Below are 57492 nucleotides of genomic sequence, written 5' to 3' on the forward strand. Positions count from 1 at the left end.
CGTTGCAGAAAGGAAATAGGTGGCCGGATTTTACTCCGCCCGCAGCAGCATTATGCCGCCGCTACCGTGGCCGACTTTTGCACCGCCGCTCTCACAGAATTCCTCCGCTCGCTCGAAGGTCAATACGCGGGGAAAGGTCAAGTGCGCCTTCGGACGGACAAAGACCCCATCAATGTAACATGCTCCTTCCAGTCGAAGGCTACGCCGGCTTCATTTTCCCTCAACGGTAAATGCAGAGCACTCGTTCTGGTCTCGCGCGCGGTTGGCGCCGAATTGGTTCGTAGCGGCAACTCTTATCGAGGATCCTACATCGGTGGAGGCTCGGGGCCTGCAAGGCTGACGGGAAAGCGCAACGGGAACACATTAAATCTGACGATCAACTGGGCAAAGAAGATCAACGGCGACCGCCGCGCCCAGCTCTCCGTAGCCAAGACCGATCCTCATGGTCTCATCCTGACGACCACAGACAGGGATCCGAAATCGGGCAAGCCTGTCATCACCAGCAAAATTGTTTTGCAGCGCAAATAGGTTCGTAGCCAGCAACCTCTTAAGACGGCAAATCACCTGATCGAGACTGTCGCAGCGACAGACGGCCCGGTAGTGCGCAGGTCCACCACCATAGCACCGTCAAAAACGCAATATGGATTCGGGGCCGTTCATTCAAACCGCTCCCTGCCAAGGCGCTTCCTGATAGGCGAGGATCGAGCGCCTTCAAAACACTAAATGGGGGACAGAGCGGCCACGACCGGGGCGCTGGCTGTGCAATGACCTTGTGAGATAAGATAGACCCCGCCGCCTATCAGGAACCCAACTGTCCCGTACACAACGAAAAGAAAGCGCGAGCGATAACTATCCCATCCTCGCATTCTCGAATTGACCTCGCAAGCGATCGAGAAAAGAACGAACCCGACCAAAGCATACCCGACCGCGCCATCACACCTGAAGATGCGTATGAAGTCATCCAAGCTCACGCCTTGCCCTCCAACAAAGTTGTTAACCCGGTGATCTAGCGTGCCGTGAGGCAAAGCCTCGTTTGATGAGGCGAGGTGAAGGATGCAACATCCGGACGATTGAGTCGATAGAATAGCTGGATGATGCCAGCCGGGCGTGGTCGAACCGGACGCGGCCTCGCACTCTCGTGACAAACGGCAAGATTTCGGAGGTCGGCAAGCGCCACGCAGGTTACCGTCGGAACGCCTTCCCCAATTTTGCAAGCAAGGAAGGCCCCGCGCAGGCGCGAGCGGGCGCCGTCTCTGAAATGGTAATAGGAGGCGGCGCCTGCGGACATGCCCCGGCCTGCTTTCTCCCTGCATTGGCAGGGTATGCCGGCCGTGCGCTCAGCGAGCGGAGCATACGGGTTTCTGCCGCATGCCCCACTCTAACCCGCCAGACCTACAGGGGGATCAGACGGGCTGGCGGCCTTCTACTGTTCGCGCCCGACGCCCAGCCGAACATGGCAAGCTCTACAGCAGCGAGCATAAGGCGATCAGCACGGCCTCCAGCGCGTGGCCGAAGTTGCTCTTATCAATCTTGAAGCTGCCAAGCATCAGCGTGCCCTTTCGAGTTCGAGGATAGTTTGAAGGTCGCGCCACTGGCGATCCTCGCGGGAGGCGCAGGCGGCAAGAAGGAGGCAGCATAGGGCTGCCGTAAGTTTTGTCCGGTTCGACATGCGCCCATCTCGACTTTTGCGTGAATTGATGGTTCCCTCCCCTCAACTCAAGGAGGGGCATATGGCCAAGATCACGATTCACAAGAATTTCGGGCTCGACATGCGGGACTACGATTTCAGTACTCTATTCTTTGGCGATGACTACCGAGCCACATCGTCGATGTACCGCGTCAACTATTCGGATGGTACGGCAGACGAATTTCGCGGTTCCGGTTTCAAATATGATTCATCCGGCGAGCCTACCGCCGGCACGGTGACCAGCTACGCGACGTTCTATCAGGGCACGCGAGTTGCCTTCATTGAAGGAGCCAAGGTCAGCGCGACCGACATCGTGAAGGCTGCGAAGACCAGCAGCACCGCTGACGACGCGAAGATCATCGCCAAGGTTCTTTCTGGCAACGACGTCCTGCTCGGAGGAAACAAGGCGGACGCGCTGTTCGGGTTTGGCGGTAACGACAAGATCACCGGCGGCATTGGCGCTGACAAGCTCTACGGCGGCGCTGGCGCTGACACCTTCATCTTCAAATCAGTCAAGGACTCGACCGTTGCCGCTTCAGGCCGCGACAAGATTTTCGATTTCAGCCAGAAGGAAAAAGACAAGGTCGACGTTTCAGCAATCGACGCCAACTCCAAGGTCGGCGGCGATCAGAAGTTCAAGTTCATCGGCGATGACGCGTTCCACAAGAAGGTCGGTGAGCTGCGCTACGAAAAGAAGGGCGGAGACACTCTGATTCAAGGCGACGTAAACGGCGATGGAAAGGCCGACTTCTCAATTGCGCTGGATCCTCTTATCAATCTGAAGGCCACAGACTTTATCCTGTGAGCTGCTGACTGGGGCGGCGGCCGGGTTCTGCATTTTAGCAGCCGCCTCTCACTTCGCTCTTGCCACACATGGTTCCGTGAATTCGCCCCGCCAAATCCCGGGGCGATCGGCCTTGGCGCGGTTCTGCGCGGCAGCTTCCTTGCCGCAACGATATTCCTCGCCCGTCTCGTCCTGGTATCGCTGCCAGCTTTCCGGCACGGCACCGGGGCGGCTTGTATCGCAGGGACCGCGCTCATGTGCGCCTCCGGGTCTTCGGGTCGCACTGGTCGATGATCCATACCCCGCATCGGCCACCAGTTCACGCGCCCAGGCAATGCCCTTGGCGGCTTTCAGGAGGCTATTGCGATGAGGAGGGCAATGAGCTTCATTTGCCGACGCCTCCCCGGAAATCGTGGAGCAGCGGCGGCCGTGGTGTGTCGGCGTATTCGTCGGCCCGCTTCGATGCTGCTGGCGAGGCTTCAATCATGCGAAACGCCTCCGCCACGCCGTCGCTCGACCATTGGCGCGTTGGCAACTCGTCCTCATAGCCGGACCAGTCGGCATCGCCACCGTCCTCAAGGTCAGGGTCGCCGTCAAGCATATCGAGAAACTCAATCATCTCCTCGGGAGGAGGGTAAACTTGATCTTACCATCCCGAAGCGCGGAGGCGAGTTCGGCGGACACCTTAGCCCAGCGAGAAAGCGCCGCGCCGCGGATAGGATTCACGCGCTCGATAGTCATCAGCGCCATCATATATTGCTCATCCGTCAGCACCGGCCGGCGCGTCGGACCCGGCGTGAAGCGGATACCAATCTCCGGGTGGTTCTCTCGAATAACCCGAGCAAGAATATCGAGAAGGTGGACCTCGATCCAAAAAAGCGGTTTAGGCATCGTTCGTTCCTCGCCGTCGATGTAAAACACGTCCCTTGGATATGGCAGCTCCGTCACCATCTCCGCGCCGGTCCAGTCTGACGGGAAAAGTGTCTTTCCTAACTGTCTGGCCGCTCGACAAGAAACACTTGACCGTAGGCGTCACCCGGCCAGCCAAGTCCACCGATCCAGAATAGTTTGTCGTCAATGTCCACCATCGCAGCACCTTGCGAAGCACCATGTTACCGCAGGGAAACCAGGCGGTGCATCCTGGCTTGCCGGCCTATCCCTACGGGTTCCTGTTATTCGTTCTGCACCAGGCGAAGCAGCTTGCCGCTCTTGCCGGTGGCATGATTTGCCACCGCTCCAGAAGCTTCCGACGCTGCTCCAGATAATCAGTACGGCATACGCACGCTCTACCTGGCCGCCGCCGACATGGCCTAGCGCCGTCTCTGCGACTTCGTAGGCGACATCGGTTGTCTCAGCTATCCAGTCACGTAGGCTGTGCAGTTTCTTCGCCGCCTCGCGCCGCTGCTTCTTCCGCTCCTTGATCGGATCTACATTTGCGCGGACGGAAGCGCGCCATTTGTCCGCGGCCTCGCGCGCCTCTTTCAATGAAACGTCCAGAAGGGAGCCAAGGCCCATCTCGCGGCGTCGGCCATCTTCTGGACGTTTTATTGGATGGTGACGCGAAGCACCCATTGCGCTCCGCCGTCCTCGCGCTTCACCAGCCACAGCCCGCCGCCACCAGCATGCTTACCGGGAGGGAGCCCAGCAATGCCTCTTGCCGTTAGCCGATTGGTCGCTCGCATGCCTCAGCCGGTCTATTTTCATCCCCCCGCCAATCCACCTTTTGCTGTGCGATTGGGTGATTGAGGGTAAAAATACATGATCCCGAACGAAACACGAACAGGGCGGCGGGTCAATGGCGTTGATAAGTGGTGGGCGAGCTTGGATTACTCTGATATTACAATGGGATGCCCTCTAGCAGCACCATTATTTCCCCCCGAAAAGAACTTATTTTTTTTGAGCTTTTTGAGCTTTATGTCAGCTGTCGAGCGCATTGGCGATTTGCTCCTGCGCGAAACCGGACGCCACCTGCGTAGGCCCGGCAAGGTGGAGACCGATCGGATTGTCTGGCGGTACTGCCCATGGTGATCCGATCGGCAAGGGCGGCCCGCTCGCAGCGTTGGTGTGCGGTTTCCCTCGCGTCGGCTATTGTGATCTCGTAGAATATCCGTGGCCCTGATCCAGGGCCGCTTCTCAAGAGACATGCAAGCCCTGTTCCGTCCCTGCATTGGCAGGGACCTGTTGCTCTGACGGCGACCGTATTTCCACCCCCTCCTCCACTGATCGCTCTCCCATTTTGCTGAAAGCTTGATACTATTCTTCGAACTGACGGGAGGGGGCTCGATGGGTATCATAACATCCAACTACAGCGGAGAACTCGATGGCAAGACTTCTGTTGTTGTCGGAGAGGACACGTATCGATGGGGCGAGGATCGGCTATTGTATGACATGGTCGACTTCAACGTCCCGACCGAGGGTCCCAGTTTTACCGTCAATTTGAAGTTGAGCGGCTCGTCATGGGCCGTGAGTGTTATTCGCGCGAACATCAATGCGAACTTCAACATCACTGACGCGACGACCGGTACCAGCGATGCAGGTCGTGCCTACATTGACGTCCTGCTCGCCGGCGGCACCGGAACAAGTACCATTACCTTGAAGAATGCCCAGGTGGAGTCGCTCCTAGCCGGCAATGGCGTCCAGAAGGTAACCGTTGGGTACTGGGTCAATCACATGGACCTCGGCGGTGGAAACGATCATGTCGTCATGACCGGCGGAGGCGAAGCGGAGAATGTCATTCTGGGGACAGGGAATGACACGCTCACGACTGATACGGGGCTCATGGGAACCATCAACGGAGGCGGGGGAGCCGATGTCGTCAACCTCGGCAAGGGCGGCGCTGAATATGTCAACCTCGGCCGTGATGCCGATGAAATCATCCTCAGCGCACTGGCGGACAAGGAGCTTGTGGTGTCGCTGAATGGTGGCGAGAGAGTTCTGGGATCTGGAAAAGATTCTGACACCGTCAACTTCACTGCGTTTTCAGCCAGGCTGACCATCGACCTCAACGGCGCATCGAGCGTGAAAACCGGAAGCGGCGAATTCCACATTCGGAACTTCGAGAACGCGATTGGCGGTCGCGGTAAAGATACGCTGGTCTCGAATGGTGAGGCCAATATCCTCAAGGGCAACGGAGGTGCCGATCTCTTCGTCTTCAAGACGGTGAAGGCCGCGACCGGCGACACGATCCTCGATTTCTCCCAGTCGCAGAAGGACAAGATCGACCTCGGCGGCATCGACGCCAGCACGAAGAGCGGCGGCGACCAGGATTTCAAGTTCATCGGCACCGCCGGCTTCCACAACAAGGCGGGTGAACTGCGCTACGACAAGAAGGGCGGCGACACATTCATCCACGGTGATGTAAACGGAGACGGCAAAGCGGATTTTTCTATCGCCATCGACGCCAACATCAATCTCAAGGCGAGCGATTTCATTCTTTGACGGTCGTTAAGGCCGGGAGGCGCGTCGAAGCGGTGGCCTATCCAGCCTTAAGACGCCGCCCGGCCCATCATATCCATGCCGGTAAATCCGCGGTCATAATGCGCCCGGGGAGGATTTACCCATCACCGATGAAGTGGGTGGGCTTCCGCTCGTTTTGACCCCGAGGGGGTAGCAAGGCATTTCGGCTGCTCACCACGCACCTTGACGCTCAGGTGCCGGATGGTGTCGCCGCCTTCCTGCGTGTCTGGCCGGGCGGTTCGCCGACGACGCGTTTGAAGGCGCGGGCGAAGGCGGCCTGGGAGCCGAAGCCGAGGCGGCGGGCGGCGGTGTCGATCGAGAGCTTGTCGCGACGGAACCATTGTTCGGCAAGGCGCATGCGCAGGGCAAGCACGTAGCGCTGCGGCGTCACGCCCGTCACCTCGACGAAGCGTTTTGCGAAAACCGATCGGGAGCTGCCCATTTCCTCTGCCATGTCGGCGAGCGTCCAGTTGCGGCCGGGCTCGCGGTGGAGGGCGGCGATGACGCGGCCAAGGCGCGGATCGCGCAGCGCCTCGATCCAGCCCGTCGCATCGCCGCAGCCGCATTCCACCCAGCCGCGCACGATGGAGGCGGCGACCACGTCTGCAAGGCGCGCCAGGATGCCGGCCGAGCCGACGCGCTCCTCCCCCATCTCCCGCTCCATCGCGTCGAGCAGCGGCATCAGCTCCGGCTGGCGGCCGATCAGCGCGCCGACCGACATGATCTGCGGCATGAGGCCGACCAGCGGATGCAGCGTATCGAGCTCGAATTCCATGCGCCCGGTGAAGATCAGCGTGTCGTTTTCCCGGTCGGCGGTCTTGATGCAGGCTTCCACCGCCGCCACATCGGCGCAGAGCGGCTTTCGCGTATAGCTGTCGTAGTCGCGGATCTGGACATGCGGCCCGGTGACGATCTCGTGCATCTCGCCGCGCGGCAGAAGCACGGCGTCGCCGCAGGCAAGTTCGCGCCCGGCCTCGCCCTGTGCGCGCAGCAGCACCTTGCCGCGGGAGACGAAATGAAAGCGGGCTTCCGGTCCCGCCGGGAAGCGGATGCCGAAGGGTGGGCTGAGCTGGAGCCGGCCGTAGCTCGCGCCGCGAAGGCGCATGCCCATCAGGAGCTCGCTGACGGGGTCATGCAGGTTTTTTACAGGGTCGGACGATTGATCAAACATTGCGGATAAAATGACATTGTGCGTCTTGCATTTCAACCCACCTCTTGGAGCACGCACTGCAACAGGAAAGGGATGGCAGATGACGGATGCAACAATCGCGGCGCCGCAGAGCGAAGCGGATGCGCGGCCGGCCTGGGGAGCCGTGATATCGATGACGTTCGGCGTGTTCGGGCTGGTGGGCGCGGAATTCCTCCCCGCAAGCCTGCTGACGCCGATGGCGGCGGACCTTCGGATCTCCGAGGGCATGGCCGGCCAGGCGGTGACGGCGACGGCGGCGGTCGCGCTGGCGACGAGCCTGTTGGTCACGGTGGTGACCCGCAGGATCGACCGGCGGCTCGTGCTGCTCGGCCTTTCGGTCCTCCTGATCTTCTCGAACCTCCTGGTGGCGATGGCGTCGAACCTCGCCATGCTTCTGGCCGGGCGTGTGTTGCTCGGCATGGCGCTCGGCGGCTTCTGGACGCTTTCGGCGGCGACCATGATGCGGCTGGTGCCGGAGGCCTATGTGCCGAAGGCCTTGTCGGTCATGTTCCTCGGCGTATCGGCGGCCACGGTCTTCGCCGCGCCCGTCGGCAGCTATGTCGGCGATATCGTCGGCTGGCGGAACGTCTTTCTAGGCGCCGCCGTGCTCGGCGCGCTGGCGCTCGTCGTGCAGTTTGCGACGCTGCCCTCGCTTCCGCCGCGCGGCCATTCGCGCTTCGGCACGCTCTTCGAGGTGCTGATGCGGCCCGGCGTCGGTTTCGCGATGTTCGCGATCCTGCTCGTTTTCACCGGCCATTTCGCCTTCTTCACCTATATACGGCCGTTCCTCGAAACGGTGACGGGTCTCGGCGTCGAGGGCTTCTCGGCCGTCTTGCTCGGCTTCGGCATCGCCACCTTCTTCGGCAACTATCTTGGCGCCGTGCTGCTGGAACGCTCCATGCGCTTCACGCTGACGATCATGCCGGTGGTGATGGGCGCGCTTGCCTTCTCGCTCTCCGTCTTCGGCGGCAGCCTTGCCGGCGATGCGGCCATGGTCGCACTCTGGGGTCTCGCCTTCGGCGCGGTGCCGGTCGCCTGGTCGACCTGGATCACCCGCGCCGTGCCGGACGAGGCCGAAAGCGCCGGCGGCCTCTTCGTCGCCGCCATCAATTTCGCCATCGCGACCGGTGCCGCCGCAGGCGGGGCCCTGTTCGATACAACCGGCGTGACGAGCGTCTTCGTCGCCAGCGGCGCCGTGCTGCTGCTGGCCGCACTCACCATCGTCTCGGCGGTGCGCACCCGGCCGGCCTGATCATGCGGGATGGCGGCGCTCCCGTCCGCCATCCCCCTATTTTCGTTTGCGTGCGCCTGTCTTCTCCCTGTTCCCCGTCATGCTTTTCGGTCTAGAACTCCAGTCGAGGATTCTTGGAGGAGCGGCGTGTGACGATGACGGCAGGCGATTTTTCGCGGGGAACTTTTGTCGGGCGCGTCTGGCGGCCGGATGTGCAGGGGCCGGCAGTGGTGGTGCTGCGGGACGGCAAGCTGTGTGACATCACGTCCAAGGCCATCCCGACGATGCGGGACCTTCTGGAAACGGACGATCCGGCGGCTGTCGCGCGTGCGGCGCCCTGCGATCCGTTCGGCACGCTCGATGCCGTGCTGGAGGCATCCGTCGAGGGCGCCGGCAATTTTTCCCGGCTGCACCTGCTCGCGCCGTGCGATCTCCAGGCCGTCAAGGCCTGCGGCGTCACCTTCGCCCGCTCGATGATCGAGCGCGTGATCGAGGAGAAGGCGGCGGGCAATCCGGCGCTGGCGGAAAAGGTGCGCGGCCGCGTCACCGCCATCATCGGCGACAGCCTGCGCGACCTGAAGGCAGGCTCGGACGCGGCGGCCAAGGTCAAGGCGGCGCTGATCGAGGAAGGCGTCTGGTCGCAATACCTGGAAGTCGGCATCGGGCCGGATGCCGAGGTCTTTACCAAGGCGCCGGTGCTGGCCGCCGTCGGCTGGGGCGCCTCGGTGGGGCTGCACCCGATCTCCAGGTGGAACAATCCGGAGCCGGAAATCGTGCTGGCGGTCGACAGCCAAGGCCGCGTCAAGGGCGCGACGCTCGGCAACGACGTGAACCTGCGCGATGTCGAGGGCCGCTCGGCGCTGCTGCTCGGCAAGGCCAAGGACAACAATGCCTCGGCCGCGATCGGCCCCTTCATCCGCCTCTTCGACGAGACCTATGCGATCGACGACGTGCGCAAGGCCGATCTCGATCTCCTGATCGAGGGCGAGGACGGTTTCGTCCTGAAGGGGCGCAGCACGATGCGCGAGATCAGCCGCGATCCGCTCGACCTCGTTGCCCAGACGATCGGCAAGCACCACCAATATCCTGACGGCTTCCTGCTGTTCATGGGGACGCTCTTCGCGCCCGTCGAGGATCGCGATACCCCCGGCCAGGGCTTTACCCACAAGACCGGCGACCGGGTGACGATCTCCAATGCCGAGCTGGGCGCCCTTGCCAACACCGTGCGCCTTTCCACCGAATGCCCGCCCTGGACCTTCGGCATCGCCGCGCTGATGCGCAACCTCTCCTCCCGCGGGCTCCTCTAGATGGGCGAAAGCGGCATGGACGAGACGAGCCGCAAGATCCTGCGGCTGCTGCAGAGCGAACCGGAGCTGACGGTCGCCGAGATCGGCGAGCGCGTCGGGCTCAGCCACACGCCCTGCTGGCGGCGCATCAAGGAGATGGAGCGGCAGGGCATCATCCGCGGCCGCATCGTCGCCGTCGATCCGAAGCGCGTCGGCTTCGAGGTGTCGGTCTTCTGCTTCGTGCGGCTGAAGCAGCACGACGAGGCGACGCTGCTGGAATTCGAGAAGGCGGTGCGGCACATGCCGGAGGTTGTGCAGTGCTATTCCATGACCGGGGATCATGACTATGTGCTGCGGGTGCTGACGAGCAGCGTGCGCCAGTACGAGGAGATCCTGAAGAAGGCGCTGCTGCGCCTGCCGGGCGTCGGCTTCGTCAATTCCAGCTTCGCGCTCGACGAGCTGAAGAACACGCACCGCGTTCCGATCTGACGGGAAATGAGGATGGCTTTGCGCCCAGCGGCCGCTTTTGCGGATGCCATCCCGAAACTGTGATGCTCCGCCGCGAAAATAGGGACCCGCTCCTCCCATTCCATGGGTAAGCTCCTACATATGGAGGATGGCTTTCACGGAGGAGGGCCATCGAGGAGGAAGTCATGCTCAAGCAGAGCTTTTCTCTCGAGGACAAGTATATGGCGGAGGAGGGGAGGATCTTCCTTTCCGGCACCCAGGCACTCGTGCGCCTGCCCATCGTCCAGATGCGGCGCGACCGGGCCGCGGGGCTGAACACCGCCGCATTCATCTCGGGTTATCGCGGATCGCCGCTCGGCGGCTACGACCAGCAGCTTGCAAAGGCGAAGAAGCATTTGGCGGCGCACGACATCGTGTTCCGGCCGGGCGTCAACGAGGACCTGGCGGCCACCGCCGTCTGGGGCACGCAGCAGCTCCACCTCTCGCCGGGCGCGCGCTATGACGGCGTTGCCGGCTACTGGTACGGCAAGGGGCCGGGTGTCGACCGTTGCGGCGACGTGCTGAAGCACGCCAATGCCGCCGGCACCGCGAAACATGGCGGCGTGCTCTGTTTCGCCGGCGACGACCATTCGGCAAAGTCGTCCTCCATTCCGCACCAGTCCGACCATGCCTTCATGTCGGCGCTGATCCCGGTGCTCTATCCCTCCTCGATCCACGAATTCGTCGAATACGGTCTGCTCGGCACCGCCATGTCGCGCTATTCCGGCTGCTGGGTCGGCATGAAGTTCATCGCCGACACGGTGGAAACGACGGCTTCCGTCGATCTTGCGGGCGAGCGCCGGCAGTTCGTCATCCCGCAGGATTTCGAGCTGCCGCGGGATGGCCTCGGCCTGCGCTGGCCCGACCCGCCGCTGCCGCAGGACGAACGCCTCCAGACCTACAAGGGCTACGCCGCCATCGCCTTCGCCCGTGCCAACCGGGTGGACGAGGTGACGCACGACGTACCGCGCGCCCGCTTCGGCATCATCGCCTCGGGCAAGGCCTATGAGGATGTGCTGCAGGCGCTGAAGGAGCTTTCCCTCGGCCCGGCCGAGATGGCCGAGATCGGCATGCGCATCTACAAGGTCCGCATGCCCTGGCCGCTGGAGCCGGAAGGGGTTCGCGACTTCTCGCAGGGGCTGGAGGAAGTGCTGGTCGTCGAGGAGCGCCGCGAGATCATCGAGAACCAGATCAAGCAGCAGCTCTTCAACTGGCATCACGGCGAGCGGCCGCGCATCGTCGGCAAGTTCGACCATCAGGACAAGCCGTTCCTGCCGCTGTCGGAGGCGCTGTCCGTCGGCATGGTGGCACGGGCGATCGCCGCCCGTCTCTTGCAGTTCGATTTCGACGCCGGCCTGAAGACAGTCATTTCCGACGAGCTCGCCTATCTCCTGGAACGCGAGAAAATCCGCAAGGCGCACACGGCGCCGGTCGAGCGCGTGCCCTATTTCTGCTCCGGCTGCCCGCACAACACCTCCACGAAGGTGCCCGAGGGCAGCCGCGCGACCGCTGGCATCGGCTGCCACTACATGGTGCAGTGGATGGACCGTGATACCACGACCTTCACCCATATGGGTGCCGAAGGCGTGCCGTGGTCGGGCATCGCGCCCTTCAGCGACGAGAAGCACATCTTCGTCAATCTCGGCGACGGCACCTATTATCATTCCGGCATCCTGGCGATCCGCCAGTCCGTCGCCGCCGGCGTCAACATCACCTACAAGCTGCTTTACAACGACGCGGTTGCCATGACCGGCGGCCAGCCCGTCGATGGTCCGCTCAGCCCCGAGGTGATGACGCGGCAGCTTCATGACGAGGGCGTGGCGCCGATCTACCTCGTCTCCGACCACCCGGACGCCTATTCGCCGGCGGTGCTCGCGCCCGGCGTCATCGTGCGCCACCGCGACGAGATGGACCGGGTGATGCGCGATATCCGCGAGGCGCCCGGCTGTTCGGCCATCGTCTATGTGCAGACCTGCGCGGCGGAAAAGCGCCGCCGTCGCTCGCGCGGCCTGATGGAGGACCCGCCGGTCCGCCTGATGATCAACCCCGCCGTCTGCGAAGGCTGCGGCGACTGTTCCACCCAGTCGAACTGCGTCTCCGTCGAGCCGCTCGACACGGAATTCGGCCGCAAGCGCAAGATCAACCAGTCGACCTGCAACAAGGATTATTCCTGCCTCAAGGGTTTCTGCCCGTCCTTCGTGACGGTCGAGGGTGGCCGGCTGCGCAAGGCCGCGCGCTCCAACCCGGACATATCAGGCATTGCCGAGCCCGACATCGTTGATATCGGCGAGCGCGCCTACAACATCGCCATTGCCGGCATCGGCGGCACCGGCATCCTGACGATCAGCGCCATCCTCGGCATGGCCGCCCATCTCGACGGCAAGGCGCCGATGATCCTCGACATGGCGGGTCTTGCCCAGAAGGGCGGCGCCGTCATGAGCCACCTGCGCATCGGCCTTTGCGATGAGGATGTCTCCTCGCCGCGCATCGTCACGGGCGGTGCGGATCTCCTCCTGGCCGCCGACGACGTGGTGGCTGCCTCGAAGGATGCCGTCACGCTCTGCGACCACCACCGCACGACGGGCGTCGTCAACACGAAGCTGACGCCGGTCGCCGATTTCGTGCGCAAGCGCGACTTCGATTTCCGCCGCCGCGATGTCGAGGGCACGGTGCGCGCGGCGCTGCGCGACCCCTCCCATCTTCTCGATTTCACGACGATCGCCGAGAAGGTGGCCGGCAATGCCATGGCGACGAACATCCTGATGACGGGTTTTGCCTGGCAGAAGGGGCTGATCCCGCTGACGCGCCAGTCGATCGAGCAGGCGATCGTGCTGAACGGTGTCGCTGTCGACGCCACGCTCTCCGCCTTCGGCTGGGGCCGCCTGATCGCCGCCGACCCGGCCCGCGCCGAACGCCTATTGACCCCCGGAAAGCCGGTCGCGACGCTGGAGACCATGGCGCCGGATGCGCTGGTCGCCCATCGCATGAAACATCTGACGGCTTACCAGAACGCCGCCCTGGCCGAACGCTACAAGGCGCTGGTCGAGCGCGTGCGCCAGGCGGAACGGGCGCTCGGGCCGGACGACCGGCTGGTCCGCGCCGTCGCGCATGTCTATGCCCAGCTCCTTGCCTACAAGGACGAATACGAGGTGGCGCGGCTCTTCACCGATCCGGCCTTCAAGCAGGGGCTGGCCGAGCAGTTCGAGGGCAAGTACAGCATCGCCTTCAACCTCGCGCCGCCCTTCCTCAAGGGCGAGGATGCGAACGGCCGTCCGCGAAAACGCCGCTTCGGCCGCTGGATGCTGCCAGCCTTCGGCCTGCTCGCCGGCCTGAAGGGCCTGCGCGGCACCGCCTTCGACCCGTTCGGCCGCACGGCGGAGCGCCGCATGGAGCGCCAGCTCATCGCCGACTACGTGGCGCTGGTCGAGCATGTGCTTGAAAACCTCTGTCGCGAGAACCTCGACGCCGCCGTTGCGCTGCTGTCGCTTTACGGCGAAATTCGTGGCTACGGCCCGGTGAAGGAGGCGGCGGTGAAGCGGGTGCGGGCGCGCGAGGCGGAAATGCGCCTGGCCTTCGACACGGCAGGACAACACAGGGCGGCCGCTTGAGGCCGCGGTGGAGCCGGGTCTTCCGGCTCCGGAATTGAAGAAGCAGGCGGATGCCGGGGCATCCGACCGGGGAGGACGGACATGTACGATGCTGCGATGAGCTTCGGGCTTGGTGAGGAAATCGACGCGCTCAGGGAGAGCGTCCGGCGTTTTGCGAGCGATCGCGTCGCCCCGCAGGCGGCGGAGATCGACCGGAGCAACACCTTTCCCATGCCGCTCTGGCGCGAGCTGGGCGATCTCGGCCTGCTCGGCATCACCGCGCCGGAAGATCTCGGCGGGTCCGGCATGGGCTATCTCGCCCATTGCGTGGCGATGGAGGAGATCAGCCGCGCCTCCGCCTCGGTGGGTCTCAGCTATGGCGCCCACTCCAACCTCTGCGTCAACCAGATCGTGCGCAATGCCAGCGCCGCGCAGCGGGAAAAGTACCTGCCGAAGCTGATCTCCGGCGAGCATGTCGGCGCGCTCGCCATGTCGGAGCCGGGCGCGGGCTCCGATGTCGTCTCGATGAAGCTGCGCGCCGAAAAGCGCGGCGACCGCTATGTGCTGAACGGCAACAAGATGTGGATCACCAACGGGCCGGATGCGGATGTGCTTGTCGTCTATGCCAAGACGGATCCGGAAGCCGGCCCGCGCGGCATCACCGCCTTCCTCATCGAAAAGGGATTCAAGGGGTTCTCGACGGCGCAGAAGCTGGACAAGCTCGGCATGCGCGGCTCCAATACCTGCGAACTCGTCTTCGCCGATTGCGAGGTGCCGGAGGAAAACGTGATGGGCACCGTCGGGCGCGGCGTCAACGTTCTGATGTCCGGCCTCGATTATGAGCGCGTCGTGCTCTCGGGCGGCCCGCTCGGCATCATGGCCGCCTGCCTCGACGTGGTCATCCCCTATCTGCACGAGCGCAAGCAGTTCGACCGGCCGATCGGCGAGTTCCAGCTGATGCAGGGCAAGGTGGCCGACATGTATGTCGCCTTCAACGCCGCGCGCGCCTATGTCTATGCCGTGGCCACCGCCTGCGACAGGGGCGAGACCACGCGCAAGGACGCCGCCGGCTGCATCCTGCTCTCCGCCGAAAGCGCAACGAAGCTCGCCCTCGAAGCCATCCAGGCCCTCGGCGGCAACGGCTATATCAACGACTATCCGACGGGCCGCCTGCTGCGCGATGCGAAACTCTACGAGATCGGCGCCGGCACCTCGGAGATCCGCCGCATGCTCATCGGCCGCGAAATCTTCCAGGAGACGCTGTGATGCCGGTCATCCCCTCGGCCGTGAACACCCGCAGCGAGACCTTTGCGGCAAACCGCAAGGCCATGCTGGAGGCACTCGCCCTGGTGGAGGCGGCGGCGGACCTTGCCATGGACGGCGGCGGGGCGAAGGCGCGCGAGCGCCACGTTTCCCGGGGCAAGCTCCTGCCGCGCGACCGCGTCGCGCAATTGCTCGATCCCGGCTCTGCCTTCCTCGAAATCGGCCTCACCGCCGGCCACGGCCTCTATGACGGCGCTTCGCCCTCCGGCGGCATGATATCCGGCATCGGCCGCGTCTCCGGCCGCGAATGCATGATCGTCTGCAATGATGCGACGGTGAAGGGCGGCACCTACTATCCCATCACCGTGAAGAAGCATCTTCGCGCGCAGGAGATCGCTGCGGAGAACCGGCTGCCCTGCATCTATCTCGTCGATTCCGGCGGCGCCAACCTGCCGAACCAGGACGAGGTCTTTCCCGACCGCGATCATTTCGGCCGCATCTTCTACAATCAGGCGCAGATGTCCGCCGCCGGCATTCCGCAGGTCGCCGTCGTCATGGGCAGTTGCACGGCCGGCGGTGCCTATGTGCCGGCCATGAGCGACGAGACCGTCATCGTCGAGAACCAGGGCACGATCTTCCTCGCCGGCCCGCCCCTGGTGAAGGCGGCGACGGGCGAGGTGGTGACGGCCGAGGATCTCGGCGGCGGCGACGTGCATACCCGTCTTTCCGGCGTTGCGGACCATCTCGCGCGCGACGACCGCCATGCGCTCGCGATTGCCCGCCAGATCGCCGCCAATCTCAATACGCGTAAGCCGGAGTTTACCAAGGTCGGCAACGGCGATGCGCCGCTCTACGACCCGGAAGAGCTGCTCGGCATCGTGCCGGCCGATACCCGCACGCCCTACGACGTGCGCGAGGTGATCGCCCGCGTGGTGGACGGCTCGCGCTTCGACGAGTTCAAGGCGCGCTTCGGCACCACGCTCGTCTGCGGCTTTGCCGCGCTGCATGGCCTTCCGGTCGGCATCATCGCCAACAATGGCGTGCTCTTCTCCGAGGCCGCCCTCAAGGGCGCGCATTTCATCGAGCTCTGCGCCCAGCGCGGCATCCCGCTCCTGTTCCTGCAGAACATCACCGGCTTCATGGTCGGCCGCAAATACGAGGCCGAGGGCATCGCCAAACATGGCGCGAAGCTCGTCACCGCCGTCGCGACGGCGAAGGTGCCGAAGATCACCGTCCTGATCGGCGGCTCCTACGGTGCCGGCAATTACGGCATGTGCGGCCGGGCCTATTCGCCGCGTTTCCTGTGGACCTGGCCGAACAGCCGCATCGCCGTCATGGGCGGCGAGCAGGCGGCGGGGGTGCTTGCGACCGTCAGGCGCGAGGGCATCGAGCGCGCCGGCGGTAGCTGGAGCGCCGAGGAGGAGGCTGCCTTCAAGCAGCCGACCATCGACATGTTCGCCCGGCAGAGCCACCCGCTCTATGCCTCGGCACGGCTCTGGGACGACGGCATCGTCGATCCGCGCAAGACGCGCGACGTGCTGGCGCTTTCGCTCTCGGCAGCGCTCAATGCGCCGGTCGAGCCCACCCGTTTCGGCGTCTTCAGGATGTAGAGGAGGGAATGCCATGAACCGCGAAACCATCAATGCCAAGAACGCCCCCACCCCGCGCGGCGGTTATTCGCAGGCCGTCAAGATCGAGGATTTCAAGAAGCTGCTGTTCATCAGCGGCCAGATTCCCGTGTCGGACGACGACAAGGTGCCGGAAACGTTCGAGGAACAGGCGCGGCTCGTCTGGCGCAACATCGATGCGCAGCTTAAGGCGGCGGGCATGTCCAAGGCCGACCTCGTCAAGGTGACGACGTTTCTCTCCGACCGGCACCACGCGACCGCCAACCGCGAGATCCGCAGCGAATATCTCGGCGCCATCGCCCCGGCGATGAGCGTCGTCATCTGCGCGATCTTCGATGAGAAATGGCTGCTCGAAGTCGAGGCCATCGCGGCACAATAACGCGCGGGACCCAGGTCCCGCGTCTCCCTATCCATTTTGCCGGAGGCAGGATGTTCAGAAAGATCCTCATCGCCAACCGCGGCGAAATCGCCTGCCGCGTCATCCGCACCGCCCGCCGCATGGGCGTTGCGACGGTCGCCGTCTATTCCGACGCCGACCGGCAGGCCCTGCATGTCGCGATGGCCGACGAGGCGGTCCGCATCGGTCCGGCGGAAGCGGCGAAAAGCTACCTGGACATCCCCGCCATCATCGCGGCTGCCAAGGCGAGCGGCGCGGAGGCGGTGCATCCCGGCTACGGCTTCCTCTCGGAGAACCCCGATTTCGTCGAGGCGGTGGAGGCGGCTGGCCTCGTCTTCATCGGCCCCTCGGCAAACGCCATCCGCGCCATGGGGCTGAAGGACGCCGCCAAGGCGCTGATGGAGAAGGCCGGCGTGCCGGTCGTGCCGGGCTATCACGGCGAACGGCAGGAGGCCGATTTCCTCGCTGGCGAGGCGGCGGTGATCGGCTATCCGGTGCTGATCAAGGCCCGCGCCGGCGGCGGCGGCAAGGGCATGCGGCGGGTGGAGCGGCCCGCCGATTTTACCGCTGCGCTCGAAAGCGCCCGGCGCGAGGCCGAAAGCGCCTTCGGCGACGGCCGCGTGCTCGTCGAAAAATACATGGCAAAACCCCGCCATATCGAGGTCCAGGTCTTCGGCGACGGGCACGGCAATGTCGTGCATCTCTTCGAACGTGACTGCTCGCTCCAGCGCCGGCACCAGAAGGTCATCGAGGAAGCGCCGGCGCCCGGCATGACGGCGGAGATGCGGGCCGTGATGGGCGCGGCCGCGGTACGCGCGGCGGCGGCCACCGGCTACAGCGGCGCCGGCACCGTCGAATTCATCGCCGACGTCTCCGAAGGGCTGCGGCAGGACCGTTTCTACTTCATGGAAATGAACACGCGCCTGCAGGTCGAGCATCCGGTGACGGAGGCCATCACCGGCCTCGACCTCGTGGAATGGCAGTTGCGCGTCGCCGCCGGCGAACCCCTGCCGAAGCGGCAGGAGGACCTTGTCATCGACGGCTGGGCCTTCGAGGCCCGGCTCTATGCGGAAAATCCGGCCCGCGACTTCCTGCCGGCGACCGGTCGCCTCACCGTCTTCGAGCTGCCGGGCGAAGCCCGCATCGATTCGGGTGTACGCGCGGGCGACATCATCACCCCCTATTACGACCCGATGATCGCCAAGGTGATCACCCATGGCCGCGACCGCAAGGAGGCGCTGGCGCGGCTCGAAGCGGCGCTCGCCGCCTGCCGCGTCGGCGGACTGACGACCAATGCCGGTTTTCTCGCCCGCCTCTGCCGCCTGCCGGCCTTTGCCGCGGGCGATGTCGATACCGGCCTCATCGGCCGGGCCGGCGAGGCGTTGCTGGCCGATCCGGATGCCTCCGAAGAGGTCTTTGCGCTCGCCGCCCTCTCGGCGCTCGGCTTTCTCGACGCGCCGGCCGATCCGGATCCGTGGGGTCATGTCCGTGGTTTCCGCCTATGGGGGAATGCGGCCCAGACCGTCTTTCTCGATCATGGCGGCGTGGAACATGCCTTGCGTGTCACCGCGCTTGGCAAGGATCGCTTCCGCATCGACCATGACGGCATGGCAACGGATATCCGCGTGCAATCGGCGGATGGCCGTGCCGTCCAGGCGGATTTCGATGGGCATCTCCTGCCCGCGACGATCCACCGGAAAGGCGCCGATATCGCCGTCTTCTTCGCCGGTCACGGCCATGCCTTCGCGATCACGCAGGAGGCCGGTCATCAGGGCGAGGCGGCGGCGGGCGGCGACCGGCTCTCGGCCCCCATGCCGGGGCTCGTGCGCATCGTCTCTGTCGCGCCGGGCGCGCGCGTCGCGCGCGGCGATGCGCTGGTGACCATGGAGGCGATGAAGATGGAGCTGGTGCTGGCTGCCCCGCGCGATGGCGTGGTGGCCGCGGTGCCCGTCGCCGCAGGCGACCAGGTGGCCGAAGGCGCCCTGCTTTTGGCGCTGGAGCCGGAGGAGGCCGCATGAGCCGGCGCGTCGAGATCGTCGAGATGGCCGCCCGCGACGGCCTGCAGAACGAGAAGGCGATCATCCCCGCCGCCGACAAGATCGCGCTGATCGATCGCCTGTCGGACTGCGGCTTCCGGCGCATCGAGGCGACGAGCTTCGTCAGCCCGAAATGGGTGCCGCAGCTTGCCGACGGGGCCGAGGTGATGGCCGGCATCGCGCGAAGGCCCGGTGTTTCCTATGCGGCGCTGGTGCCCAACATGAAGGGTTACGAGGCGGCGAAGACCGCCGGTGTCGATGAGGTCGCCGTCTTCCTCTCCGCTTCCGAAGGCTTTTCGCGGGCCAACCTCAACTGCTCGATCGCCGAGAGCATCGAGCGTGCCCGGCCGGTCGCGGAAGCGGCGAAGGCGGACGGCATTCCGCTGCGCGGCTATGTCAGTTGCGTCGTGCAGTGCCCCTATGACGGGCCGGTGGAACCCTCCGCCGTGGCGCGGGTGACCCGGCAATTGCTGGACCTCGGCTGCCATGAGGTGAGCCTCGGCGACACGATCGGCCGCGCCCGCCCGGAAGAGGTGGCGGCCATGCTGGCCGTCGTAACTGCCGTCGCCGCGCCGCAGAGGCTCGCCGGCCATTTCCACGATACGGGCGGGATGGCGCTCGACAATATCCGCGTCGCGCTCGATCATGGGCTCGCCGTCTTCGATGCCTCGGTCGGCGGGCTCGGCGGCTGCCCCTATGCGCCGGGCGCGCGCGGCAATGTGGATACGCTGGCCGTGGCCGACATGCTGGCGGCGGAGGGTTTTAAGACGGGGCTCGACCGGGAGAAGCTGGCGTCAGCCGCCGCTTTCGCGCGTCGGATCACCGGCAAGATCGCCTGACATTTTGCGCTCTCAAGGAGCGAGGAGGTGAAGCCATGAACTTCGAGACGATTTCCGTATCCGTCGACCGGCGCGGCGTGGCCGCGCTGACGCTGCGCCGCCATGCGCAGCACAATGCGCTGTCCGGCCTGATGATCCGTGAACTGACGGCCGTTGCGGGCCTCCTCGGCGAGGACAGGGCGGTGCGCCTCGTCGTGCTGACGGGCGAGGGCGAGAGTTTCTGCGCCGGCGGCGATCTCAACTGGATGAAGGAGCAGATCGCCGCCACGCGCGAAGAGCGGATCGTCGAGGCGCGCCGGCTCGCCCTGATGCTGAAGGCGCTGCGCGACCTGCCGAAGCCGCTCGTCGCCCGGGTCAACGGCCAGGCCTATGGCGGCGGCGTCGGCCTCGTCAGTGTCTGTGATGCGGCGATCGCCGCGGAGGGCGCGCGCTTCGGCCTGACGGAAACCCGCCTCGGCCTCATCCCGGCGACGATCAGCCCCTATGTCGCCGCCCGTATCGGCCCTGCCGCCTTCCTGCGCCTTGCGACGTCCGCCCGCCTGTTCGACGCGGCGACGGCGCGGGGCATCGGGCTCTTGAGCCGCGTCGTGGCGCCCGACTCGCTGGACGAGGCGGTCGAGGCGGAGATCGCCCCCTATTTCGTGACGTCTCCCGAGGCGGTTGCCGCGACGAAGGCCCTTGCGCATGCGCTCGCTTCGCCGATCGACGAGAAGGTCATCGAGATGACGCTGACGCGGCTGGCCGATACCTGGGAAACGCCGGAAGCGGTGGAAGGGATCGCGGCATTTCTGGAGAAGCGCAAGGCGGGGTGGGTGCCGGCGGATACGGCGAGGTAATGTTCCGGTGACGTTGCAGCTCTGGCTTTGCCCCTCACCCTAACCCTTTCCCCGCAAGCGGGGAGATGGGACGTGCCACACGAACGGCTGTTGTTTGAGGAAACGGCGCGGCATAACCCCTTCGCTCCGCAGCCAAGGAGAAGGTGCCGGCAGGCGGATGAGGGGCAGCCGGCTCCGCTACTCGATGAACACCCTGACACTCGCCGCCCGCCCGGCGGCGTCGATGACGGTCAGCGTCGAGAAACCGGCGCCCTCCGGCATCCACTGCGTCGTGCGCCGGCGCGAGGCATCGGGCAGGACCTTGCCGTTGGCGAGCCAGCGGAAGGGCGCGCGGCCGCCCTGGAGCTTGAGCACGAGCGGCGAGATGGCCGCGCCCGTCGTCGCGCCGAGTTCCACATGGGCGCCTTCCGGCGGATAGACGATCTCCGGCGCCGGCTCGCGCGCCGTCGTGGCGACGAGGCCGCTTGCAGTGGTCGAGAAACGGCGGAGGCTCGCCGGAAGCTCGGATTGCGCAATGCGCACCGCGCCGGCCGGTGCCCGCGGCAGCGCGGTGATGGCGAGGCCGGACCGGGCGAAGGCTTCGAACAGGATGGGCGCGGCGGCGCCGTAGCCGGTGAGGCCCGGCACGGCGCCGTTGTCGGCCCGGCCGACCCAGACGCCCAGCACATGGCGGCCGTCATAGCCGACGGACCAGGCATCGCGATAGCCGTAGCTCGTGCCGGTCTTGTAGGCGATGCCGAGGCGGCGGCTGCCGGTCGGCGGCGTGACGCCGGAGAGCGCATCCGAGACATGCCAGACGGCGACAGGATCGAGCAGCGGATCGCCCGTCATCACCGCCGCATCGCGCACGATGCCGTCGCCGAGACGCACCGGCATGCCGCGATTGGCAAGCGCCGCATAGAGCTGGGTGAGATCGCGCAGCGTGATGCCGACGCCGCCAAGGCCGATGGCAAGGCCGGGCGTTTCGCCCGGCGGCAGTTCGGGATGCACCTCGGCGCGGCGGAAGCGCACCATCAGCCGCGTCGGGCCGACCGCCTCCAGGAGGCGCACGGCAGGCACGTTCAGCGACAGTTGCAGCGCCTTGCGCACGCTGACGTCCCCCTGGTAGGTCATGTCGAAATTGCGCGGCCGGTAGCCGGAAAAATCGGCCGGCCGGTCCTCGACGATGGTTTCCTGCGCGACGAGGCCTTCCTCGAAGGCGAGGCCATAGATGAAGGGTTTCAGCGCCGAGCCGGGCGAGCGGCGGATGCGCGTCATGTCGATCCAGCCGGCGCGGCTGCCGTCGAAATAGTCCGCCGAGCCGACCTCGCCGAGGATTTCGCCGGTGCGGGCATCGGCCATAACCATGGCGATCGAGACCTTCGGGCCGAGCCGCTCGGCCGCCTCGCGCGCCACCGTCTCCAGCCCGGCCTGCACGGTGCGGTCGAGCGTCGTCCTGTGTTCGCTCGCCCTGGCATCCTTGCGCAGCGCAAGCTCCGAAAGGTGGGCGGCATGGGCGGGAAGCTGGCGGCGGCGGTCGGGCACCGCTTCCGCGCTGGCGCGCTCCGCCTCGCCTTCGCCGATGACCTCGGAAACGGCCAGGCGGGTAAGCACGCGCTCGCGCGCCTTTTCCGCGGCGGCGCGGTGGCGGTCCGGCCGGCGCTTTTCGGGAAGCTGCGGCAGGGCGACGAGAAGGGCGGCCTCGGCGACGGAAAGACGCTTCGGCTCCTTGCCGAACCAGGCGAGGCTCGCCGCACGCACGCCCTCCAGGTTGCCGCCATAGGGCGCGAGCGTCAGGTAGAGATCGAGGATCTCGGCCTTGGAGAGGCGCCGTTCGAGCTGGACGGCGCGGGCCATCTGGCGCAGCTTGGCCAGCATCGAGCGGTTCTCGCGCGGCTCGATCAGCCGGGCGACCTGCATGGAGAGCGTGGAGGCGCCGGAGACGATGCGGCCATTCGTGACGAACTGCCCGGCGGCGCGCAGCAGCGCCAGCGGGTCGATGCCCGCATGCTCGTGGAAACGTCGGTCCTCATAGGCGACCAGCATGCGCAGGAACTGCGGATCGACATCGGCGGCCGTGGTCTTCAGCCGCCAGAGCCCGTCCGGCGTCGCGAAGGCGCGCAGCAGGCGGCCGTCCCGGTCGAGCACTTCCTTCGAAACGGTGTCCGCCACCGAGATCGGCGGCGGATAGGCGCGATCGGCATGGTCGAGCCCGGCGGCAAGGGCGGCGATGAACGCCGCCCCGCCGAGGGAGCCGATCAGGAGCTTGCGCCAGAGCGCCATCGGAGGTCTCCTTACCCGGCCCCTTATTCAGCCTTGACGACCTGCATGCGGCTGGTCGCGGTGCGGGCGGAATATTGCGGACGGTACATGTCCTCCACCTGCGCGGCCGGGTGGTCGTAGGTGCCCGGGGTCACGGCGCGCACGACATAGGCGAGCGTCACCTCGCGGTTGTCGCCCGCGCTGCGGTTGAAGGCCGCGACGAAGCGGTCGTAGCGGAACTCCGTATGGGCCGGCTCGATCTCGCCGATCCAGTCGAAATTCGCCAGCTTCGCGCTGTCGACGAGGCTCGGATTGTCGATCTCGAAACCGGCGGGCAGGAGATCGGTGATGATGATGCGCGACGGCCAGTCATTGTGCTCCGTCACCTTCAGCACCACGACGTAGCGCTCGTTCTGCGTCGCCTCGGAGACGTTCGCCTCCTCGCCGTCGAGCGTGTAGTAGCTGCGCTCGATGGCAAAGCCGTCGCCGCCGGCCGGCAGCGGATCGGCCGGGGCCGCGACCGTCGTCAGCATGGCCGAAACCGGCTCGCCGGAGCGGTTGGCAACCGTCAGAGGGTTGTCCATCAGCGCCTTGCCCGTCATCTGCGCGGCATAGCCGCCCGAATGCGCGGTGCCGTTGATCTCGAGCGCCAGGCCCTTGTCGGCATCCTTCACGGAACGGGCGGCGAGCAGCATCCAGGTCTGTTCCTGCGTGCTGGTCCAGCGCTTGTCCTCCCACTGCCTGGCGACCAGCTTCGTCAGGTCCGGGATGATGGTCGGAACCGGACGGGCCTCGGCGGCCAGCGCCAGGATCGCGGCGCCATCGCGCAGCGACGAACCGTAGTCAGTGCGCGAGAGGCTGGCGTTCATCACGCTGTCGCGCGACAGGCCGAGCGCATTGGAGAAGATCGTCATCGAGCGCTGGGCATCGCCGTAGAGCCCGAGCGCAGCGGCAAGATGCGCGCGGGAGAGCGGCGAGGAGAATTCCGAGAGCTTCGTGTCGGCATAGTAGCGCAGGTCGCTGATCGCGGCCTTGCGGTTGCGGGCGAGCACGTAGAGCGCATAGGCGATCTCGTTGCCCTGGCTGGTGACGTTGACGTCGTAGGAAAGCGCGTTCTGCAGGTTGGAAAGCGCCTGCAGCATGGCCTGTTCCGGCACGTCGAACGTCTGCTCGCGGGCCCGCGTCAGGAAGTCCGTGACGAAGGCATCGAGCCATAGGTCGCCGTAGCCCGGCCCCCAGAGGCCGAAGCTGCCGGAGGAGGACTGGTTGGCCAGCACCCGGTAGATCGCATCCTGCACGCGCTTTTGCGTTTCCGTGTCCTCGGCAAGGCCGGACTGCCTGGAAAGCTCGCTGAGATAGAGCAGCGGCAGCGCGCGGCTGGTCGTCTGCTCCGTGCAGCCGTAGGGATAGCGGTCGAGCGCCATCAGGAGCGCCGGGATGTCGAAGGCCGCGGCGCGAGAAACGTTGAGGCTGACGGAGGCGCCGGCAAGCTGGCTGTCGGCCAGAAGCTGGTCGTCGATCGTCAGGCTGCCATTGGCGGCGATCTCGATCGGCCGGCGCGTGGTGATCGGCATGGCGGCCGGGCGCACCGGCACGTTGAGCGCCTGTTCCAGCGACAGGCCGGCGTCGTTCGAGAGCCTGACCGTCACGACGCCGTCGCCGGCCTCGCCGCCGATCAGCGGCAGGGTGAGCGCCGTCTTGCCGCCGGGCTCGAGCCGCAGCGTCCGGCCGGCGCCGGTCTGCTCGACCATGACGGAGTCATTGTGGGTGACCTCGACCGTGTAGTCGCCGGCGGGGGCATCGGTATTGGCGATGTCGAGCCTCAGGTCGGCGCGGTCCCCGGGGGCGAGGAATTTCGGCAGGCTCGCGGTCACGACGACCGGGTCGCGGATGACGACGTCCTTCGACGCGCTGCCGATGCCGGTCTTCGTCCAGGCGACAGCCATGATGCGGGCCGTGCCGTTGAACTGCGGGATGTCGAAGCTGACCCTGGCCTTGCCTTCGGCATCCAGCTTCACGGGACCGGCGAAGAAGGCGACGAGCTTTTCTGTCGGCGGGTTGCCCGACAGCGCCCCTTCGCCGCCGTCGCCGCCGGTGCGCAGCCGCCCCGTGGCGCCGAGCGAACCGTCGATCAGCCGGCCGTAGAGATCGCGGATTTCCATGCCGAGCCGGCGCTGGCCGAAGTACCAGCCGGCCGGATCGGGCGCTTCGTAGCGGGTGAGGTTGAGGATGCCGACATCGACGGCGGCGACCGTGACATAGGCCTCCTCGTTCGCGCCCGCACCGTTGATCGCAAGCGCGATGTCGAGCGGCTGGCGCGGCAGCGTCTTTTCCGGCACGTCGAGCGCGACGTTCAGCTTGCGGTCGGCGGGATCGACCTTCAGCCAGGTGATGCCGATGGCGCGCATCGGCATGCGGCTTTCCTGGTCCGTGCCGGGGCGGAAGAGTGTCGCGGTGACATAGGAGCCGGGGCCCCATTCCCTGGTGATCGGGATTTCCACCTCGCCGCCCTCGGCGCCGATGGCGGCGGTCTTCGTGGCGATCAGGCTTTCGGCGCCGACGGTGATCAGCACCTGGCCGGCATGGCGCGGCGAGATCTTCAGCCTGGCCGTGTCGCCGACCGCGTAGTTTTCCTTGTCGAGCGAGATTTCCAGTGCGTCCGGCGTTTCCGTCGAGGTTGCGGCGACGTACCAGCCGGCATCGAACTCGATGCTGGTCGCCGGGCCGTCCGGCTCGGCGCTTTCCACTTCGAGGCGGTAGCGGCCCCAGGTGACGGGCACCGAGATGCGCCCGCCATCCGCGCCGGCATCAACCATGCCGTTGGCGATCTGCCTGGTCGAGAGCACCGGCTCGTAGCGCCACGAGCTGCCGTCACGATACCATTGGTAGTTCCGCTCGACGGCGAGCAGCTTCCAGGGCATGCCCTGCATCGCCTGCCTGGAGCCATCCGGCGCCACGGCGAGGACATGGAAGTTGGCGACGCTGTTTTCCGAAAGCTCGCCCGAAAATTCCGGCTTCACGCCGATCATCGCGCCGGCCGCCCTGACCGGCAGGGTGAGGTTGCGTTCGACGGCGCGGCCGCCTTCCTCCATCATGCGCAGCGTGACCAGCGCTTCGAGGCGCTGGGTGGTCGAGGGAAGGTCGGCGACGTTCACCTCGAAGGTCGCCTTGCCGTCGTCGTCGAGCACGTCGAGGTCTTCGAGCGAGGTGGTGCTCTCTTCGAGCGCTTCCTCGTCGGCAAGGCCGAAGACGTAGCCGGGGAAGGCGGCGTCCTGGCGCGTCGGCTTCAGCGCGACGTCACCCTCGATTTCAAGGCCGGCGCCCGGTGCGCCGTAGAGATAGCGACCCTCGACCGACACTTCGGCGGGAACGCCGGCCTCGATGACCTTCGCCTCGCTCGTCATGTCGAATTCGATGCGGTCGGGCACGAAATCATCGACGAGGAACTGCTTTTCGCCGATCGCCGTGCCCTTGGGATCGGTGAAGATCTGCATGGTCCAGGTGCCGCGCATGCTGTTTTCCTGCAGCGGCAGGTCGACGGCATGGCCGCCGAGCGCGGCGCCGTCGCTGACGATGCGGCGGTCTTCCACGCCGTCCGGGCGGTTGAAGACGAAGGTGAGCGGCAGTTTTTCCACGGCATTGGCTTCGATGTCGCGGGCGAGCGCCGTCGCGTGCACCGTCTCGCCGGCGCGGTAGATGCCGCGCTCCGTCCAGGCGAGCACGTCGATGGCGCCCGGCGCCGGGCGGCCGGTGACGCCGCGGTCGGAAAGGTCGAAGCCGGCGCGCGTCATGTCGAGGAAGACGAAGTCCGACGTGCCCTTCTTCGCGAGGATCACGGCGGGCGTGTTGGCGGCTGTGCCACGCATCAGGCCAGCGGTGAAGGTCGCGCGGCCGTCCGCATCGGTCGTCGCGGTGCCGAGCACCTCGTTGTTCTTGGCGATCAGCTGGAGCTCGACGCCGTCGAGCGGGTCGGCGCTGTCGAGCGAACGGGCGAAGACGTTGAGCCCGTCCGTGCCGGCATAGGTGGTGAGGCCGACATCCGAGACGACGAACCATTGCGTCGCCTTGGCATCCCATTCGTTCGAGCGGCCGTTCGAGGCGGCGGCGGTCAGGACGTAGACGCCGGGCTTGCGCTCCGGCAGCGCCTCGTCGACCGGGAAGCTGGTGACGACGTCCTTGTTGAGGTCGCGGGCGATCTCGATCTGACCCTGCCAGACCAGTTCACCATTGTCGTTTTCGATGCGGCTGGCGGAATAGCCGTCGAGCTGGGTGAGGAAGCGGCTTTCGGACAGCAGTCCGGCAATGGCGCGGTCGCCGACGCGGTAGAGCTTCAGGTCGGCGCTGTCGGTGTTGACGGAGACGATCGGGATGCCGCGGCGCACGCTTCCCGGCAGCACGAATCCGTCGCCCGTGAAGCGCACCATGGCGGCGCGGTCCTGCACGTAGATGTCGAGGTCGACGGCCGATTCCAGCGGCTCGTCGACCGCCGACGGCAGGCCGGGGCGGAAGGCGATCTTGTAGCGCTGGCCATGGGTGAGGCCCTCGACGCAGATCTGCCGGTCCTTGGCTTCCACGGCCTTCGGCGCCGCGCCGTCGAGCGTGACGAAGGAGGCATAGTCGGCGCCGGACTTGACGAGCGGTTCGGAGAATTCGACGCAGGCGCGTGGGCTCGCGCTGTCGGAATCGATCGTGTGGTTGACGACGCGGAAGCCCTGGCGGGCACGAAGGCCGAGATAGGCCGAGCGCACCGCGACGTCCTCCTTCAGCGCGAGGCTCGCCTTGTAGGCATTGATGCCGGCGCGGTAATTGCTCGACTTGTCGAGCGTCTCGGCGAGAACGGCGAGCGCCCGGGCGCGGGTCTCCGTCGTGCGCGAGAGCTGGTAGGCGTTGATCGCCGCAAGCGCGCCCTGGCCGGCGAGATAGCTGTTGTTGACGGCGCGCGTCATGGATTCGGCGGTCTCGATCCAGAGGTAGTAGTCGTCGGGCGCAAGCGAAAGCGCGCCCTTGAAGGCGATCAGCGCCTGGTCGAAGCGGCTGGAAGCCGTCTCGATGCGGCCGAGCGAGGCGAGGCTTTCGGCGCCCTGGCCGGTGTGCTCGCTGGCAAGCGACAGGTTGTCGCGGAAGGAGCGGGCATCGCTCATCATGTAGTCGCGGATGAAGGCCATGGCCGGCGGCGCGCCGATATCGACGGCGCTGTCGGCGCGCACGATCTTGCCGGCGACGGCGCCCTGGAAATGGTTGAGCTGGTTGAAGTCGCTCTTCAGGAAGCACCATTTCACCTTGGGATTATAGGTGAAGGCACGGCAGGACAGGTCGTCGATGCAGTCGGTCTTGCACTGGTCGAGCGTCACGTCCTGCACGGTGCGCAGGTCGAAGCCGAAATAATCGCTGTTTTCAGAGGTGACCACGGTGCGCGTTTCTTGTGCGCCTGCGGGGAGGGGAGGGGAGGCGACGGCAGCCAGAAGAAGTGCCGAGAAACCGAAGAATGCGCGCATAGACATGAAGTCCTCCTAACGCTGCCCGTCTCGTTGCCGCCGCCACTGTCCAGACCCGGATGCGGCTTGTCAATCGAAAGACGAAGCGCGTCGGGAGGGGCGAAAAGGGGGCGGCGCATGGAACCAGGGGGAAGACGTTTCAGGTTCGCCGTTCAATCGCCGGGAATGCGAAAATTTTTGCCGCGGCGTGGCGTTAACCTTTTGTTAACCATATCGGCGCAGACTTCAAATCACGGGCGAACGGTCTCTGTCATATCGCTGTTACAGCGGGCCGGTAGAACCCTCGTCAGACACGAAAGTCGTGTTTCGCAAGCGCGGTGACCACGGATGTACTGGCACCCGCGCGAAGCACTTCCCCGGCCAGGCCGGGATGAGGAAGCGGGGGGATAACCCTCGCTTTTTTCATTTGTGCGCCGCCCTTTGGCGCTGGACCCTCCTTTTGCTTTGCCCTACCCATGGTGCCCGCAGGGCGGCCGTCCTGTTGCCTTTTCTTCCGCTTTCCGGACGGTTGCATGTCTGACGTCGCCCTCAATGTCCTGCCCATCTTCGCGCTGATCTTCATCGGCTGGTTGCTCGTGCGCACCGGTTACCTGAGCGAGGCGCTGGGCGAGGGGTTGGGGGAGTTCGTCTTCCGGGTGGCCGTTCCCGTCCTGCTCTTCCGCACCATCGCGGAGGCCGATTTCGCCGGGGAATCGCCGCTGCGCATCTGGATCGGCTACTTCGCCGGGGTCGCCTTCACCTGGACGGTGGCACACCTTGTCGCCACGCTCGGCTTCGGGCGCGACCGGCGGATCGGCGTGCTCGCCGGCGTCTCCTCCGCCTTCGCCAACACCGTCTTCATCGGCCTGCCGCTGGTCTCGCGCATCGTCGGCGAGGAGGGGTTGGTGGCGATCTCCGTGCTGCTCTCCGTGCACCTGCCGGTCATGATGATCGCCGGCACGATCCTGATGGAGCGGGCGGAGCGCAAGGACGGCACGCGCGAGCCGCAGCGTATCGGCACCCTTCTCCTCGGCATCGGCAGGAGCCTGGTGCGCAATCCGCTGGTGATCGGCCTTGTCGCCGGGGCGCTGTTCCACACGGGCGGCGTGCCGCTCGCCGGGCCCGTGAAGGTTGTGGTCGACCAGCTTGCGGGGGCGGCAGCGCCGGCGGCGCTCATCTCGATCGGCATGGCGCTCAACAAGTACAAGGTCGGCGGCAATGCCGGCATCGCGCTTGCGATGACCAGCCTCAAGCTCGTGCTGCTGCCGGGCTCCGTCTATGTCGCCTGCCGGCTGCTCGGCCTCAGCCCGGAATGGACGGCCGCCATGGTACTGTGCTCCTCGGTGCCGACGGGCATCAATGCCTGGCTGCTCGCCAACCATTTCGGCGTCGGCCATGCGCTCGCCTCCTCGACGATCACCATGACGACGGCGCTCGGCGTCTTCACCGTCTCCTTCTGGGCCTGGCTGCTGGGGTGAAGCTGTTTCTTCGCGGCGGCAATAAAAAAAACCCGGCGCGATGGCCGGGTTTTTCGTCTCCATGCGCCGGCGTCTTACTGAGCCGGCTGTTCCGTCGTGGTGCCCTCGGTGGCGGCGCCGCCTTCGGCCGGGGCCGCGCCCTCGGTCGTCGTCGCGCCGCCTTCTGCGGGTGCAGCGCCTTCCGTCGTGGTGGCTGCGCCGTCAGCGGGAGCCGCACCCTCGGTGCTGGTCGCGCCGTCGGCCGGTGCGGCTGCGCCTGCATCCGCGCCTTCGCTGGAGGCGGTCGGCAGCGGTGCCGGGTTGTCGGAAAGCGTGCGCAGATAGGCGATCAGGTTGGCGCGCTCGTCGTTCTTCTTCAGGCCGGCAAAGCCCATGGCGGTGCCGGGAACATGCTTCTTCGGCGCTTCCAGGAAGTAGCTGAGGTGATCGTAGTCCCACACGACCTTCTGGCCCTCGGAGAAGGTGGTCATGCCGGCGGAATAGCTGAAGCCCTCATGCGAGGCGACCGGGCGGTTCACGATGTCCCAGAGACCGGGTCCGACCTTGTTCGGTCCACCCTTCTCCGAGGTGTGACAGCTCGCACATTTCTTGAAGGCCGTTTCGCCGGCGGTCGCATCGGCGGTGGCCAGCAACGTGGCGATCGGAACGGTTGCTGCGGCTTCGCCGCCGGCTGCCTCGCCACCGGTTTCCTCGGCCACGATCGCGAAGCCTTCCTTCTCGGGAGCGCCCGAATGGAAAATGCCTTCAGAAGCGATCGACACGGACATCAGTACGAAAACGGTGCCGAGCAGGGCACCTACGCCCATGTTCACATAAGAGTTCATCCAAACGCTCCCCTAGGAACCGGCGGACATGCGCCGGCCAGTCTTGAAATCGCGCGGAACCTATGTCTTTTGCTGCTTCGTTGCAACAGTGATTGTAGCCCCCGCACTGAGACTTTTTGACACTTTTCCCGGGGGTTTTGAAGGGCTGCAGATGAATTCCGCCAATTTTGACAAGACCCTCGTCCTCATTCCCGCGCGCATGGCCTCGACCCGGCTTCCGGGCAAGCCGCTTGCCGACATTGCGGGCCTGCCGATGATCGTGCAGGTTGCGCGTCGCGCGGCCGAGGCCGATGTCGGGCGGATCGTCGTCGCCGTCGATCACCAGGACATCTTCGACGCGGTGGTGGCCGCCGGCTTCGAGGCGGTGATGACCCGCGTCGACCACCAGTCCGGTTCAGACCGCATCCACGAGGCGCTGACCAGGAGCGATCCCGAGGGCCGGGCCGAGATCATCATCAACGTGCAGGGCGACCTGCCGACGATCGACCCGGAAACGATCCGCGCCGCCCTTCGCCCGCTGGAGAACGCCGCGACCGACATCGCCACGCTGACCACCGAGATCCGCGACGAGGAGGAGAAGACCAATCCGAATGTCGTGAAGGTCGTCGGCTCGCCGCTCAGCGAGAGCCGCCTGCGCGCCCTTTATTTCACGCGCGCGACGGCGCCGTACGGCAAGGGTCCGCTCTATCACCATATCGGCCTCTACGCCTACCGCCGCAAGGCGCTGGAAGCCTTCGTCGCGCTGAAGCCCTCGACGCTCGAAAGGCGGGAATCGCTGGAGCAGTTGCGCGCGCTGGAGGCGGGAATGCGCATCGATGCGGAGATCGTTGACACCGTTCCGCTGGGTGTCGATACTCCGGCCGACCTCGAAAAGGCCCGCGCAATGCTCGCGGCCAACCCCATCTGATCGGATCCCGCCATGATCATGAAGACCAACAGGATCGCCTTCCAGGGCGAGTTTGGCGCCAATTCCGACATGGCCAGCCGCGACATGTTCCCGAACATGGAGCCGCTGCCCTGCCAGACCTTCGAGGATGCCTTCCTGGCCGTCGAGAACGGTGATGCCGACCTCGGCATGATCCCGATCGAGAACACGATCGCCGGCCGCGTCGCCGACATCCATCATCTGCTGCCGGAATCGCGGCTGCATATCGTCGGCGAATATTTCATGCCGATCCGCTTCCAGCTCATGGTGCTGCCGGGCGTGGCGAAGGACGAGATCCGCACCGTGCACAGCCATATCCACGCGCTCGGCCAGTGCCGCAAGATCGTCCGTCTCAACGGCTGGAAACCGGTGATCGCCGGCGATACGGCAGGGGCGGCCAAGTTGGTCGCGGAAACCGGCGATCGCAGCATGGCTGCGCTCGCCCCGCGCCTTGCGGCCGATCTCTACGGCCTCTCCATCGTCGCGGAGAATGTCGAGGACACGGAAAGCAACGTCACCCGCTTCGTCGTGCTGTCGCGCGATGCGGCGCCGGTGGAGCGCGACGGGGACGAGATCATCGTCACCACCTTCGTCTTCAACGTGCGCAACATTCCGGCGGCTCTCTACAAGGCGCTCGGCGGCTTTGCGACGAACGGCATCAACATGACGAAGCTGGAAAGCTACCAGATCGGCGGCAAGTTCTACGCCACGCAGTTCTATGCCGATATCGAGGGCCATCCGGACGACCTGCCGGTGCGCCGCGCGCTGGAGGAGCTTCGCTTCTTCTCCGAAAAGGTCCGCATCCTCGGCACCTATCGCGCCCATCCGATGCGCAGCGCCTTCTGAAACTTGACGATCGTCAGGCGGGCCGGAACCGGCCCGCTGCATGGGCATTCCCCAAGGGAGCGGGTCGCAGGCGGCGGCCCTTCCGGATGAAGGAGATGCCCATGCGCACGATCACCCACATAACGATCCTCGTCTCGATGATGGTGAACGCCGTCGTCTTCGGCGTCGGCACCATCGCCATCCTCACGGTGCCGGCGTTCAACGCGCAGGCCAAATACCTGCTGCCGGCCTGGATCGTCGTCACCTTCCTCATAAGCCCCGTCATCGCCCGGCTTCTGGCGCCCCGTCTCCGGCTGCGCGAGCATCCCGGCGACCGGCCGCATTTCGGCTGGCGCTGAGCGGCTCAGACCTGCCAGTCCAGCCAGTCGCGCATCAGGCGGTGTGCGATGGCGCCCTTCGGCGGCGGGGTCGTGGCGCCGGGCGCGACGCCGGACATGGCGCTGCGCGCGATCATCGCCGCGGTCTCCTCGCGGGTGAACCAGCGGCAATCCTCCAGCTCCTGCTCGTCGCGGCGGATGTCGAAGGAGATCGCCTCCCCATAGCAGCCGATCATCAGCGAGTGCGGCAGCGGCCAGGGCTGCGAGGCATGGTAGCGCACGCGCCCGACCTTGATGCCGGATTCCTCCAGCGTCTCGCGGCGCACCGTATGCTCGATCGTCTCGCCCGGCTCCAGGAAGCCGGCGAGGCAGGAATACATGCCCTCGGGGAAATGCGGCGAGCGGCCGAGCAGGCAGAGGTCCCGCTCGATATCGATGATCAGCATGATGGCGACCGGATCGGTGCGCGGGAAGATCGTGTGGCTGCACGCCTCGCAGACGCGGCGGTAGCCGCCGATCTCCGAGCGGGTCGGCGCGCCGCACTTGCCGCAGAAGCGGTTGTTGCCGTTCCAGGTCATCAGGCTGGAGGCCTGGGCGAACTGGCCGAGCAGGTCGTCGTCGAGCATCTGCTGGCGGTAGAGCGTGCGCCCGTCCGCCGCTTTCAGCGGCTCCTGCAGCGTCTCGGGATCGGCCCTGACGGGGATCGCCAGCCGCGGCTCGCCGTTCTTCAGGTAGCCGAGCAGGATGGCCTCCTCCGGCACCGGATCGAGTTCGGCCAGCTCATAGGGCGCAAACAGCGGGTCGATGATCTTCTCGTCATGCTTCACGACGAGCTTTCCTCCGGCGATCGCAAAGGCATGCACGGTCTCGGCCTTGAAGGCCTGTTCCAGGCAGTCCGGCGCGCGGTGCTCCGACTGGCGGTCGAGGCTGTTCTCCGCGAAGGCCACCATGGTGCTGGGCTCGGGATGCGGGCGATAAAGATCGAACAGCGATGGCTTCATGGCGTGAGCGCGTCCAGGATCTTGGCCGCGAAGGCCTTGGTTTCGTCGGCCGAGCGCGGCTCGGCGGTTCCGAAACCCCAGACGGGGCCGGGCCAGTTCGGGTCGCCCTCGCTGCGCGCGATGACATGGACGTGCAACTGGCGGACGATGTTGCCGATCGCGGCGACGTTGATCTTCTCCGCCCCGGTCACCTTCTTCAGCGTTTCGGCGACAAGCGTCGTCTCGAAGGTCAGCATGGTCTGGTCCAGCGGCGTGAGGTCGAAGATCTCGCTGACATCCGGCCGCTGCGGCACCAGCATCAGCCAGGGCCAGCGGCCGTCCTTCATCAGGCGCAGCTCGCAAAGGCCAATCTTCGTCAGAAGGTCGCTGTCGCGCACGATCCGTTCGTCAAGGTGAAAGTCGCTCAAGGGATTCTCCCGGCATGCCTGTTTTCTAGAGTCATGCCACGGCATCCAAATTCGCTCCAACAGTTTTTTATCGGCCGCGCTTGCATTCGGATGGAATATTGCCGATATGGGGGACGGGAGGTTGGTGGTGGACGAGCCACTCGCCAACCGGGTCAGGTCCGGAAGGAAGCAGCCCTAACGAGCCCCGGCACGGGTCATCGTGCCAGCCTCCCACCTTACCGTCCTGATCCTGGCCGTCCTGTCGGGACTGAAAGTTCGATTAGCGGCAGGGTCTATGAGCGACGTAACCCCCAATCCGTCCAGCGAAAAACCCGCCGCCTACCGGGTTCTCGCGCGAAAATACCGCCCCAAGGATTTCTCCGACCTGATGGTCGGCCAGGAGCCGATGGTCCGCACGCTGACCAATGCGTTCGAGACCGGGCGCATCGCGCAGGCCTACATGCTGACCGGCGTTCGCGGCGTCGGCAAGACGACGACCGCCCGCATCCTCGCCCGCGCGCTCAATTACAAGACATCCGAGATCGACCGCCCGACGATCGACCTTCGCGTGCCCGGCGAGCATTGCCAGGCCATCATGGAGGGCCGGCATGTCGATGTCATCGAGATGGACGCCGCCTCCCATACCGGCATCGACGACATCCGCGAGATCATCGAGCAGGTGCGCTATCGTCCGGTCTCGGCGCGCTACAAGGTCTATATCATCGACGAAGTGCACATGCTCTCGACGCAGGCCTTCAACGGCCTCCTGAAGACGCTCGAAGAGCCGCCGGAGCACGTCAAGTTCATCTTCGCGACGACCGAGATCCGCAAGGTCCCGATCACCGTCCTGTCGCGCTGCCAGCGCTTCGACCTGCGCCGCATCGGCGCCTCGGACCTCGTCGGCCTCTTCACCACCATCCTGGGCAAGGAAGGCGTGGCGTTCGAGCCGGATGCGCTCGCCATGATCGCCCGCGCCGCCGAGGGCTCGGCCCGCGACGGCCTGTCGCTGCTCGACCAGGCGATCGCCCATGGCGGCGGCCGCGTCGAGGTGAACGCCGTGCGCGGCATGCTCGGCCTTGCCGACCGCGCGCGCATCGTCGATCTCTTCGAACATGTCGTGAAGGGCGATGCCGCCGCCGCGCTCGCCGAATTTTCCGCGCAATACGAGGCCGGCGCCAGCCCGCCCGTCGTGCTGACGGACCTTGCCGACTTCACCCACCTCGTCACCCGCATGAAATATGTGCCCGATGCCGCCGGCGACCAGTCGCTGAGCGAGATCGAGCGCGTGCGCGGCGTCGAGTTCGCCAATTCCATCGCCGTCACCGCGCTGTCGCGCATGTGGCAGATGCTGCTGAAGGGCATTCCGGAGACGGAAGCCTCCAGCCGCCCGGCGGGCGCCGCCGAGATGGTCATCATCCGCCTCGCGCACGCCGCCAACCTGCCGTCGCCCGAAGAGGCGGCCCGTCGCCTCGCCGAGCTCGCGGGCGGCCAGGGCGGCGGCAATGGCGCGCGCACCCCGCAATCCGGCGGCTATGGCGGCAATGGCGGCCAGCCGACGGCACAGGCCGCGGTCGCCGCCGTTTCCCGTTCGCCGGAGGCACCGGCCCAGCGCGCCCAGTCGGGCGGCGCGGCGGTTACCATGCTGCGCCCCGTGCCGCAGGCCGAGCCCGCATCCCAGCCGGTCGGCCGCATCGAGACCGCACCGGCCGAGCAGCCGGCCGCCGAGCCGAAGGTGCCGGTGAAGTCGGTCGCCGACATTGCCGACCTCTGCACCAAGAACCGCGACATCCGCCTGCGCGCGCTCGTGCGCGCCTTCGTGCGGCCGGTCAGCGTGGAGGCCGGGCGTCTTGAGATCAGCCTTGCCAACGATGCGCCGAAGTCGCTCGTCAACGACCTGTCGAACCGGCTGCAGGAATGGACCGGCATACGCTGGATGGTGATCCTGTCGCGCGAACCGGGCGGGCCGACGCTGGCCGAGGCCGAGACGATGGCGCAGGAAGCGCGCGTTGCCGATGCGCGCCAGGATCCCGACGTGGCCGCCATCCTGCAGCGCTTCCCGGGCGCCAAGATCATGGACGTGCGCATCAAGGTGCAGGAAACGGAAGACGAGCCCGAGACCGTCGAGGTCGCGGCCGTTGCGGAATCCGCAGAGGGCGACATCCTGCCCGGCGACGATATCGAACACTAGCAATTCCAGCCGAGATGCGGAACGGAATTGCGCGAAAACAAATGCTCTAACATCCAGTCAGAAAGAGGAGAGGCCGATGCGCGACATCATGGGCATGATGGGCAAGGTCAAGGAAATGCAGGCCAAGATGGAGAAGATGCAGGAGGAGATTGCCGCCCTTCAGGTGAGCGGCACCTCCGGCGGCGGCCTCGTCTCGGTCACGCTCGACGGCAAGGGCAATCTCAAGGGCCTGAAGATCGACCCCTCGCTCTTCAAGGAAGACGACGTGGAAATCCTCGAGGACCTGATCGTCGCGGCCCACAAGGACGCCAAGGACAAGGCCGAGGCCGAGGCTGCCGAAAAGACCAAGGCGCTGACCGCCGGCCTGCCGATCCCGCCCGGCTTCAAACTGCCGTTCTGATCTTGTAGGGTCTGGCTTTCCGAGGAGGATTTTCGATGAGCCTGATGACCCTCATTGTTTTTGCCGGCGCGCTGATGATGGCGGCCGGCTCGCCCGGCCCGAGCATCGCGGCGCTCGTCGCCCGCGTGCTGTCGCGCGGGGCAAAAGACGTGCTGCCCTTCCTCGCCGCCATGTGGATCGGCGAGGGCATCTGGCTCACCTGCGCCGTGCTCGGCCTTGCGGCCATCGCCGAGACCTTCCATGCCGCCTTCGTCGCCATCAAGTGGCTGGGCGTCGCCTACCTGCTCTATCTCGCCTGGAAGATGTGGTTCGCGCCGGTGGAGACCGGCGACGGCGCCCTGCCGGAGGCGCGCTCGGGCGCAAGGCTGTTCTTCGCCGGCCTGACGGTGACGCTCGGCAATCCGAAGATCATGATGTTCTACGTCGCGCTCCTGCCGGCGATCATCGATCTCGGCGCCGTCACCCTCGTCGGCTGGGCCGAACTGGTCGTGACCATGTTCGTCGTGCTGGTCGCGATCGACCTCGCCTGGGTCTTCCTCGCCGCGCGCGCCCGGCTGTTCCTGAAGAGCCCGCGCGCCGTGCGCATCGCCAACCGCGTCAGCGCCGGCACCATGGCCGGTGCCGCGGCGGCCATCGCCACCCGCTGATCAGCCGGTGAGGGCCGCGCGCAGCTTGTCGTTGATGGGGGCGGCGAGATAGCGCAGCCGGTCTTCCTCCGAAACGTTCCTGCCATAGGTGCGCAGCAGCTCCGGCATGGTCACCGAAGCGCCGTCGAAGGGCGTATAGGTCGCGGCATCGCCGGCCTGGATCACCCCGTCCCGCAGCACGCGGCAATAAAAACCCGGCCGGCCCGCCTGCATGAAGCGTTTCGCAAAGGCCGGGTCGCCCATGCGGGCGGTCAGCGTGTTGCAGGGAATGCGCGTCGAGGTCACTTCGAGCAGCACGCTCTCCGTCTCGATCCGGTCGCCGACCGAGACGCTGCGGCTGTCGAGGCCCTCGATGACGAGGTTCTCGCCGAAGGTTCCCGGCTCCAGCGTGCGGCCGAGTTCCTTCGACCACCAGGCAAGGTCGATCGCGCCGAGGCCGTAGACCGCCTGTTCCGGCCCGCCATGGTGTTTCCGGTTGCAGATCGCATCGCCCAGCAGGCCCTCACGGTCGACGACCACGGCCGCATCGGTCGGCGTCTTGAAAATGCCCGTCTTGTAGCTTTTGCCGGGAAGCGGACGGGCAAGGCCCGTGCATACGGCGAGAATTCTGATCAAGCGCTGCCTCCAGCAAGATGGATTCCGTTTCCCCTGGATATGGGCTAGATACCGGCAATGGCAAAACGAGTCACCGGCCCCGAAATCGAAAAACTCATCCAGCTCCTGGCGAAGGTGCCGGGCCTCGGCCCGCGCTCGGCGCGTCGCGCCGCGCTGCATCTCGTCAAGAAGAAGGACCAGCTGCTCGGCCCGCTCGCCGATGCGATGGGCGAGGCGCATCGCAAGGTGCGCATCTGCTCGTGCTGCGGCAATGTCGATACGAGCGATCCCTGCACCGTCTGCACGGACGTGCGGCGCGACCATGCGGTCATCATCGTCGTCGAGGACGTGTCCGACCTCTGGGCGCTGGAGCGCGCCGGCGCGATGAACGCGGCCTACCATGTGCTCGGCGGCACGCTCTCGCCGCTCGACGGCGTGGGGCCTGACGATCTCAACATCCGCGGCCTCGTCGACCGCGTGGCGAAGGGCGGCGTGCGCGAACTGATCATCGCCGTCAACGCCACCGTCGAGGGGCAGACGACGGCACATTACATCACCGACCAGCTCTCCGGCCTTGAAGTGAAGATCACCCGGCTCGCCCATGGCGTTCCGGTCGGCGGCGAGCTGGATTATCTCGACGAAGGAACCTTGACGGCCGCCTTGCGCGCCCGCACGGCGATTTGAGGGAGATCTGTTCATGCTAGGCTGGCTTTTACGGCTCACCCCCCTCTGCCCTGCCGGGCATCTCCCCCTCAAGGGGGGAGATCGGCAAGGAGTTCGCCCTTTCAGCAATCTGAAGCGTCAACGATTGGCGAGCGGTTGCCGCGGGTCGATCTCCCCCCTTGAGGGGGAGATGCCCGGCAGGGCAGAGGGGGGTATCGCCACCCGCCTCGCATCGCTCCTCGCGCTTGCTGTCATAGCGATGGCCCTTCCCGCCCAGGCCGCCTCCAAGGCCGAGGTGGAAAAAATGTTCCGTGCCTGGATCGACAACGACCTCTGGCCGGCCGCGCAGAAGACCGGCGTCAGCGAAAAGACGTTTCGCGCGGCGATGCAGGGCGTGACGCTCAACTGGGACCTGCCCGACCTCGTGCCGCCCGGCTCAAGGCCGAAGAAGGAAGAGGCGCAGAGCCAGGCGGAGTTCTCCTCGCCTGGCGCCTACTTCTCCGAAAAGCGCCTGCAGGGACTGGCGGGAACGGGAAGCCGGCTCGCCAAGACCCACGCCGCGACCCTGCGCAGGATCGAGCAGCGCTTCGGTGTGCCCGGCGAGATCATCGTCGCCGTCTGGGGCCGGGAATCCGGCTTCGGCAGCGCGAAGATCCCCTATTCTGCGGTGGAGGTGCTCGCCACCAAGGCCTTCATGTCGACGCGCAAGGACATGTTCCGCAAGGAGCTGATCGCCGCGCTGCATATCGTCGATGGCGGCGACCGGACGGTTGCGCAATTGAAGGGTTCGTGGGCCGGCGCGCTCGGCCAGCCGCAGTTCATGCCGACCAGTTTCCTGCAATATGCCGTCGATTTCGACGGTGACGGCGTGCGCGACATCTGGGGTTCGGTGCCGGACAGCCTCGCCTCGATCGCCAATTACCTCGCCAAGAAGGGCTGGCAGGCGGGCCGCGGCTGGGGCTACGAGGTGTCGATCCCGGCGGGGGTCTCCTGCGCGCAGGAAGGGCCGGATCTGGCAAAGCCCATCTCCGCCTGGGCGTCGAGCGGCATCACCCGCATTTCCGGCAAGGGTTTTCCCTCCGGCGAGGCGAAGGCGTCCGGCATGATGCTTGTCCCCGCCGGTACGCACGGCCCGGAATTCATCGTCACGCCGAATTTCTACGTGCTCAAGGAATACAACAATTCCGACCTCTATGCCCTCTTCATCGGCAATCTTGCCGATCGCATCGCCTATGGCAGCGGCCCGTTCCGCGGCGCATGGGGCGATGTCGGCAAGATGCTGCGCTCTGATGTGCTCGCCATGCAGAAGGCGCTCGTCGCCAAGGGCTACGATGTCGGCAAGGTCGATGGCCTGCCGGGCTACAAGACCCGCCGCTCGCTCGGCGACTGGCAGGCCAAGAGCGGCCTGACGCCGACCTGCTATCCGGATGCCTCGCTCAAGGCGAAGCTGCGGTAGGGCTTTTCGCCGTCAGTGGATATCCACCTGCCGCTTGAAGCGCTCGTATTCGTGCGGCACGATCGTCTGCCGCTCGATCATGCGGTGGACCCGCGGCGGCTCGGCGCCGCTGTGCAGCAGGCGCAGCTTCTCGCCGTTGGCGGCATCGGCATGGGTGCGGCGCTGGTTGTGGCGCACATATTCCACCCAGGTCGGCACATGGTAGGTCTCGGTCCAGACTGTCGGGTTCTCCAGGTCGCGCATCAGCGCCCACTGGCCGGCGCCGTCGCGGATGCGGATGCGCCGCCGCTCGGTCATCGCCTCCAGGAAGTCCGGTATGTCGCCTTCGGCGATCTCGTAGTCGATCAGAACGACGATCGGGCCGCTGCGCGGCTTCAGGTCGAGCGGCAGGTCCGGCTCGCTGAAGCGGTTGAGCGGATCGACATTAAGGCTCTGCAGTTCGGGAAGCTTGAAGCGAAGGCCGAGCGCCGCGCCGGCGATCATCACCACCGCCGAGGCGAGGAGCGCGGCTTCGGCGCCGTGCGTGTCGGCCGTTGAGCCCCAGATCCAGCTGCCCGCGGCAATGCCGCCGAAGGTGGTCGTCTGGTAGAGCGAGAGCGCGCGGGCGACGACCCAGCGCGGCGTCGAAAGCTGCACCGTCGTGTTGAACAGCGAGAGCGCCATGACCCAGGAGGCGCCGGCGATCGAAAGCACGGCCCCGGTCAGCAGCGCCGAGGCGCTGACCGCCGAAACGCCGGCGCTGACGGCAAAGCCGGTGAAGGCGAGGCGGGCGATGGTCTCCGTCGTGAGGCGCTCGCGCACCCGCGCATTCATCAGCGCGCCGCCGATCGCCCCGAGCCCGAAACAGCCGAGCAGGATGCCGTAGGTCAGCGGCCCGCCCGAAACGAGGTCGCGGGCGATCAGCGGGAGTAGCGAGAGGATGGAGCTCGTCGCAAGGCCGAAGGCGAAACCGCGCAGGAGCACCTTGCCGAGGTTCGGCGACATGGAGACGTAGCGCAGGCCCGCCGAGATGGCGCGGACGAAATCCTCGCGCGGCAGGCCGCTCGGCGAGACGTTCGGCTTCCAGCGGAAGAGCGCATAGAGGAGGGCGAAATAGCTGAGCGCATTGGCGGCGAAGGCCGCCGCCGCCCCCGCCGCGGCGACGATCGCGCCGCCGATGGCCGGGCCGACACTACGGGTGAGGTTGAAGCCCATGCTGTTGAGCGAGACGGCGGCGGGAAGGTCCTCGCGCGGCACCATGTCGCCGACGGAGGCCTGCCAGGCCGGGTTGTTGAGCGCCGTGCCGCAGCCGAGCAGGAAGGTGAAGGTCAAAAGCAGCCAGGGCGTTATGACGCCGTACCACGTACAGAGCGTCAGGCCGATCGCGACGGTCAGCATGAAACACTGCGCCGTCAGCATCAGCTTGCGCCGGTCGAAATTGTCGGCGAGCGCGCCCGCGGCGACGGAGAACAGCATGATCGGCAGCGAGGTGGAGGCCTGCACCAGCGCCACCATGTTGGCCGAGGAGGTGATCGAGGCCATCATCCAGGCCGCGCCGACGGACTGGATGAGCCCGCCGAAATTGGAGATCAGGCTCGCCGCCCAGATCAGCCGAAAGGTTTCGTTCCTGAAGGGGGCGAGGGGGGATGTCCGGTCTGGCACGGGGAGGGCACTCATTCTCGACGCAGCGTTGTGGACAATCTAGTTCATGGGACGAAAGGGGCAAGCCGGTGGCGGCAAAAGGTGGGGGATCAGGTCGCCACAGGCGGCCGGAAGAGCCGACCTTGCAATTGTGACAGACACGGTCTATATCAGCTGCAAATTCTTGATCGCCAGATGAAGAGTGGGCCCGCGAGGACCCGCTCTTTTTTATTGGCCCGATCGAGTGCATGATAACGACTATCCCGGGAGGGCATGTCATGTCCGACACGAGTGAAACAGGAAATGCGGCCATCGAGCCGCGGCTGATCGTCGAGACCGGTCTCGACCGGCGCGTCGCCGACATCATCGAGCCGACCATCGAGCAGATCGGTTACCAGTTGGTGCGCGTGCGCCTCTCGGCGCAGAACGGCGCGACGCTGCAGATCATGTGCGAGCGGCCGGACGGCACGATGACGGTCGAGGACTGCGAGAAGGTCTCGATGGCCGTCTCGCCGGTGCTCGACGTTGAGGATCCGATCGACAAGGCGTATCATCTCGAAGTCTCGTCGCCCGGCATCGACCGGCCGATGGTCCGCAAGTCGGACTTTTCGCGCTGGCTCGGCCACCTGCTGAAATGCGAGACGTCGATCCTCGTCGACAGCCGCAAGCGCTTCCGCGGCAAGATCGTGGCGGCCGACGAGAACGGCTTCACCCTGGAGCGGGACCAGCCCGCCGCCGGCGACGAGCCGACGGTCGTCATCCCCTTCACGGCGCTCGCCGAGGGCCGGCTGATCCTGACCGACGACCTGATCCGCGATGCGCTGGCCGCCGACAAGAAGGCCAAGGCCGCGCAGGCCGCGAACCAGAACGACGAAGACGGCGACGAATAAGTTTGTGCGTGCGTTCCTCCCGGGGGCCTTTGCCCCCTTTGCGGGCGGGGCGGAGAGGACGGAACCGGAGCGGTGCGCTGCTCCCCGATGCCGGAGGCCAAGGCCCCGGCCTGACCATGGAGACCTGAGACAATGGCAGTCAGTGCGAACCGGCTTGAGCTTCTGCAGATCGCGGATGCCGTGGCCCGTGAAAAGGTCATCGACCGCGAGATCGTGCTTGCCGCGATGGCCGACGCCATCCAGAAGGCGGCCCGCTCGCGTTACGGCACGGAATCGAACATCCGCGCCGACATCAATTCCAAGACCGGCGAAATCCGCCTCCAGCGCCTGCTGGAAGTCGTCGAGCACGCCGAGGACTATTCCACCCAGATCCCGCTGGAACTGGCGCGCGACCGCAACCCGGACGCCAAGCTCGGCGATTTCATCGCCGATCCGCTGCCGCCGATGGATTTCGGCCGCATCGCCGCCCAGTCGGCCAAGCAGGTCATCGTGCAGAAGGTGCGCGAGGCCGAGCGTGACCGCCAGTATGACGAATACAAGGATCGTATCGGGGAAATCGTCAACGGCACGGTCAAGCGCGTCGAATACGGCAACGTCATCGTAGACCTCGGCCGCGGCGAAGGCATCATCCGTCGCGACGAGATGATCCCGCGCGAGAACATGCGCTACGGTGATCGCGTCCGCGCCTTCGTCTACGACGTGCGCCGCGAGCAGCGCGGTCCCCAGATCTTCCTGTCGCGCACCCATCCGCAGTTCATGGTGAAGCTGTTCACCATGGAAGTGCCGGAAATCTACGACGGCGTCATCCAGATCAAGTCCGTCGCCCGCGATCCCGGCTCGCGCGCCAAGATCGCCGTCATCTCGAACGATTCGTCGATCGATCCGGTCGGCGCCTGCGTCGGTATGCGCGGCTCGCGCGTCCAGGCCGTCGTCGGCGAACTGCAGGGCGAGAAGATCGATATCATTCCGTGGTCGCAGGATCCGGCCTCCTTCATCGTCAACGCCCTGCAGCCGGCGGAAGTCGCCAAGGTGGTTCTCGATGAGGATGCCGAGCGCATCGAAGTGGTCGTTCCGGACGAGCAGCTCTCGCTCGCCATCGGCCGCCGCGGTCAGAACGTGCGCCTCGCCTCGCAACTGACCGGCTGGGATATCGACATCCTGACGGAAGCCGAGGAATCCGAGCGCCGCCAGAAGGAATTCAACGAGCGCACCAACCTGTTCATGGATTCGCTCGACGTCGACGAGATGGTCGGCCAGGTGCTTGCCTCCGAAGGCTTCGCCGCCGTCGAGGAACTGGCCTATGTCGATCTCGACGAAATCGCCTCGATCGACGGCTTCGACGAGGACACGGCCCAGGAAATCCAGACCCGCGCCCGCGAATATCTCGACCGCATCGAGGCCGAGATGGATGCCAAGCGTAAGGAGCTCGGCGTTTCCGACGACCTGCGCCAGATCGACGGCATGACGGGCCAGATGCTCGTCGCGCTCGGCGAGGATGGCATCAAGACGATGGAAGACTTCGCCGGCTGCGCCGCCGATGATCTCGTCGGCTGGTCGGAGCGCAAGGACGGCGAGACGAAGAAGTTCGAGGGCCTGTTCTCGAAGCTCGAGGTCTCCCGCGCCGAAGCCGAAGCCATGATCGTCCAGGCGCGCCTTGCGGCCGGCTGGATCACGGAAGAGGACATCGCGGCTGAAGAGCCGGCTGTCGACGGGGCCGAGCAGGACGCCTGACGGCGTCCGGCGGCTGGAGACGCCGTGGCATGGGTAAGAAGGACGACGGCGTGAACGACCGCATGTGCATCGTGACGCGCGAAAGGGGCGAGGCGGACGATCTGATCCGCTTCGTCGCCGGTCCGGACGGCAGCGTCGTGCCGGACCTGAAGCGTCAGCTTCCCGGACGTGGATGCTGGGTGAAGGCCGAACGGGCGATCGTCGACAAGGCGATCGCCAGGAAGCTCTTCCCGCGGGCGCTGAAGGCGGAGGCGAAGGCCGGCCCGGAGCTCGGGGCCGAGGTGGACCGGCTTCTGGCGGCCCAGCTCGGCGGCATGATGAACATGGCGCGCAAGGCCGGCCAGTTCATCACCGGCTCCACCAAGGTGGACCAGGCGGTGCGGTCTTTGGCCGCTCTTGCCGTGTTCCACGCGACGGACGCGGCCGAGGATGGCGTGAGAAAGATCGACCAGGCGAGGAAGGCGGCAAGCTTCCTTACCGAAGACGAAACGGAAATACCCTCCTTCAGGCTCTTTTCGGAGGGCGAATTGGAGGGCCTTTTGGGCCAGAATGCTTTTATCCATGCCGCGGCGCTTGCAGGGCAGGCGGGTGAGGGTGTAGTGAAGCGCGCAATCATGCTCGAAAAATACCGGGGCGGCGACCGGGCGAGGGCAAATGGCGGCGCTGGCCAGCCAAACCAATGACGCGGTCACCGGCATTCGGCCGGCCGAAATCGCATTGGATGAACACAATTGAACGACGGGGTCTGGTGATACGCATCCGGCCCTGATCTTAGGAACGGAACGGAATGACCGACAACAAAGACGACAAGACGATCAGCGTGGCTGGCAAGAAGACCCTGAGCCTGAAGCCCTCGGGGGTTCAGCAGGGAACCGTTCGCCAGGACATGGGTCGTGGCCGGACGAAGGCCGTCGTGGTCGAGACCCGCAAGCGCCGCATCAACCGCCCGGAAGACGAGCGGCCGGTGACGCCCGTCACGCCCGTGCAGCATCGCCAGCCCGAACCGCAGCAGACGCGCCCCGTGCAGCAGCATTCGCGCCCGGCGCCGCAGCAGCATGTCGAGCAGAGCCGCCCGCGTGTCGGCGTGGTGCTGAACCAGCTTTCCCCCGATGAGGTCGAGGCCCGTCGCCGCGCGCTAGCCGAAGCGCAGATCCGCGACGCCGCCGAAGCGCGCCAGCGTGCCGAGGACGAAGCCCGCCGCAAGGTAGAAGAGGAAGCCCGTCGCAAGGCCGAGGAAGAGGCACGTCTCATCCGTGAGAAGGAAGAGGCCGAGCGCCGCGCCGCCGAGGCCGCTGCTCCCGCTCCCGTCGTGGAAGAGGCCGCCGTCGTACAGCCGGTGGCAAAGCCGGCCGTTGCAGCCCCCGCCGCCGAAACCCGTCCGCAGCCCGGCCGCACGCCGGCAGCAGCGCCGGTCGCCGGCCGTGGCCGTCACGAGGCCGATGACGACAGCGACAAGCGCCCGCGCGGCGGTGCGCCCGTCAACCGCGGCAAGGTCGTGCGTCCGGAGCCCGCCAAGGTTCCGGCCCGTCCGAAGGCCGACGACGGCCGCCGCCAGGGCAAGCTGACGCTGACGACCGCCGCGACCGACGAGGACGGCTCGCAGCGCGGCCGTTCGCTGTCGGCCATGCGTCGCCGCCAGGAGAAGTTCAAGCGCTCCATGATGCAGGAAACGCGCGAGAAGATTTCGCGCGAAGTCGTGCTGCCGGAGACCATCACCATTCAGGAACTGTCGCAGCGCATGTCCGAACGCGCCGTCGACGTCATCAAGTACCTGATGAAGGAAGGCCAGATGATGAAGCCCGGCGATCTGATCGACGCCGACCTGGCCGAACTCATCGCCGGCGAATTCGGCCACACCGTCAAGCGCGTCTCCGAATCCGACGTCGAGGAAGGCATCTTCAACGTCGCCGACGACGAGGGCGATCTGGAATCGCGTCCGCCGATCGTGACCATCATGGGCCACGTCGACCACGGCAAGACCTCGCTGCTCGACGCTATCCGGCATGCCAACGTGGTCGCTGGCGAAGCCGGCGGCATCACGCAGCATATCGGCGCCTACCAGGTCGAGCAGAACGGCCACAAGATCACCTTCATCGACACCCCCGGCCACGCCGCGTTCACCGCCATGCGTGCCCGCGGCGCGCAGGCGACCGACATCGCGATCCTCGTGGTGGCGGCTGACGACAGCGTGATGCCGCAGACGATCGAGTCCATCAACCACGCCAAGGCGGCGGGTGTTCCGATCATCGTGGCGATCAACAAGATCGACAAGCCGACGGCCGACGCCCAGCGCGTTCGCACGCAGCTCCTCCAGCACGAGGTCTTCGTCGAATCCATGGGCGGTGAAACGCTCGACGTGGAAGTCTCGGCCAAGAACGGCACGAACCTCGACAAGCTCCTGGAAGCGATCCTGCTGCAGGCCGAAATCCTCGACCTCAAGGCGAACCCGAACCGTACGGCTGAGGGCGTCGTCGTCGAAGCCCAGCTCGACCGCGGCCGCGGCGCCGTCGCCACCGTTCTCGTGCAGACGGGCACGCTGCGCCCCGGCCAGATCGTCGTTGCCGGCGACCAGTGGGGCCGCGTGCGTGCCCTCGTCAACGACAAGGGCGAACACGTCAAGGAAGCCGGCCCTGCCATGCCGGTCGAGGTGCTCGGTCTGTCCGGCACGCCGGCCGCCGGCGACAAGTTCGCCGTGGTCGAGAACGAAAGCCGCGCCCGCGAGATCTCCGAATACCGCCAGCGCCTCGCCCGCGAAAAGCAGGTGGCCCGCCAGTCGGGTTCGCGCGGCTCGCTGGAACAGATGATGAGCCAGCTGCAAAGCTCCGGCCTGAAGGAATTCCCGCTGCTCATCAAGGGCGACGTGCAGGGCTCGATCGAAGCCATTGCCGGCGCGCTGGAAAAGCTCGGGACGGACGAAGTGCGGGTGCGCATCGTGCATTCCGGCGCCGGCGCCATCACGGAATCGGACATTTCGCTCGCCGAAGCGTCCAACGCCGCGATCATCGGCTTCAACGTCCGTGCCAACGCACAGGCCCGCTCGCTCGCCGAGCGCCAGGGCATCGAGATCCGCTACTATAACATCATCTACGACCTGGTGGATGACGTGAAGGCGGCGATGTCCGGCCTGCTCTCGCCCGAGCGCCGCGAAACCTTCCTCGGCTATGCCGAGATCCTGGAGGTGTTCAACATCACCAAGGTCGGCAAGGTCGCGGGTTGCCGCGTCACCGAAGGCAAGGTCGAGCGTGGCGTGGGCGTCCGCCTGGTTCGCGACAACGTCGTCATCCACGAAGGCAAGCTCAAGACGCTCAAGCGCTTCAAGGACGAGGTCTCGGAAGTCAATGTCGGCCAGGAATGCGGCATGGCCTTCGAGAACTACGAAGACATCCGCGCCGGCGACCAGATCGAGTGCTTCCGCGTGGAGCATGTCACGCGCACGCTGTAAGCGTTTCGCCAATAGAGTATCGTGCGAGCGCCGGACCTTTTCGGCGCTCGCATTTTTTTGAAGGTGACGACCATGACCAGAGCAACATCCTCGGCGCCGTCGCAACGCATGCTGCGCGTGGGCGAGCAGGTGCGCGCGGCGATCACCCAGGTCCTCCAGCGCGGCGAGGTGCGCGACCCGCTTCTCGAAAAGACCGTGATTTCCATCTCCGAAGTGCGCATGTCGCCCGACCTCAAGCACGCCACGGCCTATGTCACGCCGCTCGGCGTGAAGGATCATGAGGCGGTGATCGACGCGCTCAACCGCAATTCGAAGTTCATCCGCGGCCGCCTCGGCCCGCAGCTTCGCCAGATGAAGTACATGCCCGACGTTCGCTTCCGCGATGATACGAGCTTCGACAATTACAAGAAGATCGACGATCTCCTGCGTTCGCCGGAAGTCGCCCGCGATCTCTCGGCCGAAGACGGCGACGAGCAATAATCCAGGTAGAATATGTCCAGACCCCGCAAACCCAAGGGCCGGCCGGTTTCCGGCTGGCTGATCCTCGACAAGCCGTTCGATTTCGGCTCCACCGAAGCCGTCGCCAAGATCAAGTGGCTGTTCAAGGCGCAGAAGGCCGGCCATGCCGGCACGCTCGATCCGCTCGCCTCCGGCATGCTGCCGATCGCGCTCGGCGATGCGACCAAGACTGTTCCCTATGTGATGGATGGCCGCAAGATCTACGAATTCACCGTGACCTGGGGCGAGGAGCGCACGACGGACGACCTCGAAGGCGAGGTGACGCAGAGTTCCGAAAAGCGGCCGGCCGCCGATGCGATCCAGGCGATCCTCGGCGATTATACCGGCGTCATCCAGCAGATCCCGCCGCAGTTCTCCGCCATCAAGATCGCCGGCGAACGCGCCTATGACCTTGCCCGCGAAGGCGAAACCGTCGAGATTCCCTCGCGCGAGGTGGAAATCCACCGCCTGACGCTGATCGGCTGTCCGGACAATAACACGGCGCAATTCGAGGTCGAATGCGGCAAGGGCACCTATGTGCGCGCGCTCGCCCGCGATTTCGGCCGCCAGCTCGGCTGCTTCGGCCACATCTCGGGGCTGCGCCGCACCTTCGTCGCGCCCTTCGGCGAGGACGACATGGTGCCGCTCGCCGACCTGACGGCGCTGGAGGAGATCGAGGACGATGCCGAGCGGCTGGCAGCGCTCGACGCGTTCCTGATCGATACCGGCGAGGCGCTCTCCAGCCTGCCGCAGATCGTCATCAACGACGACCAGGCGCACCGCCTGCGCATGGGCAATCCGATCATCCTGCGCGGCCGCGATGCCCCGGTTTCCGCCGACGAGGCCTATGCCACGGCCCGCGGCAAGCTTGTCGCGATCGGCGAGATCGGCGGCGGCGAGTTCCGGCCGAAACGCGTCTTCGGCGGCTGAACAAGGGCGGCGGAACCAATCGCCGCCGACTTGATTTCACCACAAGCTATGGGCTTTATGGGCCGGCGAGGTTCGTTCGAGGACGGGCCGGGCGGTGCTTTGCCGTCACGGCCGTCTGTGGGCGAAGGGTGAAAGGGCTGGCCGTTGACGATTGCGCCGATTGACCGAACGGTATCCGCCGAGGACGCGGCGGTGGGCGCAGGCCCTGTGGAAAGCCGCCGGCGCATGCATCATCCCGTCGTGTTCTACCTCGTCTGCCTTATCCTCGTCGTCGTCATTCCCGCCTTCCTGTTTTCCATCGTCGTGATGAAGCGCACCACCGAGGCGCAGGAGCGCATCTTCGAATCGCTGCTGCGCACCTCGACGAGCGCCGTGAACCGCGCCGTCGAGCGTGAAATCACGAGCATGTTCTCGACGCTCAATTTCCTCTCCACTTCGGAAAGCCTGCCGAAGGGCGACTATGCGACCCTGCATGCCCAGGCGACCAAGACGCTCGAGGGTACGGACATCTATTTCCTCGTCATCGATCAGGCGATGCGGCAGCGCCTCAACACGCGCGTTCCCTTCGGCACGCCGCTGAACGTCGCGTCCGAGCCTGTTTCGGCGCGCCTGGCGCTGTCGCGCGACGAACGCATGGTTTCCGATCTTTTCTTCGGCCGCACGGCGCAGCAATGGGTGTTCAACGTCTACATGCCGGTGCGGCTTGCCAATGGCGAGCCTGTTCTCCTGACGCTGACGAAGAATGCCGAGGCGCTGCGCCGCGCAGTCAATCCGGATGTCCTCTCGCCCGGCTGGAACGCGGCGGTGCTCGATTCCAGCGGCACGGTCATCGCGTCCACCGACGAGAAGCAGAAAACCGGCCAGCCGTTCTTCCTGCGCGTCGTGCCGTCGCTGCGCCTCGGCGTCAGCGCCATGAAGCGGGACGGCGTCGATTACCAGGTCGTCACGGAATTCTCCTCGCTTGCCGGCTGGCGCATGATCGCCTGGGCGAAATCGTCGGATGTGCAGGCGCCGGCCGTCTCCTCCTTCCTCTGGCTGACGATCGGCGGTGCCGTCTTCGCAGCCCTTGCCGCCATCAGCGCCGTCGGCATTGCCCGCGTGCTTTCGCGCGACGTCCGGCTGCTGGCGCATGATGCGCGCCGGCTCGGCCAGGGTGAGCGGGTGGCCCCGCGCCCCTATGCCATTTCCGAGCTGGAGACGGTCTCCCGCGCGCTTGCGGAGGCGGCGGATGCGCGGGTGAAATCGGAAAACGAGGTGCGCTTCCTGATGCGCGAGGTGGCGCACCGCTCCAAGAACCAGCTCACCGTCATCCAGGCCATGCTCAACCAGTCGGCGGCGAGCGCGGAAAATGCCAGCGATTTCGCCGAGACCTTCCGCAAGCGCGTGGCCGGCCTCGCCCGCTCGACGGACCTGATGATTGCCAACGCCACGCAGGGCGTGAACCTGATGGAACTGGCGAAGAACCAGTTGAAGCCCTTCACGCCCGCCGACGCGGAGCGCGTGCGCATCGCCGGGCCTGCCGTGCTCCTCGACCCGCAGGCCTCGCAGACGCTCGGCATGGCGCTGCACGAATTGTCGACCAACGCCACGAAATACGGCGCGCTCGCCAACGAGACGGGCATCGTGTCGCTGAGCTGGACGGCCACAGGCGAGGACCTGAACCTCGTCTGGCGCGAGAACCGGGCGACGATCGACAAGGAGGCCATCGCCGCAAGCCGCAAGGGTTTCGGCAGCGTCGTGCTGGAGCGCATGCTCGGCATGGCGCTCGATGCGAAACTCGATTTCGTCGTGCATGACGACGGCATCGAATGGCGGGTGACGATCCCGCTCGCACGGTTGCGCGACGAGGACGTCCACCAGCAGGGCGCAGCGCAATGAGCAAACCGGTCCGTTCCCGCTGCATCGACCACAGGTGTGTTTCATGACGTCATTGCTGCATGGGGCCGCCGTCTCGGCGTGCCTTGCCCTTTCGGGTTCCACCGCCTTTGCCGCCTACGGCCAGTGCGCGGTCGACGACCCGACCGGCACGCCGCTCAACGTGCGTTCGGCCCCGAACGGCACGATCCTGACGACGCTTGTGAACGGGACACAGGTCGAGATCGTCGACGAGATGAAGATCGGCGCGAAACATTGGCTTTTCGTCGCGCGGCAGGGCGAGCGGCTCGGCTGGGTGTTCGGCGCCTATATCGTCTGCAAGCGGCCGGGCGATGCGCGCGAGGCCGCGCCCAGTCAGCCGGCCGAGCGGCGCTGACGGGCGTTGACGACGGCTCTTTCCTTTCACGAGGGAATGGTTTATAGGCACCGCCAGCAATGCGGGGCTTTCCCCGCTTGCCTTCACGGCCATCGCTGGACGACATCCCGGCTTTTGGCGACCTTTGTTCCCATTCATGAAAGGACATACGATGTCGATCACTGCTGAGCGCAAGGCTGCGCTGATCAAGGAATACGCCACCAAGGAAGGCGATACCGGTTCTCCGGAAGTTCAGGTCGCGATCCTGACCGAGCGTATCAACAACCTGACCGGCCATTTCAAGGACCACAAGAAGGACAACCACTCCCGTCGTGGCCTTCTGACGCTGGTTTCCAGCCGCCGCTCGCTTCTTGACTACCTCAAGAAGAAGGACGAATCCCGTTACAGCAAGCTGATTGCTGCCCTCGGTATTCGCCGCTAAGCAATTTCGGCGGGCGTTCCTTGCGAGCGCCCGCCGCTTTCTTTTGCGGAAGTTGCTTCCGCCGTACCGTTCCGCCTGTGCCGGTTGCGACCGCCTCGCGAAACGGGATTCTCCAGCAGGCCGGATGGGCCGGTCCTGCGGAACCAACCGATGACCTGTCATGGGGCAGGATTGCAGGATGCTTCAGGCGCGCGCCTGTCGTCGGCGGGCTGAAAGGCCTCAAGGCCGCAAAGGTCACGAGCCGCACCCGGAAGCCTCCCGTTGTCTTGCCCATGATGCGTCATAACGCGGATAGACCACCTGCGCCTTTCGGGCGGCGGTGCGCGTATCTGCAAAGAAGGACAAGACATGTTCGATACCCATACGGTTGAAATCGAATGGGCGGGCCGCCCGCTCAAGCTGGAAACCGGCAAGATCGCCCGCCAGGCTGACGGCGCCGTTCTCGCGACCTACGGCGAAACCGTCGTTCTCGCCACCGTCGTTTCCGCCAAGGCGCCCAAGCCCGGCCAGGATTTCTTCCCGCTCACCGTCAACTATCAGGAAAAGACCTACGCCGCCGGCAAGATCCCGGGCGGCTACTTCAAGCGTGAAGGCCGTCCGAGCGAAAACGAAACCCTCGTTTCCCGCCTGATCGATCGCCCGATCCGCCCGCTTTTCCCGGAAGGCTACAAGAACGACACGCAGGTGGTCGTCACCGTCGTTCAGCATGACCTCGAGAACAATCCCGACGTTCTCTCGATGGTCGCCGCGTCCGCGGCGCTCACCATTTCCGGCGTTCCCTTCATGGGTCCGGTCGGCGGCGCCCGCGTCGGCTACATCAATGGCGAATACGTCCTGAACCCGCATCTCGACGAGATGGACGAGTCCGTTCTCGACCTCGTCGTCGCCGGCACGCAGGACGCCGTGCTGATGGTCGAGTCCGAAGCCAAGGAACTCAACGAAGAGGTCATGCTCGGCGCCGTCATGTTCGGCCACAAGGGCTTCCAGCCGGTCATCGACGCGATCATCAAGCTCGCTGAAGTCGCCGCCAAGGAACCGCGCGACTTCACCCCGGAAGACCATTCCGAACTCGAAGCCGAAATGCTCGGCCTTGCCGAAGCCGAGCTTCGCGCCGCCTACAAGATCACCCAGAAGGCCGACCGTTACGCCGCCGTCGACGCCGTCAAGGCCAAGGTGAAGGCCCACTTCCTGCCGGAAGGCGTCGAGCCGAAGTACAACGCAGAAGTCATCGGTGCCATCTTCAAGCACCTGCAGGCCAAGATCGTCCGCTGGAACATCCTCGACACCAAGAGCCGCATCGACGGCCGCGATCTCGAAACCGTTCGCCCGATCGTCTCGGAAGTCGGCATCCTGCCGCGCACGCACGGCTCGGCCCTCTTCACGCGCGGCGAAACCCAGGCGGTCGTCGTCGCGACGCTCGGCACGGGCGAAGACGAGCAGTATGTCGACAGCCTGACCGGCATGTACAAGGAACGCTTCCTGCTGCACTACAACTTCCCGCCCTACTCGGTCGGTGAAACGGGCCGCATGGGCTCCCCGGGCCGCCGCGAAATTGGCCACGGCAAGCTCGCCTGGCGCGCCATCCGCCCGATGCTGCCGACGGCCGAGCAGTTCCCCTACACGCTGCGCGTCGTCTCCGAGATCACCGAATCGAACGGCTCGTCCTCGATGGCAACGGTCTGCGGCACCTCGCTCGCTCTCATGGACGCCGGCGTTCCGCTGGCAAAGCCGGTTGCCGGTATCGCCATGGGCCTGATCCTCGAAGGCGACCGTTTCGCCGTTCTCTCCGACATCCTCGGTGACGAAGACCACCTCGGCGACATGGACTTCAAGGTCGCCGGCACGGCCGAAGGCATCACCTCGCTGCAGATGGACATCAAGATCGCCGGTATCACCGAGGAGATCATGAAGGTCGCTCTCGGCCAGGCACAGGGCGGCCGCAAGCACATCCTCGGCGAAATGGCCAAGGCCATCTCCGAAGGCCGCAGCCAGCTCGGCGAATTCGCTCCGCGCATTGAAGTCATGACCATCCCGGTCGACAAGATCCGTGAAGTCATCGGCACGGGCGGCAAGGTCATCCGCGAGATCGTCGAAAAGACCGGCGCCAAGATCAACATCGAAGACGACGGCACGATCAAGATCGCATCGTCCTCCGGCAAGGAGATCGAAGCGGCCCGCAAGTGGATCCACTCGATCGTCGCCGAGCCGGAAGTCGGCCAGATCTACGAAGGCACGGTCGTCAAGACCGCCGATTTCGGCGCCTTCGTCAACTTCTTCGGTCCGCGCGACGGCCTCGTGCACATCTCGCAGCTCGCCCAGGAGCGGGTCGCCAAGACCTCCGACGTCGTCAAGGAAGGCGACAAGGTCTGGGTCAAGCTGATGGGCTTCGACGAGCGCGGCAAGGTGCGCCTCTCCATGAAGGTCGTCGACCAGGCGACCGGCAAGGAAGTCGCCGCCGAGAAGAAGGGCGACGGCGAAGCCGCCGAGTAATCGGACCTTCTATGTTCAGAGGGGGCGCGGGGCGGCACGTTCCGCGCCCCTTTCCTTTGATTGTCACTCTCGTTCCATGCCGTTCCACGCCAAGCGGCGTCACGCCCTCCTGGAACTGCCCTGCCGCCGGAAACCCGCCCATGACCCGCGATGCCCTGAAAACGCTGTTCCACCCCTTCGCCTCCGGCACGCTCGGCCTGCCGGAAGAAGGCGAACGCTATCTCTTCCTCGGCGCGGAAGCCGGTCAGCGCCCGCCGGAAGGTTTTGGCGCCGCGCTCGAGGCGGTGCAGCCGCTGCGCTCGCTCCATCGCGGCCTGGAGGCGCTGCGCGTGCCCGTCAAGCCGCTGATCGAGGGCGAGGATTATGACGGTGCGCTGGTGCTGATGAACAAGCACAAGGGCGAGAACGAGAACCGCATCGCCGAGGCGCTGCGCCGGGTGCGCACGGGCGGCCTCATCGTCGTTGCCGGCAGCAAGGAAGATGGCGTGCAGTCCATGCGCAAGCGCCTCGACCAGCTCGGTCTGACCGGTGACTACATGCCGAAATACCACGGTCTCGCCATCTGGTTCGCCCGCCCGGAGGACCCGGCCGACGCGATCGCCAAGCTGGCGGCAAAGCCGGTGCGCATCGTCGGCCGCTTCACGGCGGCGCCGGGCATGTTCTCGCACGACCGGATCGACGAAGGCTCCGAATTGCTGGCCACCCGCATCCCGGAGGATTTCCAAGGTCACGCTGCCGATTTCGGCGCGGGCTGGGGCTACCTTTCCGTCATGCTCGGCGGCCGCGCGCCGCAGGTGAAGGGCATCGACCTCTTCGAGGCGCATTACGAGGCGCTTGAAGCCGCCAAGGAGAACATGGCGGAGAACTGCCCGAACATCCCGGCCCGCTACTACTGGTTCGACCTGACGGCCGAGACGCCGCGCGACCATTACGACCTCATCGTCATGAACCCGCCCTTCCACGAAGGCCATGCCGCCGACCATTCGCTTGGCGCCGGCATGATCCGCATGGCGGCGAAGTCGTTGAAGGCCGGCGGGCGCCTGTTGATGGTCGCCAATCGCGGACTGCCCTACGAGCCGGTGCTGAAGGACGCCTTCAAGGAGAGCGGTGAAGTCTGCCGCAACGCCCGCTTCAAGGTTCTCTGGGGCCGGCGCTGACGCTGGTGCCGGGCCGCCACGGGAGGCTGCAAAGCCTTACAGCGGCAGCGCGAAGGTCTGCTTGATCGTCTCGCTCGGCACGTCCGTCTTGACGGACTGGATCCCGTTCCTGCGCGTGAGGTTCGCCGCCTGGAAGCGGCGGTAGTCCTCAAGATCCGAAACGACGACGCGCAGCAGCGCGTCGCTCTCGCCCAGCATGATGTAGCACTCCACCACCTCGGGCAGCCGCTTCATCGCCGCGATGAAATGATCGATCGTCTCGGCATCCTGCGCCGTCAGCGAGATGCGGGCGAACATGGAAAGCCGCAAGCCAACCTTGGCCTGGTCGACGACGGCCACGTAGCGGCTGATGATGCCTGCTTCCTCCAGCAGCTTGACCCGGCGCAGGCAGGGCGAGGGTGACAGCCCGACCCGCTTGGCAAGTTCGATATTCTGCAGCCGGCCGTTCTTCTGAAGCTCTCGAAGGATGCGGCGGTCTATGTCGTCGAGCGGCATTGGAATCCTCACAAACGTTCAAGCCATCTGGTGGCAGGGAATGCCAAATTCTTCTCCAGGCCTGGCATCTTGGCAACCCGGTTGCGCACCGGGCCGGCTAGGCTGCCGCCGTTTCGATGAGGAGAGCAACATGGATTGGACCTGGCTTCTGGCCGCTTCGGGCTTCGCATTCGCCATGGCGGGCACGCCGGGACCGAACAACACGATGGTGACCGCGTCGGGTGCGAATTACGGCTTTTACCGCACCCTGCCGGTGGCGATCGGCATGGGGGCCGGCGTCGCCGTCATCATCTTCATCGTCGCGGCCCTCGGCAGCTCGATCATCGCCGCGCCGCGCTTGCAAATGGTGCTGAAGTGGCTGGGCATCGCCTACCTGCTCTGGCTCGCCTGGCGCATCGCCAATGCCGCGCCCGCCGCATCGGCGGCGAAAGGCGGCAGGCAGCGCCCGTTCGGCTTCTTCGAGGGCGCCCTGCTGCAGCTCGTCAATCCGAAGCTCTGGGTCATGGTCGCAGGCGCGGTCGCCACCTATGGCAAGGACGCGGCGGGAGACCTCGCCGTGCCCACGGCCTTCGCCGTCATCTTCGGCGGCGCGACGCTGGCCAGCACGCTGGCATGGACGGGGATCGGCGTCGGCGCGGCACGCTTCCTCACGCGCGAACGCAGCCTCAGGAGGTTCAACCGGGCGATGGCGCTGCTGCTGGTGCTGTCGCTCGTGCCGGCCGTGCTCGATTAGGGCCGATTGCCATTTTGCCGAAAGAGGTCCACCATTCCCGGATCGCTCTCGTTCAGGAGACCCGCAATGGCTTTTGGACCTGCAAGACCGCCCATGATGGAAGATGTGGCGGAAGTCATCGCCAAGGATGTGAAGGAAGCGGAGGGGCATACGCCGACCTCCGAAGTGCCGCTCGCCTTTCTGCGGCGCGGCGCGGATGGCAAGCCGCTGGAGATGAACAGCCGCGTGCGCATGCTGTTCCTTGGCATCCTGGCGGCCGTGATCCTGCTCGTCGCCGTGCTGATGGCGCTTTGACCGGCCGAAGGAAACGGCGCGAAGTTCGAAACTTCGCGCCGCGCTTTCCTGTTTATTCGCTGTCGGCCTTCGCCAGACGCTCCAGGGTCGGCATGGAGGTGATGTTGTAGCCGGAATCCACATAGTGGATTTCACCGGTGACGCCGTTTGACAGGTCCGAGAGCAGGTACAGCGCCGAATTGCCGACATCCTCGATGGTGACGGTGCGGCGGAGCGGCGCGTTCTTCTGCTGCCAGGACAGCATGGCGCGCGCATCCGAAATGCCGGCGCCGGCGAGCGTGCGGATCGGGCCGGCCGAGATCGCGTTGACGCGGATGCCGCGCGGACCGTAGTCGCCGGCAAGGTAGCGCACGGACGCTTCCAGCGCCGCCTTG

48 protein-coding genes, 1 other RNA gene and 1 pseudogene (1 of these 50 only partly in view) are annotated in these 57492 nt (G+C 65.8%); 37 read left to right on the forward strand and 13 right to left on the reverse strand.

The window, feature by feature from the left end; translation table 11 throughout:
* Together EV665_RS32430 and EV665_RS23345 are read left to right on the forward strand one after the other, a co-directional pair.
* Positions 1–528, forward strand: a 528-nt coding sequence (locus EV665_RS32430; RefSeq protein WP_162853141.1) for a hypothetical protein, incomplete at its 5' end; no start/stop codon positions are given.
* Between the two features lie 1202 nt (positions 529–1730).
* A complete protein-coding gene (locus EV665_RS23345; RefSeq protein ID WP_133035913.1) occupies positions 1731–2492 on the forward strand; it encodes a calcium-binding protein in 762 nt (253 codons plus the stop codon).
* 364 nt (positions 2493–2856) lie between these two features.
* Here the strand turns inward: EV665_RS23345 and EV665_RS23350 are convergent, their stop codons facing one another.
* The 3 genes and pseudogenes from EV665_RS23350 to EV665_RS32900 form a co-directional block, all read right to left on the reverse strand.
* Entirely contained in the window at positions 2857–3090 is a 234-nt protein-coding gene (locus EV665_RS23350) for a hypothetical protein (protein WP_133035914.1), read from the reverse strand.
* Positions 3087–3422 carry a hypothetical protein gene (locus EV665_RS23355; RefSeq protein ID WP_162853142.1) on the reverse strand — a complete coding sequence of 112 codons (336 nt, stop codon included), beginning with the start codon at positions 3420–3422 and terminating at the stop codon, positions 3087–3089. The genes EV665_RS23350 and EV665_RS23355 overlap by 4 nt, the downstream gene beginning before the upstream one ends.
* 411 nt (positions 3423–3833) lie before the next feature.
* Positions 3834–4153, reverse strand: a pseudogene (locus EV665_RS32900) (Arm DNA-binding domain-containing protein); the annotation flags it as partial.
* A gap of 76 nt (positions 4154–4229) precedes the next feature.
* On the opposite strand from EV665_RS32900, the gene EV665_RS23365 reads away from it, so the two are divergent.
* Together EV665_RS23365 and EV665_RS23370 are read left to right on the forward strand one after the other, a co-directional pair.
* Complete coding sequence (locus EV665_RS23365; protein WP_133035916.1) at positions 4230–4499, forward strand: hypothetical protein; 270 nt, start codon at positions 4230–4232, stop codon at positions 4497–4499.
* Between the two features lie 255 nt (positions 4500–4754).
* Positions 4755–5909, forward strand: coding sequence for a M10 family metallopeptidase C-terminal domain-containing protein (locus tag EV665_RS23370; protein ID WP_133035917.1), 1155 nt, complete (start codon positions 4755–4757; stop codon positions 5907–5909).
* Between the two features lie 208 nt (positions 5910–6117).
* Here EV665_RS23370 and EV665_RS23375 read toward each other — a convergent pair whose 3' ends face one another.
* Positions 6118–7098 (reverse strand): AraC family transcriptional regulator, encoded by a 981-nt coding sequence (locus EV665_RS23375; RefSeq protein ID WP_064328788.1) that lies wholly within the window; start codon positions 7096–7098, stop codon positions 6118–6120.
* A 79-nt stretch (positions 7099–7177) separates the two neighbouring features.
* Here EV665_RS23375 and EV665_RS23380 point away from each other — a divergent pair, with 79 nt between their 5' ends.
* From EV665_RS23380 to EV665_RS23425, 10 genes are all read left to right on the forward strand, one after another.
* Positions 7178–8368, forward strand: coding sequence for an MFS transporter (locus tag EV665_RS23380; RefSeq protein WP_133035918.1), 1191 nt, complete (start codon positions 7178–7180; stop codon positions 8366–8368).
* A 134-nt stretch (positions 8369–8502) separates the two neighbouring features.
* A complete protein-coding gene (locus EV665_RS23385) occupies positions 8503–9654 on the forward strand; it encodes a fumarylacetoacetate hydrolase family protein (protein WP_133035979.1) in 1152 nt (383 codons plus the stop codon).
* Between the two features lie 15 nt (positions 9655–9669).
* Entirely contained in the window at positions 9670–10122 is a 453-nt protein-coding gene (locus EV665_RS23390) for an Lrp/AsnC family transcriptional regulator (RefSeq protein WP_133035919.1), read from the forward strand.
* 164 nt (positions 10123–10286) lie between these two features.
* Complete coding sequence (locus tag EV665_RS23395) at positions 10287–13748, forward strand: indolepyruvate ferredoxin oxidoreductase family protein (RefSeq protein WP_133035920.1); 3462 nt, start codon at positions 10287–10289, stop codon at positions 13746–13748.
* A gap of 96 nt (positions 13749–13844) precedes the next feature.
* On the forward strand, positions 13845–14993 hold the full coding sequence (locus tag EV665_RS23400; protein ID WP_281048278.1) for an isovaleryl-CoA dehydrogenase: 1149 nt from the start codon (positions 13845–13847) through the stop codon (positions 14991–14993).
* A complete protein-coding gene (locus EV665_RS23405) occupies positions 14993–16600 on the forward strand; it encodes a carboxyl transferase domain-containing protein (RefSeq protein WP_133035922.1) in 1608 nt (535 codons plus the stop codon). The genes EV665_RS23400 and EV665_RS23405 overlap by 1 nt, the downstream gene beginning before the upstream one ends.
* Before the next feature lie 13 nt (positions 16601–16613).
* Positions 16614–16997, forward strand: a complete 384-nt coding sequence (locus EV665_RS23410) for a RidA family protein (RefSeq protein WP_064328794.1) — start codon at positions 16614–16616, stop codon at positions 16995–16997.
* Positions 16998–17047: 50 nt separating this feature from the next.
* Positions 17048–19033, forward strand: a complete 1986-nt coding sequence (locus EV665_RS23415; RefSeq protein WP_133035923.1) for an acetyl/propionyl/methylcrotonyl-CoA carboxylase subunit alpha — start codon at positions 17048–17050, stop codon at positions 19031–19033.
* Positions 19030–19890, forward strand: a complete 861-nt coding sequence (locus tag EV665_RS23420) for a hydroxymethylglutaryl-CoA lyase (protein ID WP_133035924.1) — start codon at positions 19030–19032, stop codon at positions 19888–19890. Before EV665_RS23415 ends, EV665_RS23420 begins: the two co-directional genes overlap by 4 nt.
* Before the next feature lie 35 nt (positions 19891–19925).
* Positions 19926–20726 carry a crotonase/enoyl-CoA hydratase family protein gene (locus EV665_RS23425; RefSeq protein WP_133035925.1) on the forward strand — a complete coding sequence of 267 codons (801 nt, stop codon included), beginning with the start codon at positions 19926–19928 and terminating at the stop codon, positions 20724–20726.
* Positions 20727–20903: 177 nt separating this feature from the next.
* Here the strand turns inward: EV665_RS23425 and pbpC are convergent, their stop codons facing one another.
* Complete coding sequence (gene pbpC, locus EV665_RS23430) at positions 20904–22988, reverse strand: penicillin-binding protein 1C (RefSeq protein WP_133035926.1); 2085 nt, start codon at positions 22986–22988, stop codon at positions 20904–20906.
* Between the two features lie 23 nt (positions 22989–23011).
* A complete protein-coding gene (locus tag EV665_RS23435) occupies positions 23012–28462 on the reverse strand; it encodes an alpha-2-macroglobulin family protein (protein ID WP_133035980.1) in 5451 nt (1816 codons plus the stop codon).
* A 512-nt stretch (positions 28463–28974) separates the two neighbouring features.
* Here EV665_RS23435 and EV665_RS23440 point away from each other — a divergent pair.
* On the forward strand, positions 28975–29919 hold the full coding sequence (locus EV665_RS23440) for an AEC family transporter (protein WP_133035927.1): 945 nt from the start codon (positions 28975–28977) through the stop codon (positions 29917–29919).
* A 74-nt stretch (positions 29920–29993) separates the two neighbouring features.
* Here EV665_RS23440 and EV665_RS23445 read toward each other — a convergent pair whose 3' ends face one another.
* Positions 29994–30743 carry a c-type cytochrome gene (locus EV665_RS23445; RefSeq protein WP_133035928.1) on the reverse strand — a complete coding sequence of 250 codons (750 nt, stop codon included), beginning with the start codon at positions 30741–30743 and terminating at the stop codon, positions 29994–29996.
* Between the two features lie 151 nt (positions 30744–30894).
* Here EV665_RS23445 and EV665_RS23450 point away from each other — a divergent pair, with 151 nt between their 5' ends.
* The 3 genes from EV665_RS23450 to EV665_RS23460 all read left to right on the forward strand — a co-directional run bounded on the left by EV665_RS23450 (position 30895) and on the right by EV665_RS23460 (position 32852).
* On the forward strand, positions 30895–31650 hold the full coding sequence (locus tag EV665_RS23450; protein WP_133035929.1) for a 3-deoxy-manno-octulosonate cytidylyltransferase: 756 nt from the start codon (positions 30895–30897) through the stop codon (positions 31648–31650).
* A gap of 12 nt (positions 31651–31662) precedes the next feature.
* On the forward strand, positions 31663–32514 hold the full coding sequence (locus EV665_RS23455; protein WP_133035930.1) for a prephenate dehydratase: 852 nt from the start codon (positions 31663–31665) through the stop codon (positions 32512–32514).
* A 101-nt stretch (positions 32515–32615) separates the two neighbouring features.
* Positions 32616–32852 carry a hypothetical protein gene (locus EV665_RS23460; protein WP_133035931.1) on the forward strand — a complete coding sequence of 79 codons (237 nt, stop codon included), beginning with the start codon at positions 32616–32618 and terminating at the stop codon, positions 32850–32852.
* A gap of 5 nt (positions 32853–32857) precedes the next feature.
* Here the strand turns inward: EV665_RS23460 and nudC are convergent, their stop codons facing one another.
* Complete coding sequence (gene nudC, locus EV665_RS23465) at positions 32858–33832, reverse strand: NAD(+) diphosphatase (RefSeq protein WP_133035932.1); 975 nt, start codon at positions 33830–33832, stop codon at positions 32858–32860.
* Positions 33829–34284 (reverse strand): HIT domain-containing protein, encoded by a 456-nt coding sequence (locus EV665_RS23470; protein WP_133035933.1) that lies wholly within the window; start codon positions 34282–34284, stop codon positions 33829–33831. Before EV665_RS23470 ends, nudC begins: the two co-directional genes overlap by 4 nt.
* A 71-nt stretch (positions 34285–34355) precedes the next feature.
* Here EV665_RS23470 and ffs point away from each other — a divergent pair.
* The 4 genes from ffs (at position 34356) to EV665_RS23490 (ending at position 37453) form a co-directional block, all read left to right on the forward strand.
* Positions 34356–34453: signal recognition particle sRNA small type (gene ffs / locus EV665_RS23475), an RNA gene on the forward strand.
* A gap of 60 nt (positions 34454–34513) precedes the next feature.
* On the forward strand, positions 34514–36406 hold the full coding sequence (locus EV665_RS23480) for a DNA polymerase III subunit gamma/tau (RefSeq protein ID WP_133035934.1): 1893 nt from the start codon (positions 34514–34516) through the stop codon (positions 36404–36406).
* Between the two features lie 76 nt (positions 36407–36482).
* The gene (locus EV665_RS23485) at positions 36483–36806 is read left to right on the forward strand and encodes a YbaB/EbfC family nucleoid-associated protein (RefSeq protein WP_133035935.1); all 324 of its coding nucleotides are present in this window, start codon (positions 36483–36485) and stop codon (positions 36804–36806) included.
* A 35-nt stretch (positions 36807–36841) separates the two neighbouring features.
* A complete protein-coding gene (locus EV665_RS23490) occupies positions 36842–37453 on the forward strand; it encodes a LysE family translocator (protein WP_133035936.1) in 612 nt (203 codons plus the stop codon).
* On the opposite strand, the gene EV665_RS23495 is transcribed toward EV665_RS23490, so the two are convergent.
* Positions 37454–38065 (reverse strand): MOSC domain-containing protein, encoded by a 612-nt coding sequence (locus EV665_RS23495; protein WP_133035981.1) that lies wholly within the window; start codon positions 38063–38065, stop codon positions 37454–37456. It lies immediately after the preceding gene.
* A 60-nt stretch (positions 38066–38125) separates the two neighbouring features.
* On the opposite strand from EV665_RS23495, the gene recR reads away from it, so the two are divergent.
* A complete protein-coding gene (gene recR / locus EV665_RS23500; protein WP_023512375.1) occupies positions 38126–38731 on the forward strand; it encodes a recombination mediator RecR in 606 nt (201 codons plus the stop codon).
* Between the two features lie 169 nt (positions 38732–38900).
* The gene (locus EV665_RS23505; protein ID WP_380687656.1) at positions 38901–40166 is read left to right on the forward strand and encodes a lytic murein transglycosylase; all 1266 of its coding nucleotides are present in this window, start codon (positions 38901–38903) and stop codon (positions 40164–40166) included.
* A 12-nt stretch (positions 40167–40178) separates the two neighbouring features.
* Here EV665_RS23505 and EV665_RS23510 read toward each other — a convergent pair whose 3' ends face one another.
* Entirely contained in the window at positions 40179–41807 is a 1629-nt protein-coding gene (locus EV665_RS23510) for an MFS transporter (protein WP_162853143.1), read from the reverse strand.
* Positions 41808–42064: 257 nt separating this feature from the next.
* Between EV665_RS23510 and rimP the strand changes: the two genes are divergently transcribed.
* The 11 genes from rimP to EV665_RS23565 all read left to right on the forward strand — a co-directional run bounded on the left by rimP (position 42065) and on the right by EV665_RS23565 (position 55596).
* Complete coding sequence (gene rimP, locus EV665_RS23515) at positions 42065–42676, forward strand: ribosome maturation factor RimP (protein ID WP_133035938.1); 612 nt, start codon at positions 42065–42067, stop codon at positions 42674–42676.
* Between the two features lie 132 nt (positions 42677–42808).
* A complete protein-coding gene (nusA, locus tag EV665_RS23520) occupies positions 42809–44407 on the forward strand; it encodes a transcription termination factor NusA (protein WP_133035939.1) in 1599 nt (532 codons plus the stop codon).
* 29 nt (positions 44408–44436) lie between these two features.
* Positions 44437–45090 carry an RNA-binding protein gene (locus tag EV665_RS23525; RefSeq protein WP_133035940.1) on the forward strand — a complete coding sequence of 218 codons (654 nt, stop codon included), beginning with the start codon at positions 44437–44439 and terminating at the stop codon, positions 45088–45090.
* Positions 45091–45194: 104 nt separating this feature from the next.
* On the forward strand, positions 45195–47849 hold the full coding sequence (infB, locus tag EV665_RS23530; protein ID WP_133035941.1) for a translation initiation factor IF-2: 2655 nt from the start codon (positions 45195–45197) through the stop codon (positions 47847–47849).
* A 72-nt stretch (positions 47850–47921) separates the two neighbouring features.
* Positions 47922–48329 carry a 30S ribosome-binding factor RbfA gene (rbfA, locus tag EV665_RS23535; protein ID WP_064328817.1) on the forward strand — a complete coding sequence of 136 codons (408 nt, stop codon included), beginning with the start codon at positions 47922–47924 and terminating at the stop codon, positions 48327–48329.
* Between the two features lie 12 nt (positions 48330–48341).
* On the forward strand, positions 48342–49277 hold the full coding sequence (truB, locus tag EV665_RS23540) for a tRNA pseudouridine(55) synthase TruB (RefSeq protein WP_133035942.1): 936 nt from the start codon (positions 48342–48344) through the stop codon (positions 49275–49277).
* A 225-nt stretch (positions 49278–49502) separates the two neighbouring features.
* A complete protein-coding gene (locus EV665_RS23545) occupies positions 49503–51155 on the forward strand; it encodes a sensor histidine kinase (RefSeq protein WP_084437689.1) in 1653 nt (550 codons plus the stop codon).
* Between the two features lie 43 nt (positions 51156–51198).
* Positions 51199–51528, forward strand: a complete 330-nt coding sequence (locus EV665_RS23550) for an SH3 domain-containing protein (RefSeq protein ID WP_133035943.1) — start codon at positions 51199–51201, stop codon at positions 51526–51528.
* A gap of 151 nt (positions 51529–51679) precedes the next feature.
* Positions 51680–51949, forward strand: a complete 270-nt coding sequence (rpsO, locus tag EV665_RS23555) for a 30S ribosomal protein S15 (protein ID WP_064328820.1) — start codon at positions 51680–51682, stop codon at positions 51947–51949.
* Between the two features lie 348 nt (positions 51950–52297).
* Positions 52298–54439 (forward strand): polyribonucleotide nucleotidyltransferase, encoded by a 2142-nt coding sequence (pnp, locus tag EV665_RS23560; protein ID WP_064328821.1) that lies wholly within the window; start codon positions 52298–52300, stop codon positions 54437–54439.
* A 140-nt stretch (positions 54440–54579) separates the two neighbouring features.
* Positions 54580–55596, forward strand: coding sequence for a class I SAM-dependent methyltransferase (locus tag EV665_RS23565; RefSeq protein ID WP_133035944.1), 1017 nt, complete (start codon positions 54580–54582; stop codon positions 55594–55596).
* A 36-nt stretch (positions 55597–55632) separates the two neighbouring features.
* On the opposite strand, the gene EV665_RS23570 is transcribed toward EV665_RS23565, so the two are convergent.
* Positions 55633–56097, reverse strand: a complete 465-nt coding sequence (locus tag EV665_RS23570; RefSeq protein WP_206362204.1) for an Lrp/AsnC family transcriptional regulator — start codon at positions 56095–56097, stop codon at positions 55633–55635.
* 124 nt (positions 56098–56221) lie between these two features.
* Between EV665_RS23570 and EV665_RS23575 the strand changes: the two genes are divergently transcribed.
* Both EV665_RS23575 and EV665_RS23580 read left to right on the forward strand, forming a co-directional pair.
* Positions 56222–56824, forward strand: coding sequence for a LysE family translocator (locus EV665_RS23575; RefSeq protein ID WP_162853144.1), 603 nt, complete (start codon positions 56222–56224; stop codon positions 56822–56824).
* Positions 56825–56890: 66 nt separating this feature from the next.
* Entirely contained in the window at positions 56891–57118 is a 228-nt protein-coding gene (locus EV665_RS23580) for a hypothetical protein (RefSeq protein ID WP_133035946.1), read from the forward strand.
* A 52-nt stretch (positions 57119–57170) separates the two neighbouring features.
* Here the strand turns inward: EV665_RS23580 and fabI are convergent, their stop codons facing one another.
* Positions 57171–57492, reverse strand: partial view of an enoyl-ACP reductase FabI gene (fabI, locus tag EV665_RS23585; protein ID WP_133035947.1) — the end only. It continues 485 nt past the right edge of the window; 322 of the gene's 807 nt are visible here — the last part of the coding sequence; the start codon falls outside the window, past its right edge; it ends in the stop codon at positions 57171–57173.

Origin of the sequence: Shinella granuli (assembly GCF_004341885.1) — a bacterium.
Taxonomy (GTDB): domain Bacteria; phylum Pseudomonadota; class Alphaproteobacteria; order Rhizobiales; family Rhizobiaceae; genus Shinella; species Shinella granuli.

What these genes read in the sequence shown, in the direction of transcription:
- EV665_RS23425 (WP_133035925.1), top strand. Translation starts at nt 19,926, where the DNA reads ATGAACTTCGAGACGATTTCCGTATCCGTCGACCGGCGCGGCGTGGCC.
- EV665_RS23575 (WP_162853144.1), top strand. Translation starts at nt 56,222, where the DNA reads ATGGATTGGACCTGGCTTCTGGCCGCTTCGGGCTTCGCATTCGCCATG.
- EV665_RS23365 (WP_133035916.1), top strand. Translation starts at nt 4,230, where the DNA reads ATGATCCCGAACGAAACACGAACAGGGCGGCGGGTCAATGGCGTTGAT.
- EV665_RS23400 (WP_281048278.1), top strand. Translation starts at nt 13,845, where the DNA reads ATGAGCTTCGGGCTTGGTGAGGAAATCGACGCGCTCAGGGAGAGCGTC.
- truB (WP_133035942.1), top strand. Translation starts at nt 48,342, where the DNA reads ATGTCCAGACCCCGCAAACCCAAGGGCCGGCCGGTTTCCGGCTGGCTG.
- EV665_RS23440 (WP_133035927.1), top strand. Translation starts at nt 28,975, where the DNA reads ATGTCTGACGTCGCCCTCAATGTCCTGCCCATCTTCGCGCTGATCTTC.
- EV665_RS23350 (WP_133035914.1), bottom strand. Translation starts at nt 3,090, where the DNA reads ATGATTGAGTTTCTCGATATGCTTGACGGCGACCCTGACCTTGAGGAC.
- EV665_RS23435 (WP_133035980.1), bottom strand. Translation starts at nt 28,462, where the DNA reads ATGCGCGCATTCTTCGGTTTCTCGGCACTTCTTCTGGCTGCCGTCGCC.
- EV665_RS23415 (WP_133035923.1), top strand. Translation starts at nt 17,048, where the DNA reads ATGTTCAGAAAGATCCTCATCGCCAACCGCGGCGAAATCGCCTGCCGC.
- recR (WP_023512375.1), top strand. Translation starts at nt 38,126, where the DNA reads ATGGCAAAACGAGTCACCGGCCCCGAAATCGAAAAACTCATCCAGCTC.
- EV665_RS23565 (WP_133035944.1), top strand. Translation starts at nt 54,580, where the DNA reads ATGACCCGCGATGCCCTGAAAACGCTGTTCCACCCCTTCGCCTCCGGC.
- nusA (WP_133035939.1), top strand. Translation starts at nt 42,809, where the DNA reads ATGGCAGTCAGTGCGAACCGGCTTGAGCTTCTGCAGATCGCGGATGCC.
- EV665_RS23385 (WP_133035979.1), top strand. Translation starts at nt 8,503, where the DNA reads ATGACGGCAGGCGATTTTTCGCGGGGAACTTTTGTCGGGCGCGTCTGG.
- EV665_RS23375 (WP_064328788.1), bottom strand. Translation starts at nt 7,098, where the DNA reads ATGTTTGATCAATCGTCCGACCCTGTAAAAAACCTGCATGACCCCGTC.
- EV665_RS23370 (WP_133035917.1), top strand. Translation starts at nt 4,755, where the DNA reads ATGGGTATCATAACATCCAACTACAGCGGAGAACTCGATGGCAAGACT.
- EV665_RS23395 (WP_133035920.1), top strand. Translation starts at nt 10,287, where the DNA reads ATGCTCAAGCAGAGCTTTTCTCTCGAGGACAAGTATATGGCGGAGGAG.
- EV665_RS23480 (WP_133035934.1), top strand. Translation starts at nt 34,514, where the DNA reads ATGAGCGACGTAACCCCCAATCCGTCCAGCGAAAAACCCGCCGCCTAC.
- EV665_RS23355 (WP_162853142.1), bottom strand. Translation starts at nt 3,422, where the DNA reads ATGGTGACGGAGCTGCCATATCCAAGGGACGTGTTTTACATCGACGGC.
- EV665_RS23580 (WP_133035946.1), top strand. Translation starts at nt 56,891, where the DNA reads ATGGCTTTTGGACCTGCAAGACCGCCCATGATGGAAGATGTGGCGGAA.
- EV665_RS23545 (WP_084437689.1), top strand. Translation starts at nt 49,503, where the DNA reads ATGCATCATCCCGTCGTGTTCTACCTCGTCTGCCTTATCCTCGTCGTC.
- EV665_RS23470 (WP_133035933.1), bottom strand. Translation starts at nt 34,284, where the DNA reads ATGCCGTGGCATGACTCTAGAAAACAGGCATGCCGGGAGAATCCCTTG.
- EV665_RS23550 (WP_133035943.1), top strand. Translation starts at nt 51,199, where the DNA reads ATGACGTCATTGCTGCATGGGGCCGCCGTCTCGGCGTGCCTTGCCCTT.
- EV665_RS23455 (WP_133035930.1), top strand. Translation starts at nt 31,663, where the DNA reads ATGATCATGAAGACCAACAGGATCGCCTTCCAGGGCGAGTTTGGCGCC.
- EV665_RS23485 (WP_133035935.1), top strand. Translation starts at nt 36,483, where the DNA reads ATGCGCGACATCATGGGCATGATGGGCAAGGTCAAGGAAATGCAGGCC.
- EV665_RS23445 (WP_133035928.1), bottom strand. Translation starts at nt 30,743, where the DNA reads ATGAACTCTTATGTGAACATGGGCGTAGGTGCCCTGCTCGGCACCGTT.
- EV665_RS23380 (WP_133035918.1), top strand. Translation starts at nt 7,178, where the DNA reads ATGACGGATGCAACAATCGCGGCGCCGCAGAGCGAAGCGGATGCGCGG.
- rbfA (WP_064328817.1), top strand. Translation starts at nt 47,922, where the DNA reads ATGACCAGAGCAACATCCTCGGCGCCGTCGCAACGCATGCTGCGCGTG.
- EV665_RS23405 (WP_133035922.1), top strand. Translation starts at nt 14,993, where the DNA reads ATGCCGGTCATCCCCTCGGCCGTGAACACCCGCAGCGAGACCTTTGCG.
- EV665_RS23525 (WP_133035940.1), top strand. Translation starts at nt 44,437, where the DNA reads ATGGGTAAGAAGGACGACGGCGTGAACGACCGCATGTGCATCGTGACG.
- EV665_RS23420 (WP_133035924.1), top strand. Translation starts at nt 19,030, where the DNA reads ATGAGCCGGCGCGTCGAGATCGTCGAGATGGCCGCCCGCGACGGCCTG.
- rpsO (WP_064328820.1), top strand. Translation starts at nt 51,680, where the DNA reads ATGTCGATCACTGCTGAGCGCAAGGCTGCGCTGATCAAGGAATACGCC.
- EV665_RS23505 (WP_380687656.1), top strand. Translation starts at nt 38,901, where the DNA reads ATGCCCGGCAGGGCAGAGGGGGGTATCGCCACCCGCCTCGCATCGCTC.
- EV665_RS23345 (WP_133035913.1), top strand. Translation starts at nt 1,731, where the DNA reads ATGGCCAAGATCACGATTCACAAGAATTTCGGGCTCGACATGCGGGAC.
- infB (WP_133035941.1), top strand. Translation starts at nt 45,195, where the DNA reads ATGACCGACAACAAAGACGACAAGACGATCAGCGTGGCTGGCAAGAAG.
- EV665_RS23390 (WP_133035919.1), top strand. Translation starts at nt 9,670, where the DNA reads ATGGACGAGACGAGCCGCAAGATCCTGCGGCTGCTGCAGAGCGAACCG.
- pbpC (WP_133035926.1), bottom strand. Translation starts at nt 22,988, where the DNA reads ATGGCGCTCTGGCGCAAGCTCCTGATCGGCTCCCTCGGCGGGGCGGCG.
- EV665_RS23410 (WP_064328794.1), top strand. Translation starts at nt 16,614, where the DNA reads ATGAACCGCGAAACCATCAATGCCAAGAACGCCCCCACCCCGCGCGGC.
- pnp (WP_064328821.1), top strand. Translation starts at nt 52,298, where the DNA reads ATGTTCGATACCCATACGGTTGAAATCGAATGGGCGGGCCGCCCGCTC.
- EV665_RS23490 (WP_133035936.1), top strand. Translation starts at nt 36,842, where the DNA reads ATGAGCCTGATGACCCTCATTGTTTTTGCCGGCGCGCTGATGATGGCG.
- EV665_RS23450 (WP_133035929.1), top strand. Translation starts at nt 30,895, where the DNA reads ATGAATTCCGCCAATTTTGACAAGACCCTCGTCCTCATTCCCGCGCGC.
- nudC (WP_133035932.1), bottom strand. Translation starts at nt 33,832, where the DNA reads ATGAAGCCATCGCTGTTCGATCTTTATCGCCCGCATCCCGAGCCCAGC.
- rimP (WP_133035938.1), top strand. Translation starts at nt 42,065, where the DNA reads ATGTCCGACACGAGTGAAACAGGAAATGCGGCCATCGAGCCGCGGCTG.
- EV665_RS23460 (WP_133035931.1), top strand. Translation starts at nt 32,616, where the DNA reads ATGCGCACGATCACCCACATAACGATCCTCGTCTCGATGATGGTGAAC.